This is a genomic window from Bradyrhizobium sp. Ken01, from assembly GCF_055807355.1.
In genome coordinates, this window is the sequence record NZ_JBVVPC010000001.1 from 227,786 (window position 1) to 284,414 (window position 56,629).

At 65.9% G+C, this 56,629-nt stretch carries 51 protein-coding genes and 3 riboswitches (1 of these 54 only partly in view); of the genes, 39 read left to right on the forward strand and 12 right to left on the reverse strand.

Going from position 1 to position 56,629, the window contains the following annotated elements; translation table 11 throughout:
• The first annotated feature begins 23 nt into the window (after positions 1–23).
• The 11 genes from AC0L3S_RS01045 to AC0L3S_RS01095 all read left to right on the forward strand — a co-directional run bounded on the left by AC0L3S_RS01045 (position 24) and on the right by AC0L3S_RS01095 (position 12,351).
• Positions 24–830: an AAA family ATPase gene (locus AC0L3S_RS01045; protein ID WP_473277801.1), complete on the forward strand. Its 807-nt coding sequence runs from the start codon at positions 24–26 to the stop codon at positions 828–830.
• 10 nt (positions 831–840) lie between these two features.
• Positions 841–2,757 (forward strand): nitric oxide reductase activation protein NorD, encoded by a 1,917-nt coding sequence (locus AC0L3S_RS01050; protein WP_473277802.1) that lies wholly within the window; start codon positions 841–843, stop codon positions 2,755–2,757.
• A gap of 74 nt (positions 2,758–2,831) precedes the next feature.
• The gene (locus AC0L3S_RS01055; RefSeq protein WP_473258332.1) at positions 2,832–3,497 is read left to right on the forward strand and encodes an HAD family hydrolase; all 666 of its coding nucleotides are present in this window, start codon (positions 2,832–2,834) and stop codon (positions 3,495–3,497) included.
• Between the two features lie 8 nt (positions 3,498–3,505).
• A complete protein-coding gene (locus AC0L3S_RS01060) occupies positions 3,506–4,456 on the forward strand; it encodes a sugar-binding transcriptional regulator (RefSeq protein WP_473277803.1) in 951 nt (316 codons plus the stop codon).
• Between the two features lie 384 nt (positions 4,457–4,840).
• Positions 4,841–6,094 (forward strand): ABC transporter substrate-binding protein, encoded by a 1,254-nt coding sequence (locus tag AC0L3S_RS01065; protein ID WP_473258387.1) that lies wholly within the window; start codon positions 4,841–4,843, stop codon positions 6,092–6,094.
• 90 nt (positions 6,095–6,184) lie between these two features.
• Positions 6,185–7,057 carry a carbohydrate ABC transporter permease gene (locus tag AC0L3S_RS01070; RefSeq protein WP_473277804.1) on the forward strand — a complete coding sequence of 291 codons (873 nt, stop codon included), beginning with the start codon at positions 6,185–6,187 and terminating at the stop codon, positions 7,055–7,057.
• Positions 7,058–7,060: 3 nt separating this feature from the next.
• On the forward strand, positions 7,061–7,891 hold the full coding sequence (locus tag AC0L3S_RS01075) for a carbohydrate ABC transporter permease (protein WP_007608460.1): 831 nt from the start codon (positions 7,061–7,063) through the stop codon (positions 7,889–7,891).
• Between the two features lie 16 nt (positions 7,892–7,907).
• Entirely contained in the window at positions 7,908–8,915 is a 1,008-nt protein-coding gene (locus AC0L3S_RS01080; RefSeq protein WP_473277805.1) for an ABC transporter ATP-binding protein, read from the forward strand.
• A 42-nt stretch (positions 8,916–8,957) separates the two neighbouring features.
• Complete coding sequence (locus tag AC0L3S_RS01085; RefSeq protein WP_473258323.1) at positions 8,958–9,731, forward strand: SDR family NAD(P)-dependent oxidoreductase; 774 nt, start codon at positions 8,958–8,960, stop codon at positions 9,729–9,731.
• A gap of 38 nt (positions 9,732–9,769) precedes the next feature.
• Positions 9,770–11,410, forward strand: coding sequence for an FGGY-family carbohydrate kinase (locus AC0L3S_RS01090; protein WP_473277806.1), 1,641 nt, complete (start codon positions 9,770–9,772; stop codon positions 11,408–11,410).
• A gap of 5 nt (positions 11,411–11,415) precedes the next feature.
• Entirely contained in the window at positions 11,416–12,351 is a 936-nt protein-coding gene (locus AC0L3S_RS01095; protein ID WP_473258319.1) for a carbohydrate kinase family protein, read from the forward strand.
• Positions 12,352–12,519: 168 nt separating this feature from the next.
• Here AC0L3S_RS01095 and AC0L3S_RS01100 read toward each other — a convergent pair whose 3' ends face one another.
• Positions 12,520–13,407, reverse strand: coding sequence for a LysR family transcriptional regulator (locus AC0L3S_RS01100; RefSeq protein ID WP_473258316.1), 888 nt, complete (start codon positions 13,405–13,407; stop codon positions 12,520–12,522).
• Positions 13,408–13,527: 120 nt separating this feature from the next.
• Between AC0L3S_RS01100 and AC0L3S_RS01105 the strand changes: the two genes are divergently transcribed.
• The 7 genes from AC0L3S_RS01105 to AC0L3S_RS01135 all read left to right on the forward strand — a co-directional run bounded on the left by AC0L3S_RS01105 (position 13,528) and on the right by AC0L3S_RS01135 (position 21,882).
• Positions 13,528–14,949, forward strand: a complete 1,422-nt coding sequence (locus AC0L3S_RS01105; protein ID WP_473277807.1) for an amidase — start codon at positions 13,528–13,530, stop codon at positions 14,947–14,949.
• A 289-nt stretch (positions 14,950–15,238) separates the two neighbouring features.
• Positions 15,239–16,189, forward strand: a complete 951-nt coding sequence (locus AC0L3S_RS01110) for an ABC transporter permease (RefSeq protein ID WP_473277808.1) — start codon at positions 15,239–15,241, stop codon at positions 16,187–16,189.
• Positions 16,186–17,079: an ABC transporter permease gene (locus tag AC0L3S_RS01115; RefSeq protein WP_473277809.1), complete on the forward strand. Its 894-nt coding sequence runs from the start codon at positions 16,186–16,188 to the stop codon at positions 17,077–17,079. Before AC0L3S_RS01110 ends, AC0L3S_RS01115 begins: the two co-directional genes overlap by 4 nt.
• A gap of 2 nt (positions 17,080–17,081) precedes the next feature.
• Positions 17,082–18,095 (forward strand): ABC transporter ATP-binding protein, encoded by a 1,014-nt coding sequence (locus tag AC0L3S_RS01120; protein ID WP_473277810.1) that lies wholly within the window; start codon positions 17,082–17,084, stop codon positions 18,093–18,095.
• On the forward strand, positions 18,092–19,096 hold the full coding sequence (locus AC0L3S_RS01125; protein WP_473277811.1) for an ABC transporter ATP-binding protein: 1,005 nt from the start codon (positions 18,092–18,094) through the stop codon (positions 19,094–19,096). Before AC0L3S_RS01120 ends, AC0L3S_RS01125 begins: the two co-directional genes overlap by 4 nt.
• Positions 19,097–19,150: 54 nt before the next feature.
• Positions 19,151–20,644, forward strand: coding sequence for an ABC transporter substrate-binding protein (locus AC0L3S_RS01130; protein ID WP_473277812.1), 1,494 nt, complete (start codon positions 19,151–19,153; stop codon positions 20,642–20,644).
• Between the two features lie 263 nt (positions 20,645–20,907).
• Entirely contained in the window at positions 20,908–21,882 is a 975-nt protein-coding gene (locus AC0L3S_RS01135) for a magnesium transporter CorA family protein (RefSeq protein WP_473277813.1), read from the forward strand.
• 39 nt (positions 21,883–21,921) lie between these two features.
• On the opposite strand, the gene AC0L3S_RS01140 is transcribed toward AC0L3S_RS01135, so the two are convergent.
• Both AC0L3S_RS01140 and AC0L3S_RS01145 read right to left on the reverse strand, forming a co-directional pair.
• The gene (locus AC0L3S_RS01140) at positions 21,922–22,548 is read right to left on the reverse strand and encodes an alpha/beta hydrolase (protein ID WP_473277814.1); all 627 of its coding nucleotides are present in this window, start codon (positions 22,546–22,548) and stop codon (positions 21,922–21,924) included.
• Positions 22,545–23,483, reverse strand: coding sequence for a ring-cleaving dioxygenase (locus tag AC0L3S_RS01145; RefSeq protein WP_473277815.1), 939 nt, complete (start codon positions 23,481–23,483; stop codon positions 22,545–22,547). Before AC0L3S_RS01145 ends, AC0L3S_RS01140 begins: the two co-directional genes overlap by 4 nt.
• Positions 23,484–23,612: 129 nt before the next feature.
• On the opposite strand from AC0L3S_RS01145, the gene AC0L3S_RS01150 reads away from it, so the two are divergent.
• Together AC0L3S_RS01150 and AC0L3S_RS01155 are read left to right on the forward strand one after the other, a co-directional pair.
• Complete coding sequence (locus AC0L3S_RS01150) at positions 23,613–24,542, forward strand: LysR family transcriptional regulator (RefSeq protein WP_473277816.1); 930 nt, start codon at positions 23,613–23,615, stop codon at positions 24,540–24,542.
• 174 nt (positions 24,543–24,716) lie between these two features.
• On the forward strand, positions 24,717–26,285 hold the full coding sequence (locus AC0L3S_RS01155; RefSeq protein ID WP_473258284.1) for a hypothetical protein: 1,569 nt from the start codon (positions 24,717–24,719) through the stop codon (positions 26,283–26,285).
• A 79-nt stretch (positions 26,286–26,364) separates the two neighbouring features.
• On the opposite strand, the gene AC0L3S_RS01160 is transcribed toward AC0L3S_RS01155, so the two are convergent.
• The 5 genes from AC0L3S_RS01160 to cobU form a co-directional block, all read right to left on the reverse strand.
• Positions 26,365–29,058: a hybrid sensor histidine kinase/response regulator gene (locus tag AC0L3S_RS01160; protein WP_473277817.1), complete on the reverse strand. Its 2,694-nt coding sequence runs from the start codon at positions 29,056–29,058 to the stop codon at positions 26,365–26,367.
• Positions 29,055–30,086, reverse strand: coding sequence for an ABC transporter substrate-binding protein (locus tag AC0L3S_RS01165; protein ID WP_473277818.1), 1,032 nt, complete (start codon positions 30,084–30,086; stop codon positions 29,055–29,057). The genes AC0L3S_RS01160 and AC0L3S_RS01165 overlap by 4 nt, the downstream gene beginning before the upstream one ends.
• A gap of 174 nt (positions 30,087–30,260) precedes the next feature.
• Positions 30,261–30,893 (reverse strand): 5,6-dimethylbenzimidazole synthase, encoded by a 633-nt coding sequence (gene bluB, locus AC0L3S_RS01170; RefSeq protein WP_473277819.1) that lies wholly within the window; start codon positions 30,891–30,893, stop codon positions 30,261–30,263.
• Between the two features lie 4 nt (positions 30,894–30,897).
• Positions 30,898–31,680, reverse strand: coding sequence for an adenosylcobinamide-GDP ribazoletransferase (gene cobS, locus AC0L3S_RS01175; RefSeq protein WP_473277820.1), 783 nt, complete (start codon positions 31,678–31,680; stop codon positions 30,898–30,900).
• Positions 31,677–32,180 (reverse strand): bifunctional adenosylcobinamide kinase/adenosylcobinamide-phosphate guanylyltransferase, encoded by a 504-nt coding sequence (gene cobU, locus AC0L3S_RS01180; protein WP_473277821.1) that lies wholly within the window; start codon positions 32,178–32,180, stop codon positions 31,677–31,679. Before cobU ends, cobS begins: the two co-directional genes overlap by 4 nt.
• Before the next feature lie 121 nt (positions 32,181–32,301).
• Between cobU and cbiB the strand changes: the two genes are divergently transcribed.
• Together cbiB and cobD are read left to right on the forward strand one after the other, a co-directional pair.
• Complete coding sequence (gene cbiB, locus AC0L3S_RS01185; protein ID WP_473277822.1) at positions 32,302–33,243, forward strand: adenosylcobinamide-phosphate synthase CbiB; 942 nt, start codon at positions 32,302–32,304, stop codon at positions 33,241–33,243.
• Between the two features lie 11 nt (positions 33,244–33,254).
• Complete coding sequence (cobD, locus tag AC0L3S_RS01190) at positions 33,255–34,217, forward strand: threonine-phosphate decarboxylase CobD (RefSeq protein ID WP_473277823.1); 963 nt, start codon at positions 33,255–33,257, stop codon at positions 34,215–34,217.
• Here the strand turns inward: cobD and AC0L3S_RS01195 are convergent.
• Positions 34,206–35,654 carry a cobyric acid synthase gene (locus AC0L3S_RS01195; protein ID WP_473258258.1) on the reverse strand — a complete coding sequence of 483 codons (1,449 nt, stop codon included), beginning with the start codon at positions 35,652–35,654 and terminating at the stop codon, positions 34,206–34,208. The genes cobD and AC0L3S_RS01195 overlap by 12 nt on opposite strands.
• A 10-nt stretch (positions 35,655–35,664) precedes the next feature.
• Positions 35,665–36,300, reverse strand: coding sequence for a cob(I)yrinic acid a,c-diamide adenosyltransferase (gene cobO, locus AC0L3S_RS01200; RefSeq protein WP_473277824.1), 636 nt, complete (start codon positions 36,298–36,300; stop codon positions 35,665–35,667).
• A 40-nt stretch (positions 36,301–36,340) separates the two neighbouring features.
• Positions 36,341–36,557, forward strand: a riboswitch (cobalamin riboswitch).
• Between the two features lie 95 nt (positions 36,558–36,652).
• Between cobO and AC0L3S_RS01205 the strand changes: the two genes are divergently transcribed.
• Genes AC0L3S_RS01205 through cobJ form a run of 7 tightly spaced genes read left to right on the forward strand, consistent with a single transcriptional unit; the run spans position 36,653 to position 44,569 of the window.
• Positions 36,653–37,036 carry a DUF1636 family protein gene (locus AC0L3S_RS01205; protein WP_473277825.1) on the forward strand — a complete coding sequence of 128 codons (384 nt, stop codon included), beginning with the start codon at positions 36,653–36,655 and terminating at the stop codon, positions 37,034–37,036.
• On the forward strand, positions 37,033–38,067 hold the full coding sequence (cobW, locus tag AC0L3S_RS01210) for a cobalamin biosynthesis protein CobW (RefSeq protein ID WP_473277826.1): 1,035 nt from the start codon (positions 37,033–37,035) through the stop codon (positions 38,065–38,067). Before AC0L3S_RS01205 ends, cobW begins: the two co-directional genes overlap by 4 nt.
• The gene (gene cobN, locus AC0L3S_RS01215) at positions 38,067–41,315 is read left to right on the forward strand and encodes a cobaltochelatase subunit CobN (protein ID WP_473277827.1); all 3,249 of its coding nucleotides are present in this window, start codon (positions 38,067–38,069) and stop codon (positions 41,313–41,315) included. The genes cobW and cobN overlap by 1 nt, the downstream gene beginning before the upstream one ends.
• Complete coding sequence (gene cobG / locus AC0L3S_RS01220; RefSeq protein ID WP_473277828.1) at positions 41,312–42,475, forward strand: precorrin-3B synthase; 1,164 nt, start codon at positions 41,312–41,314, stop codon at positions 42,473–42,475. Before cobN ends, cobG begins: the two co-directional genes overlap by 4 nt.
• Positions 42,475–43,104, forward strand: coding sequence for a precorrin-8X methylmutase (locus AC0L3S_RS01225; protein WP_473277829.1), 630 nt, complete (start codon positions 42,475–42,477; stop codon positions 43,102–43,104). The genes cobG and AC0L3S_RS01225 overlap by 1 nt, the downstream gene beginning before the upstream one ends.
• 2 nt (positions 43,105–43,106) lie before the next feature.
• Positions 43,107–43,838 (forward strand): precorrin-2 C(20)-methyltransferase, encoded by a 732-nt coding sequence (locus tag AC0L3S_RS01230; RefSeq protein WP_473277830.1) that lies wholly within the window; start codon positions 43,107–43,109, stop codon positions 43,836–43,838.
• Positions 43,835–44,569, forward strand: a complete 735-nt coding sequence (gene cobJ / locus AC0L3S_RS01235; protein WP_473277831.1) for a precorrin-3B C(17)-methyltransferase — start codon at positions 43,835–43,837, stop codon at positions 44,567–44,569. The genes AC0L3S_RS01230 and cobJ overlap by 4 nt, the downstream gene beginning before the upstream one ends.
• On the opposite strand, the gene AC0L3S_RS01240 is transcribed toward cobJ, so the two are convergent.
• Positions 44,545–45,291 (reverse strand): cobalt-precorrin-6A reductase, encoded by a 747-nt coding sequence (locus tag AC0L3S_RS01240; RefSeq protein ID WP_473277832.1) that lies wholly within the window; start codon positions 45,289–45,291, stop codon positions 44,545–44,547. The genes cobJ and AC0L3S_RS01240 overlap by 25 nt on opposite strands.
• Between AC0L3S_RS01240 and cbiT the strand changes: the two genes are divergently transcribed.
• The 8 genes from cbiT to cobT all read left to right on the forward strand — a co-directional run bounded on the left by cbiT (position 45,290) and on the right by cobT (position 52,496).
• The gene (gene cbiT, locus AC0L3S_RS01245) at positions 45,290–46,471 is read left to right on the forward strand and encodes a precorrin-6Y C5,15-methyltransferase (decarboxylating) subunit CbiT (protein WP_473277833.1); all 1,182 of its coding nucleotides are present in this window, start codon (positions 45,290–45,292) and stop codon (positions 46,469–46,471) included. The two genes, AC0L3S_RS01240 and cbiT, sit on opposite strands and share 2 nt — an antisense overlap.
• Complete coding sequence (locus AC0L3S_RS01250; RefSeq protein ID WP_473277834.1) at positions 46,468–46,836, forward strand: cobalamin biosynthesis protein; 369 nt, start codon at positions 46,468–46,470, stop codon at positions 46,834–46,836. The genes cbiT and AC0L3S_RS01250 overlap by 4 nt, the downstream gene beginning before the upstream one ends.
• The gene (cobM, locus tag AC0L3S_RS01255) at positions 46,833–47,615 is read left to right on the forward strand and encodes a precorrin-4 C(11)-methyltransferase (RefSeq protein ID WP_473277835.1); all 783 of its coding nucleotides are present in this window, start codon (positions 46,833–46,835) and stop codon (positions 47,613–47,615) included. The genes AC0L3S_RS01250 and cobM overlap by 4 nt, the downstream gene beginning before the upstream one ends.
• On the forward strand, positions 47,615–48,925 hold the full coding sequence (locus AC0L3S_RS01260; RefSeq protein WP_473277836.1) for a cobyrinate a,c-diamide synthase: 1,311 nt from the start codon (positions 47,615–47,617) through the stop codon (positions 48,923–48,925). Before cobM ends, AC0L3S_RS01260 begins: the two co-directional genes overlap by 1 nt.
• Positions 48,922–49,653: a uroporphyrinogen-III C-methyltransferase gene (cobA, locus tag AC0L3S_RS01265; RefSeq protein ID WP_473277837.1), complete on the forward strand. Its 732-nt coding sequence runs from the start codon at positions 48,922–48,924 to the stop codon at positions 49,651–49,653. The genes AC0L3S_RS01260 and cobA overlap by 4 nt, the downstream gene beginning before the upstream one ends.
• A gap of 45 nt (positions 49,654–49,698) precedes the next feature.
• A riboswitch (cobalamin riboswitch) is annotated at positions 49,699–49,918 on the forward strand.
• Between the two features lie 37 nt (positions 49,919–49,955).
• On the forward strand, positions 49,956–50,633 hold the full coding sequence (locus tag AC0L3S_RS01270; protein ID WP_473277838.1) for an energy-coupling factor ABC transporter permease: 678 nt from the start codon (positions 49,956–49,958) through the stop codon (positions 50,631–50,633).
• 45 nt (positions 50,634–50,678) lie between these two features.
• Positions 50,679–51,428, forward strand: coding sequence for a precorrin-6A synthase (deacetylating) (cobF, locus tag AC0L3S_RS01275; RefSeq protein ID WP_473277839.1), 750 nt, complete (start codon positions 50,679–50,681; stop codon positions 51,426–51,428).
• 15 nt (positions 51,429–51,443) lie between these two features.
• Positions 51,444–52,496, forward strand: coding sequence for a nicotinate-nucleotide--dimethylbenzimidazole phosphoribosyltransferase (gene cobT / locus AC0L3S_RS01280; protein ID WP_473277840.1), 1,053 nt, complete (start codon positions 51,444–51,446; stop codon positions 52,494–52,496).
• Here cobT and AC0L3S_RS01285 read toward each other — a convergent pair whose 3' ends face one another.
• Complete coding sequence (locus AC0L3S_RS01285; RefSeq protein ID WP_473277841.1) at positions 52,497–53,069, reverse strand: histidine phosphatase family protein; 573 nt, start codon at positions 53,067–53,069, stop codon at positions 52,497–52,499.
• Positions 53,070–53,141: 72 nt separating this feature from the next.
• A riboswitch (cobalamin riboswitch) is annotated at positions 53,142–53,343 on the forward strand.
• 117 nt (positions 53,344–53,460) lie between these two features.
• Between AC0L3S_RS01285 and AC0L3S_RS01290 the strand changes: the two genes are divergently transcribed.
• On the forward strand, positions 53,461–55,809 hold the full coding sequence (locus tag AC0L3S_RS01290; RefSeq protein ID WP_473277842.1) for a TonB-dependent receptor: 2,349 nt from the start codon (positions 53,461–53,463) through the stop codon (positions 55,807–55,809).
• 11 nt (positions 55,810–55,820) lie between these two features.
• Positions 55,821–56,629, forward strand: partial view of a PepSY domain-containing protein gene (locus AC0L3S_RS01295; protein WP_473277843.1) — the 5' portion only. 619 nt of this gene lie beyond the right edge of the window; only the first 809 of its 1,428 coding nucleotides appear in the window; the start codon lies at positions 55,821–55,823; its stop codon lies off the right edge, out of view.

Sequence of the window (56,629 nt, forward strand, 5' to 3'; positions counted from 1 at the left end):
TCAGGAATTTTCGGAGAGAAATCATGAAAGCAGCCCTTCACGCCTTGGCCGCGCCTGCGCTACCGGCCTATGTTGCAAGCGGCAACGAATGTGCGCTGTTCGAGCATGCCTGGCGGCACCGGCTCCCGGTTCTGCTGAAGGGGCCGACCGGTTGCGGCAAGACGCGTTTCGTCGCGCATATGGCGGCGCTGCTCGGCTTGCCGCTCCACACCGTCGCCTGCCACGACGATCTCACTGCCGCCGATCTCACGGGGCGCTATCTCCTGAGGGGCGGCGACACCGTGTGGACCGACGGTCCATTGACGCTCGCGGTCCGCGAGGGCGGCATCTGCTATCTCGACGAGGTGGTGGAAGCTCGCAAGGACGTCACCGTCGTGCTGCATCCGCTCACCGATGACCGCCGTATCCTGCCGCTGGAGCGAACCGGCGAGGAGCTCGTCGCTCCCGCGAGCTTCATGCTCGTCGTCTCCTACAATCCCGGTTACCAGACCCTGCTCAAGGCGTTGAAGCCGTCGACGCGGCAGCGCTTCGTCGCCATCGAGTTCGGCTTCCTGCCGACCGAGCAGGAGATTGCGGTCGTGTCGGCCGAGAGCGGGCTGCCGCCGGATCGCGTACGGCCGCTGGTCGCGCTCGCCGGACGTCTGCGGGCGCTGAAGGGGCATGATCTGGAGGAGGGCGTCTCGACCCGGCTCGTGGTGTATTGCGCGACCTTGATCGCGGCGGGAGTCTCGATCGCCGATGCCGTGCTCGCCGGCATGATCGAGCCGCTGACCGACGATTCCGACGTGAAGGCGGCGCTGCTGGATGTCGCGCGCGCCGTGATTGGGTGAGGCAGGTTCCATGCTCGACTTCCTCGAACTGGAGGAGACGGTCGGCCGTGCCTGGCACCGGATGGTCGGCGGCACCGCGAGCTATCCGGTCCACGATGATCACGCGGTCGCGCTTGCGGAGGTGAGAGGCCGGCTCGCGGTGATGTTCCGTGCGCTTGGGGGCGAGACGGGCGTTCAGATCGCGAGTGCAGGCGCGCGCAGGGCGGGCCATCGGCTCGGCTGGCGGCAACGCATCGGCCTTGGAGACGAACGTCTCGAACAGCCGGGCCGCGACGCCACGACCATCTTCCTCCCCGACCGCATCGCGATATTTGCCGACCACGACCTCAACGCATGCCTCTATCGCTGGCTTGCGGCGTGGTTCGCGGTCGCGCCGATCGAGACGATCACGGAGGATGATCCGCTGCGGCGGGACCTTCTGGTCTTGCGCCGGGCGAGCGAGACGGCGGTCTTCGTGCTCACGCAGTTTCCCGGGCTCGCCGCCGATTACGCGCGGCTCGCCGCAGCAACTGCCGAAGCCCGGCCGCAACGTCAGTTGCCGCGTCTCGAGCAGGAGATCGAGCAGATCGTCCTGGCCCTGCTCGGGGCCGGAAAGGCGCCCGCAGGCCAGCTGTGGCCGGCGATGATGGGGACAGGTCCGCTGCCGGACAAGGCCCCGCCCGGCTATCGCTCGGTCCTGCCATGTCCGCTCTGGGGCGATTGCTGGACGCGCGAGCTCTCGCCCGCGCATGCGGGCGACGACGAGTGCGCAGCGGGCGCGGGGGACGCGGGCCAGGACAATCGCAAGCGCTTTGCCGTGCGCGAGCGCGAGGACAACGCCAACCGCCGCGATCCCTTCGTGCTCAACCGCTTCGAAAAGATTTTCGCAATGGCCGAGATGGTCAATGTCGACCGTCCGGCTGACGACAGCGAGGACGCGGACGCGCAGAAGGCCGCCGACGATCTCGAGGAGATGACGCTGAGCCGCCGCAGCGGCAAGCCGGCGAGCCGGCTCAAATTCGATCTCGACCTGCCGCCGGAAGCCCTCGATGCCTCGCTGCTGAACGCTGACCTCAGCTATCCCGAATGGGATTGCCGCAGCAGCTCCTACCTGCCCGATCATTGCCGCGTGCTCGCGGGCGCCGCGTCCGAGACCGGCGAGATCTGGTCGCCCGACGAGACCATGCGCCGGCATATCCGTCAGGTACGGCAGCGCTTCGAGATCTTGCGGCCGCGCCGCGAATTGATGCGCGCCCAGGCCGACGGGCACGATCTCGACCTCGACGCGCTCGTGCGCGCCCGGTGCGATCTTCGCGCCGGCAGCGGCGGCGGTCTCGATCGCATCCATGTCGCGATGCGCCCGCAGGGGCATGATCTCGCCGTCACACTGCTTGTCGACGTCTCGCTCTCGACGGACGCCTGGGTCGACGGCCATCGCGTGCTCGACGTCGAGAAGGAGGCGCTACTCGTGCTCGCGCACGGCCTGTCGGCCTGCGGCGACCATCACAGCATCCTGACCTTCACCTCGCGCCGGCGGTTCTGGGTGCGGCTCGAAACCGTCAAGGCCTTCGGCGAGCCGATGAGCGGGGCAGTGGAGCGTCGTATCGGTGCGCTGAAGCCCGGCTATTACACGCGGATCGGCGCGGCGGTGCGCCACGCCTCGGCCGAGCTCGCGCGTCAGCCGCAGCGCAAGAAGCTGCTGCTCGTCCTCACCGACGGCAAGCCGAACGATGTCGATCACTACGAAGGCCGCTTCGCGGTCGAGGACACCCGCAAATCGGTGCAGGAGGCGCGCCGGCTCGGCATCGCCGCCTTCGGCGTCACGGTGGACGCAACCGCGCAATCCTATTTCCCGACGCTGTTCGGGCGTGGAGGCTACGCCATCGTCGGCAACATCCGCCGACTGCCCGCGGCCCTGCCGGCGATTTACCGGCAGGTGGCGCACTGATTCAGGAAAGGGTGCGGCGTTCCGGCCTTGGGTGAGCTATTGCCCACCATTTGGGTATATGATCGAATGCTGGGATGGACCAGGGCCGGCCGAAACTCGATCTGATCATCTTCGACTGCGACGGCGTGCTGGTCGACAGTGAGCTGTTGAGCTGTCGGTGCCTGTCCGACGTGCTGGCCGAATGCGGCATCGCGCTGAGCCCGGAGCAGGCGTTCGAGCTCTTTCTCGGACGCAGCACCAAAGCGGTCGAGCAGCACTATCGGGATCTCGGGCAGGTCGTGCCGGACGGCTTTCTGCCGCGCTTGAAGTCGCATGTGTTGAGCACGTTTGCCGGATCACTCCAGCCGATCGCGGGTGTTGCCACCGTGATATCGGAATTGCGGATACCATTTTGCGTAGCCTCGTCCAGCGATATCGACCGTGTCGCGCTCTCTCTTGACGTCACCGGCCTGCGGGCGCATTTCGGCGATCGGATCTACACCGCGCAGATGGTCAGGCATGGCAAGCCGGCGCCTGATCTCTTTCTCTACGCAGCCGAGCAGACGGGCGCGCAACCTGCGCGCACGCTGGTGATCGAGGACAGTGCGAGCGGCGTGCAGGCGGGCAAGGCGGCCGGCATGACGGTCTGGGGATTTGCCGGCGGCAGCCATTATCGCGGCCGCGACGGGCAGGCTATACTGTCGGGTGCGGGGGCCGACCGGGTCTTCGCGCGCATGATCGATTTCTGGAAGGACGCCTGACGTCTGCCATGGCCGCCGAGAACGAAAAGTCCAGGCTCGATGACGCCGCGCGTGCCGGCTGGCTCTATTTCATTGCCGGTCACACCCAGGACGAGATCGCAAAGATGCTCCAGGTGTCCCGCGCGTCGGCGCAGCGGCTGGTGTCGCTGTGTCTCGCCGAGCGGCTCATCACCTTCCGGCTCGAACATCCCATCGCCGCGTGCATGGAACTGGCGGCGCGTCTGAAGCAGCGTTTCGAGCTTACTCATTGCGAGGTGGTGCCGGCGGATTCCGCCGCGCCGCAGGCCACAGCGGGCATTGCCGAACGCTGCGCCAACCTGCTCGATTCCACCCTGCGTTCGGAGACCCCCGTCATCGTCGCGCTCGGGACGGGACGCGCCGTGCGCGCCGCGGTCGAGCGCGTCACGCCGATCGACCGGCCCAACCACCAGATCGTCTCGCTGGTCGGCAATATCTCCGCCGACGGTTCGGCGAGCTTCTACGACACCGTCGGCCGGCTCGCCGACCGCACCGGTGCGCGGCACTATCCGATGCCGCTACCGTTCCTGATGTCGTCCGAGGATGAGCGCAACAAGATGGTCCGGATCGAGCCGATCGAAAAGGTGAAGGCGGTCGCGGCCAAGGCGGATTTGCGCCTCGTCGGCATCGGCCAGATGGACCAGAAGGCGCAGGTCCATGTCGACGGCTTCGTCACCCGCGACGAATTGTTCGAGATGATGCGGCAGGGGGCGATCGGCGAGATCACAGGCTGGGCGTACGACGCCAAGGGCCGCCTGCTCAAGGCCGGCACCAACAAACGCCTGACCAGCATCCCGCCGGAGGTCCCGGCGAAGACCACCACGATCGGCGCCGCGGTCGGCGCAGCCAAGGTGCCGGCGATCGCGGCGGCGTTGAATGGACGGTTGATCAACGGGCTGATCACGGACGAGGCGACCGCACGGGCGATTCTGGAGCGGTAGGGCGTAAGCCGCCGCGGCAATGGGACTGCGCTCCCTTGCCCGCTTGCGGGAGAGGGCTGGGGAGAGGGTCTCTCCGCTGGCAAGATTCCCCAAGAGGAGAAAGCCCTCATCCGTATCGCATCTGCGATGCGATACGACCTCTCCCGCAAGCGGGAGAGGTGACGAACCCGCGGCGCCTTCTTGCAGACATCACTCGCTCCCGCACCGCAGCACTCATAAGTTGCGCGAACAGCTTTGTGCCTGCTTGACAATGGCTCGCCCTCAGTCGAACATACGCCCAACGCGTGGGTATATGCTCAAAAGCGCGATCCTAGGGAGGTCACCGTGAAACACGTCCTTGGCGCCGTCTGCGGCGCATCTTGCCTGTTGCTGGCCGTCCCCGCGATGGCCGAAACCACCCTGACGATCGCCACCGTGAACAACGGCGATATGATCCGCATGCAGGGGCTGACGGGTGAATTCACCAAGAAGAACCCCGATATATCGGTCAAATGGGTGACGCTTGAGGAGAACGTGCTGCGCCAGCGCGTCACCACCGACATCGCCACCAAGGGCGGCCAGTTCGACGTCCTCACCATCGGCACCTACGAGGTGCCGATCTGGGCCAAGAAGGGCTGGCTGGTGCCGCTCGCCAATCTTGGCGCCGACTACGACGTCGCCGACCTCCTGCCCAAGATCAAGGATGCGGTCTCGGTCGACGGCAAGCTCTACGCCGCGCCGTTCTACGGCGAGAGCTCGATGGTGATGTACCGCACCGACCTGTTCGACAAGGCCGGCCTCAAGATGCCGGAAAAGCCGACCTGGGATTTTGTCGTCGACGCCGCCAAGAAGCTCACCGACAAGAGCGCCGGCGTCTACGGCATCTGCCTGCGCGGCAAGGCCGGCTGGGGCGAGAACATGGCGTTCCTCTCCGCCATGGCCAATTCCTATGGCGCACGCTGGTTCGACGAGAAGTGGCAGCCGCAGTTCAACACCCCGGAATGGAAGGCGACGCTCACGACCTATGTCGACCTGATGAAGCAGGCCGGCCCTCCCGGCGCGAGCTCGAACGGCTTCAACGAGAACCTCGCGCTGTTCAATGCCGGCAAGTGCGCAATGTGGATCGATGCCACCGTCGCGGCGTCGTTCGTCACCAATCCGAAGGACTCCAAGGTCGCCGACAAGGTCGGCTTCGCGCTGGCGCCCAACACCGGGCTCGGCAAGAACGCCAACTGGCTGTGGGCCTGGAGTCTCGCAATCCCCGCCGGCTCGAAGAAAGCGGAAGCCGCCGAGAAGTTCATCGCCTGGGCCACCAGCAAGGACTACACCAAGGTCGTGGCTGCGAAGGAGGGCTGGGCCAACGTGCCGCCGGGCACCCGAACCTCGCTCTACCAGAACCCCGATTATCTGAAGGTCGCCCCGTTCGCCAAGCTGACGCTGGCCTCGATCGACGCCGCCGATCCGAACAAGCCGACGGTGAAGCCGGTGCCTTACGTCGGCGTGCAATATGCGGCGATCCCCGAATTCCAGGGCATCGGCACCCAGGTGGGCCAGCAATTCTCGGCGGCTCTTGCGGGCTCGATGACGGTCGATGCCGCGCTCGCCGCAGCGCAATCCGCAACCGAGCGCGAGATGAAGCGCGCCGGCTACATCAAGTGAGCTCGAACTCTCCCTCCTGAGCTCAGACTTGCGGCCATCCACCGCCAGGGAGGGATGGCCGCCTTCTTTCCGCAAGCGGAGAAGCCAAAAATGGCGACCCGGCAGACGCAGCTTCTCGCACGGACGCTCCTGACGCCGGCCGTCGGGCTGCTGTTCATCTGGATGATCGTCCCGCTCGCGCTGACGCTCTATTTCTCGACGCTGCACTACAGTCTGCTCGATCCCGGCTCGGAATCATTCGTCGGGCTGGAAAATTTCCGCTACTTCCTGACCGATCCCGCGTTCCTCGCCTCCCTTCAGAACACGCTGGTGCTGGTCGGCTCGGTGCTGGCGCTGACCGTCCTGCTCGGAATTCCGCTGGCGCTGTTGCTCGACCAGCCCGTGATCGGCCTCAACGTCGTGCGGCTGATGGTGATCGCGCCGTTCTTCGTCATGCCGACGGTGAGCGCGCTGGTCTGGAAGAACCTGCTGATGCATCCGGTGTCCGGGCTGTTTGCCTGGATCGCTTCGGTGTTCGGATTGACGCCGATCGACTGGTTTACCGATGCGCCGTTGCTCGCGGTGATCCTGATCGTGTCGTGGCAATGGCTGCCGTTTGCGACGTTGATTTTGCTCACCGCGATGCAGTCGCTCGACGAGGAGCAGAAGGAAGCCGCCGAAATGGACGGCGCCAGCGCGGTCTCGACCTTCATCTACATTACGCTCCCGCACCTCGCGCGTCCCATCACGGTGGTGATCCTGATCGAGACGATCTTCCTGCTCACCGTCTTTGCGGAAATCTACGTCACCACGGGCGGCGGCCCGGGACTCTCGACCACCAACATCGCCTTCCTGATCTATTCGCAGGCACTGATCCAGTACGATGTCGGCACCGCCTCGGCGGGCGGCCTCGTCGCTGTCGTGATCGCCAACATTGTTGCCTTTTTCCTCGTCCGTATCGTCGGCCGCAATCTGGAGGCATGAGACATGGCGCGTATGGCGACGAGGCAGCGGGTGGTGGTCTCGACCATTGGGGCGTGGTTCTTCGGCTTCCTGATCTTTTTCCCGATCCTCTGGATGGTGCTGGCGAGCTTCAAGACCGAACTTGAGGCCTTCGCGATTCCGCCGTCCTTCCTGTTCTTCCACTGGACCACCGAGAACTACGCGACGGTTCAGGAGCGCAGCGACTATTTCCTCCACGCGATGAACTCGATCATCATCGCCGGCGGCTCGACCTTGATCGCACTGCTGATCGCGATCCCCGCCGCCTGGTCGATGGCGTTCTCGCCGACCAAGCGCACAAAGGACATCCTGCTCTGGATGCTCTCGACCAAGATGATGCCGCCGGTCGGCGTGCTGGTGCCGATCTACCTGATCTACAAGTCCTTCGGCCTGCTCGATTCCCGCATCGGGCTCGTCTTCATCCTGTGCCTGGGAAACTTGCCGATCGTGATCTGGATGCTCTTCACCTATTTCAAGGAGATCCCGCGCGACATCCTGGAAGCCGCGCGCATGGACGGCGCCACCATCGGCCGCGAGCTGGTCTATGTCCTGACGCCGATGGCGATCCCGGGGCTTGCATCGACCATGCTGCTGAACCTGATCCTGGCCTGGAACGAGGCGTTCTGGACGCTCAATCTGTCGACCTCGAACGCTGCGCCGCTCACCACGTTCATCGCGTCCTATTCGAGCCCGGAGGGGCTGTTCTGGGCAAAGCTGTCGGCGGCGTCGACGCTGGCGATTGCGCCCATTCTCGTCCTCGGTTGGTTCAGCCAGAAGCAGCTCGTGCGCGGGCTCACGTTTGGCGCGGTAAAGTAGGAAGGGCTGCCGGATCATGGGTCAGATCACACTTCAGGACGTGCAGAAATCCTTCGGCCCCGTGCACATCATCAAGGGCGCGGACCTGGAGATTGCCGACGGGTCGTTCGTGGTGTTCGTAGGGCCATCGGGCTGCGGCAAGACCACGCTGTTGCGGCTGATCGCGGGGCTCGAGGACGTCTCCGGCGGCAAGATCCTGATCGACGACAAGAACGTGGTCGACACGCCGCCAGCCAAGCGCGGGCTGTCGATGGTGTTCCAGTCCTATGCGCTCTATCCGCATATGAGCGTGCGCGGCAACATCGGCTTCGGCCTGAAGATGGCGGGCCTTTCCAAGGACGAGATCAACCGCAAGGTCGAGGCCGCCGCCGCAACGCTGAACCTCACCCCTTATCTCGATCGCAAGCCGCGCGAGCTCTCCGGCGGCCAGCGCCAGCGCGTCGCGATCGGGCGTGCCATCGTCCGCGAGCCCAAGGCGTTTTTGTTCGACGAACCACTCTCCAATCTCGACGCGGCGTTGCGCGTGCAGATGCGGATCGAGGTGACACGGCTTCAGAAGCAGCTCGGCACCACCGCGATCTATGTCACCCACGACCAGGTCGAGGCCATGACCATGGCCGACAAGATCGTCGTGCTCAACGGCGGCAAGATCGAGCAATACGGCTCGCCGCTGGATCTCTACGAGAAGCCGGCCAACCTCTTCGTCGCCGGCTTCATCGGTTCGCCGAAGATGAACTTCGTGACCGGCGAGCACGCGTTGCAGAAGGGCGCGGCCACGATCGGCGTACGGCCGGAGCATCTCAAGATCGAGCGCGACGGCGCCGGCGGCTGGCAGGGAACGATCGCGGTGGCCGAGCACCTCGGCAGCGACACCTTCCTTTATGTCGATGCCGGTCAGCTCGGCATGCTGACGGCGCGCTACGTCGGTGAATTGAGCCTGCACGCCGGCGACCATGTATCGCTGGTGCCGGAGCCCGCGCGCATCCATCGCTTCGACGCAAGCGGCAACGCCATCCGGGGCTGACAAGAAGCGGCGGCAAGAAACGGCAAGAAACGGAAAAGCAACATGTACCTGGAAAAATTCAAGCTGAACGGCAAGACCGCGTTCATCACCGGCGGCGGGCAGGGCATCGGGCTCGCCTGCGCCGAAGCGCTGGCCGAAGCCGGCGCCAGGGTCGTCATCGGCGATCGTGACAGCAAGGTCGCCGACAGTGCGAAAGCCAGCCTGAAGGCGAAGGGCTATGACGCCGAGACGGCGATCATGGACGTCACCGACACCAAGCGCGTGGCGGAAGTGGCCAACGACCTCGTCGCCCGCCACGGCAAGGTCGACATCCTGGTCAACAATGCCGGCATCGCTCGCAGCGAGACGCCGGCGGAGACCGTGACCGACGAGCACTGGCTCAACGTCATCGACGTCAATCTCAACGGCACCTTCTGGTGCTGCCGTGAGTTCGGCAAGCACATGCTGAAAGCGAAGAGCGGCGCCATCGTCAATGTCGGCTCGATGTCCGGCTTCATCGTCAACAAGCCGCAGGAGCAGTGCTTCTACAATGCCTCCAAGGCTGGCGTGCACCATCTGACGAAATCGCTCGCCGCCGAATGGGGGGCGCGTGGCATCCGCGTCAACGCGGTGGCGCCGACCTATATCGAGACGCCGCTCAACGCGTTCGTGAAGAGCAATCCGAGAATGTACGACGCCTGGATCGGTGGAACCCCGATGGCGCGGATGGGGCAGGTCGAGGAGATCGCCTCCGTCGTGCTGTTCCTCTCGTCCGAGGCCGCGAGCCTGATGACCGGCAGCATCGTGCTGGTGGATGGCGGCTACACTTGCTGGTAGGCTTGCGTCAAAACTGACGAGAGCTTCCGGGGGCGACAATGCCGCGAGCGTATATCGGCGTCGATGTAGGGACCACGAGCACGCGGGCCGGAGTGTTCGACGAAGCGGGCACCTTGCTGGCGATCGCACGGCATCCGATCACGATATGGCATGAGGCCGGTGACATCGTCGAACAATCGTCCCAGGATATCTGGGACGCTTGCACGGCGTCGGTGCGGGCCGCGATGGCGGAAGCTGCAATCGCGCCCGACAGCGTCGGCGGTATCGGCTTCGACGCCACCTGTTCCCTCGTGGTGCTCGACCGACAAGGCGATCCGCTCACCATCAGCGCCTCCGGCGAGGCGCAACGCAACGTCATCGTCTGGATGGACCACCGCGCCACGGCCGAGGCGCGGCTGATCAACGAGACCGGTGATGCCGTGCTGCGCTATGTCGGCGGCTCGATCTCGCCAGAGATGGAGATGCCGAAACTGCTGTGGCTGAAGCGGCACATGCGCGCGAGCTTCGACGCCGCAGGGTACTTCTTCGATCTGGCGGACTTCCTGACCTGGCGCGCAACCGGCTCGCTGCAGCGCTCGACCTGCACGGTCACCTGCAAATGGAACTATCTCGCCCATGACGGCGGCGGCTGGAGCGCGCCATTCTTCAAGCGCATCGGCCTGTCGGACTTCGTCAACGAGACATACGCCCGCATCGGCACCGAGATCGTCGCGCCCGGCACGCGGCTCGGCGCCGGGCTTACCAGTACGGCGGCCGCCGATCTTGGCTTGTCGCCGGGCACGCCGGTCGGCGCCTCGTTGATCGACGCCCATGCCGGCGGCATCGGTGCGATCGGTGGTCGCGACGGTGCGGGCGGTGCCACCGATGTCAGCGATCGCCTCGCCTACATCATGGGAACGTCGGCCTGCATCATGGCGACGACGAAGGAGCCGTGCTTCGTTCCGGGCGTGTGGGGCCCTTATTATTCCGGCATGGTGCCGGACTTCTGGCTCAACGAGGGCGGCCAGTCCGCCGCGGGCGCCGCGATCGACCATCTTCTCAAGTCGCATCCGGGCCATGCCGAGGCAAGCGCTGCGGCGCGAGCGGAGGGGCTCGACCTCATCGATTTCCTCGAGCGCCGCATCATCGCGCGCGCCGGCGATGCCAGCCGTGCCGCGCTGCTGGCACGCGACATTCACGTCCTCCCCGAATTCATCGGCAACCGCTCGCCCTATGCCGACCCTGACACGCGCGCGGTGATCGCGGGCCTCGATCTCGACACCGACATCGCCTCGATGGAACGGCTGTTCGTCGGCGGTCTGTGCGGGCTCGCCTATGGGCTTGCCGAGGTGATCGAGGCCTTTGCCGCGCATGGCGTCCATTCCAGCATCATGATCATGGGTGGCGGCGCCAGCCGCAGTCCGCTGGTGCGGCAGATCATGGCCGATACGACCGGCCTCACGGTCGCGCTGCCGCAGACCAGGGAGCCCGTGCTGCTCGGCGCCGCGATGCTCGGCGCAGTCGCAGGCGGCGCCTATGCCTCGATCGGGGAGACCATGGCAAAGATGTCGGCGCTGGGACGGAGGAGCGAGCCGACCACGCCCGACATCGCCGCCTTTCACGCCCGCAAGCGCGAGGTTTACAAGTTGCTGCGCGAGGTCGATCGCGGCAGCCGCGCCGCGATGCGAGTGGGAGTTTGAAACGGATGCTGATTTCCTGCGGCGATGCGCTGATCGATTTCGTCCCGACGCGAAACATCGACGGGCGCGAAGCGGTGATGCCGGCGGTCGGCGGCTCCTGCCTGAACGTCGCAATCGGCATGGCGCGGCTCGGCGCGCCGACCGGCTTTGTCGGCGGGATCTCGACGGACATGTTCGGACGCATGATCGCCGACCACGCCGCTGCCTCCAATGTCGAGCTCGCGCTCGCCGCCCGCAGCGATCGCCAGACCACGCTCGCCTTCGTTCGCATCGTCGCCGGCGAGTCGCATTACGCCTTCTACGACGCCGAGACCGCGACGCGGAACTGGAGCTACCGGCGCGGCTCCATTCCCTTCGATACGGTCGAAGTTCTTCATGTCGGCTCGACCACGCTCGTCAACGACCAGGGCGCGACCGAGACCAGGGCCCTGATCGCGGACGCAGGAGCGTCCTCGACAATCTCCTTTGATCCGAATTGCCGGCCCAACCTCGTGAAGGACAAGCCGGCTTATCTCGCCCGCATGGCCGAGTTTGCCGGCTGTGCCGATCTCATCAAGATGTCGGACGTCGATTTTACCTATCTGTTCGCCGAGGAGCCGTATCACCAGCGTGCGAGCACGCTGCTCGCACGCGGCGCGAGCCTCGTCGTCATCACCCGTGGCGACAACGGTGCGATCGCATGGCATGCGGGGGCAGGGCAGATCGAGGTCGCCGCCCCCAAGGTCGTGGTCGCCGACACCATTGGCGCGGGTGACAGTTTTCAGGCGGCGTTATTGTTCGCCCTGCACAAGCAGGGACGTCTCGCCCGGCAGCAACTGAAGGATATCGGCGCAGACGAGCTTCGCCGCGCGCTGTTCTTTGCCGCCAATTGCGCCGGGCTGACCTGCACCCGTCCGGGCGCCGATCCGCCCTGGAGCCACGAGATCAGTTGGAGCTGGTAATTCGCTTTTTCCTTCTCCCCTTGTGGGAGAAGGTGGCGCGAAGCGCCGGATGAGGGGTTGCTTCCGCGAATTCACAAACATGAGGTCACGCGCGGAGAGAACCCCTCACCCGTCTCGCCGCTACGCGGCGAGCCACCCTCTCCCACAAGGGGAGAGGGGAAGCACGTCTCACAGCCGAGCAACAGCCTTCTCGGCGCATTTCAGGAAAGTGCGGATCAGCGGACTCTGGGAGTCCCGTCGCCAGCAGACCGCGATATCGATGGAATCGGTCGCATCCCGCAACGGCCGGAACACGACCCCGCGCGGCGCGCCGAGCTGCGCGCAGGCGGGCAGGATTGCAAGACCCTCACCGGCGAGAACCAGGCTCATCGCCGAATGCACCGTCTCCACCCGGCTCGCAATCGGCATCACGATCTGATGCCGCCGCAGCAGGGCCGCGACCGCGGAGGAGGAGGGGTCTCGCTCCGGCGGCGGCAGCGCGATCAGTGGACGGCCCTGGAGTCGTATCATTGGCACCGCGCTCAGGCGCGCAAGCGGCGAACGGTTTGGCACCGCCAGCATGAACGGCTGCGCGCCGATCCGGGCCACCTGGATCTCGGGATGGTGGATCGCCGGCATGCACAGCGCGACCGTGACGCTGCGATCGAGCAGCCGCGCCTCGCGCGTCGAGGCACTGAGCTCGGCGAAATCGAGATCGACGCCGGGAATGGATCGCCGCAGTTCGGGGATGAGACGCGGCAGCATCGCGTTCGCCAGCACGAACATGTAGCCGACGGACAGCCGGCCACGGGTGCCGGCCGCGACCGCGCGCGCGGCTTCGATGCCGTCGGCCGCCAGCGCCAGCGCCTCGCCGGCGCGCGCCAGCAGTGCCTGGCCCGCGTCGGTCAAAGCCATGCCGCTCGTGCCGCGGCGGAACAGCCGCGCACCGACCTCGGCCTCCAGCTTGCGGATCTGGACCGACAGCGGCGGCTGCGCCATCCGCAGCCGCTCGGCAGCCTTGCCGACGCTGCGCGCCTCGGCGACGGCGACGAAATAGCGGAGCCGGCGAAGATCCATTGGCATACCGAAAACGTATGGGTTGATGTTCAAAATCGTATTGGCGGCGAGTTAACAAAACTGTCATCCTGGCTGTCAATGCTATCGGCCACCGGCGGCCGGCTTCGGAGCGATGTGACGATGAACGGTGATCCCTGCCTGCTGTCCGCAACCGTGCTGCGCGGCCTCATCGCGACAAAGCAGATCTCCCCCGTCGAGCTCACCCGCGCGGTGCTCGCCCGCGCCGAAGCGCTCCAGCCCGAGCTGAACTGCTTCATCACGATCTGCGGCGACGAAGCGCTTGCCGCCGCGCGTGAGGCCGAGCGCAGGCTGATGGCCGGCGAGCCGCTCGGCCTGCTGCATGGCATCCCCGTCACCGTCAAGGACATCGTCAACACCAGGGGCGTGAAGACCAGTTTCGGCGCCATTCCTTACAAGGACAATGTTCCGGACGAGGATGCCGTCGCGGTCGCGCGGCTCCGCGCGCAAGGCGCCATCCTGATCGGCAAGACCACGACGCCCGAATTCGGCAGTAAATGCCTGACCGACTCGCCGCTGTTCGGCCGCACCCGCAATGCGTGGAGCGCCGAGCGTTCGTCCGGCGGCTCGAGCGGCGGCGCGGCGGTGGCGGTGGCGAGCGGCATCGCGCCGCTGGCGATCGCGACCGATGGCGGCGGCTCGACGCGGATTCCCGCCGCCTGCAACGGCGTGGTCGGGCTGAAGCAGAGCAACGGCGTCATCCCGCACAGCCAGGCGCTGGACGTATTCGGCAACCAGACCTATGTCACGCCGATGACGCGAACCGTCGCCGACACCGCGCTGATGATGCAGGCGATGGCCGGCGAGGATTCTTGCGATCCCTGGTCGATCGGCGTTCCCGTGCCCGACCTCATCGGCACGGCCGCCCCGCGCGGGGATCTGCGTGGGCAGAAGATCCTGTACTGCCTGTCGCCGCCCGGACGCCCTGTGTCTACCGATGTTGCAGCCAGCTTCAAGGCGAGCCTGGATCGACTCGCGGGCCTGGGCGCCGAGCTCGAGGAATTCTCCGGCGAGGGGTTCGACATCGAGCCGATCTGGCGCGCCATCAACCATACGGTCTGGCGGACGCGCTTTGCAAAACTCGCGGCCGAGCATGGGGACGCGCTGAGCGAGGCCTTCCGGAAGCAGCTAGCGCTTGCCACCGACGTTAGCGGCGTCGCTTATCAGGAGGCGATGTTCGCGCGCACGGCGCTGTTCCGCCGGGTCCAGTCTCTGCTTGCGCGTGGGCATTTGCTGGCGACGCCGACCATCACCCGGACCGCCCTGCCGATCGATCAGGATCTGTTCGGCACCATCGAGATCGACGGCAAGCACTTTGACAGCGTCCGGCCGCACTGGTTCCCCTGGACCATGCCGTTCAACATGACCGGACACCCCGCGATCAGCCTGCCCTGCGGCTTCGACCGCGACGGCCTCCCGATCGGCTTTCAACTCGTCGGGCGCTTCCGCGCTGACGCGGACTTGCTGCGCGCGAGCGCGCTGTTCGAGGCGTCGCATGACCTCCCGTCCGGTTGGCCGGCTTGAGGAGACGGGCATGCAAAGGACTTGTTCGCAAACCACTTGCCTCCGATGCCCGGACATGTTGATCGTGCTGCGGATGAGCCCTGAATCCGAGCGTGCATGAGCGTATTTGTCCCAATGCGGCACGGCGCCCGCAACCCTCTCAGTGTCGTCCTGGCGAAAGCCATGACCCATACCGCGGAATTGATCGGTGACGGGCGGTGCCAGTACCGAACGATGAGTCTTCGCCAAACCGCTCCCTGGGGCTATGGGTCCTGGCTTTCGCCAGGACGACGTCGGAGCTCGTGAGCGCATGAGCGTGTTTGTCCTTCGACGTCTGCTGACCCTGCTGGCGACGCTGGTCGGCGCATCCGTGATCATTTTCCTCGTGCTGGATGCTCTCCCGGGCAACGCTGCGCAGATGCTGATGGGCGCCGACGCCTCGCCAGACGCGGTCCGCGCGCTCACGGTCAAGCTCGGGCTCGATCAGCCGCTGGCGGTTCGCTATTTGCAATGGGTCAAGGGTCTGCTGGTCGGCGATCTCGGCAACAGCTATGTCTACGGCACGCCGGTCGCAAGCCTGATTGCGGAGCGGCTGGTGCTGACCATTCCGCTCGCGATGATGTCCATGCTGATCACGGTGACGCTGGCGCTCTCGGCCGGCATCTACACCGCCGCCAACCACAACAAGCTCGGCGACGTCGGCGTGATGTCGCTGACGCAGGTGGGCATCGCGCTGCCGAATTTCTGGTTCGCGATCCTGCTGGTGCTGTTGTTCTCGGTGCGGCTGCAATGGCTGTCCGCGGGCGGCTTTCCCGGTTGGGAGGACGGCATCTGGCCCGGCATCAAGTCGCTGCTGCTGCCGGCGATCTCGCTCGCGGTGGTGCAGGCCGCGATCCTGGCACGCGTCACGCGCTCGGCGGTGCTGGAAGTGCTGCGCGAAGACTTCGTCCGCACGGCGCGCGCGAAGGGCCTCGGCAAGCGCGAGGTGCTGTGGAAGCACGTGCTGCGCAACGCCATGATTCCCGTGATGACGGTGATGGGCCTGCAATTCGCCAATCTGCTCGCCGGTACCATCGTGATCGAGAACGTGTTCTATCTGCCGGGGCTCGGCCGCCTGATCTTCCAGTCGATAGCCAACCGCGACCTCATCGTGGTGCGCAACTGCGTGATGCTGCTCGCGACCATGGTCGTCATCGTCAATTTCGTGGTCGACGTGCTCTATGCCCTTGTCGATCCCCGCATCAAGGTCCACGATCTGTGAGCGCGCCGCTGACCACCCTCGTCGACGCGCCGGCCATAGCGCGCCCTCTGCCGGCCCGGACCTTCTGGCGCCGCGCGCTGCGTCATCGTAGCTTCGTGCTCGGCGGCGCGCTGAGCCTGCTGGTTCTCGCCTCGGCGCTGCTGTCGCTGGTGTGGACGCCCTGGTCGCCCTATGAGATCGACATCGCGTCAAAGCTCCGGCCGCCCTCGGCCGCGCACTGGCTCGGCACCGACGTCTTCGGCCGCGACATCGTCTCGCTGCTGCTCGCCGGCGCCCGCTCCACCATCATGGTCGGCGTCATCGCGGTCAGCATCGGCCTCACCTTCGGCGTCTGTCTCGGCCTGATCGCGTCGGCCAGGCGCGGCTGGACCGAAGAGATCATCATGCGCTTCTCCGATTTCACCTTCGCCTTTCCGGCCGTGCTCTCCGCCATCATGCTCGCTGCGGTCGTTGGGCCCGGCATGGTGACCTCGATCGTCGCCATCGGCATCTTCCAGATCCCGACGCTGATCCGGTTGACGCGCGGCTCGGCCAACGCGATCTGGGCGCGCGAATTCGTGCTGGCCGCGCGTGCGGCTGGCAAGGGCAAGTTTCGCATCACCATCGAGCACGTGCTGCCCAACATCATGTCGATCCTGATCGTGCAGGCGACGATCCAGTTTGCGCTCGCGATTCTTGCCGAGGCCGCGTTGTCCTATCTCGGTCTCGGCACGCAGCCGCCGCAGCCGTCCTGGGGCCGGATGCTGAACGACGCGCAGACGCTGCTGTTCCAGTCGCCGATGCTCGCGGTCTATCCGGGCGCTGCGATCGCGATCGCGGTGCTCGGCCTCAATCTGCTCGGTGACGGACTGCGCGATCTGCTCGACCCTCGACTGGCGCGGGAGCGATGAGGATGGGCGAGCGCTCGACCACGCCATTAATCGAGGTCGAAAATCTCGGCGTGCGCCTCAACACCAGCCGCGGGCCGGCACAGGCCGTGCGCGGCGTCAGCTTTGCCCTGAAGCGCGGCGAGACGCTCGGGCTCGTCGGCGAATCCGGCTGCGGCAAGTCGGTGACGGCGTTGTCGCTGATGGGGCTGCTGCCGGACAGCGCGGCCGTCACCGGCAGCATCAAGCTGGATGGCGGCGAACTCGCTGGTTTGTCGGACACGGATTATTGTCGGCTGCGCGGCAATCGCATCAGCATGATCTTCCAGGAGCCGATGACCGCGCTCAACCCGATGCACACGATCGGCCACCAGGTCGCCGAGCCGCTGCGGCGCCACAGGAAATTTTCGGCATCGCAGGCGCGGCGAGAAACGATCGCCTTGCTCGACCGCGTCGGGCTGCCCGATCCGGCGAGGCGCGTTGATGCCTATCCGCACCAGTTCTCCGGCGGCCAGCGTCAGCGCGTCACCATCGCGATGGCACTCGCCTGCGAGCCCGACCTTCTGATCGCGGACGAGCCAACCACCGCGCTCGACGTCACCATTCAGGGCCAGATCCTCGACCTCATCGCCGATCTCGTCGAAGAGCGCGGGATGTCCATGATCCTGATCTCGCACGATCTCGGCGTCATCGCCGAGAACGTGCAACGCATGATGGTGATGTACGGCGGCACGATCATCGAGAGCGGACCGACCGACGAGGTGTTCCGCCGGATGGGCCATCCCTACACGCAGGGCCTGTTCCGCGCCCGACCGAAACTCGGCGCACGCAAGGGGACGCGGCTGACGACGATATCGGGCACGGTGCCGGAACTCGCCGATCTGCCTTCCGGTTGCACCTTCGCCGATCGGTGTCCGCTCGTGATCGAGCGGTGCCGGGCTGCGCTTCCAGCGATGGTGGACGTCGGACCCGGCCACTTCGTGCGCTGCATCCGGACCGACGTTTCCATGGCCGAACGCGTCGGAGCGCTGACCGTATGAGCACGGCGCCTCTTCTCGACGTGAAGGATCTCGAGCAGCGCTACATGCTGCCGCGCGAAAGCGTGTTTCACCCGCCGGGGCATGTGCGCGCGCTCAACGGTGTCAGCGTGCGGGTCGACGCCGGCAAGAGCCTCGGCATCGTCGGCGAATCCGGCTCCGGCAAGTCGACCTTTGCGCGGGTGGTGATGGCGCTGGAGCGGCCGACATCGGGTCAGGTCGCGCTGCTCGGCCGCGACCTCAACCGCATCTCCGCGGACGAGCTGCGCCGCGCCCGCCGCGATTTCCAGATGGTGTTCCAGGATCCCTACGGATCGCTCGACCCACGCCAGACCATCGCGCGTATCGTCGCCGAGCCGCTCACCGTGCTGGAAGACGCCGACCGGAATACGTTCCGTGCCCGCGTCTCCGCGGTGCTGCGGCAGGTGGGCCTGCGCGATGCCGACATTGAGAAATATCCGCACGAATTCTCCGGCGGCCAGCGCCAGCGCATCGCCATCGCGCGCGCGCTGATCACGCAGCCGAAGTTGATCGTCGCCGACGAACCGGTCTCCGCGCTCGACGTCTCCGTGCAGGCGCAAGTCTTGAACCTGATGCAGGACCTCCAGGAACAGTTCGGCCTCAGTTACGTCCTGATCAGCCACGACCTGGCCGTCGTCGACTACCTCTGCGACGAGGTCGCGGTGATGTATCTCGGCCGTATCGTCGAGCAGGGGCAGCCGGAGGATTTGTTCGAGCGTTGCGGCCATCCCTACACGCGAGCGCTACTGGAGGCCGTGCCGCGGGTGCGCGCCGGCGGCGGCCGGCGGCGGCGCGGGGCCCAGGCGATTGCCTCGCAATCGGCGGTCGCGGCCGGGTGTCCTTATGTCTCGCGATGCGCGCTCGCCGATCAGCATTGCCGCGAGGTTCTGCCTGAGCTACGCAAGGTGGGCGAGACGCATCTGTCCGCCTGCCACAAGGCGGCGGCCGTGATGGCGTTGCCGCAATTGCCCGTGGAAGGTTAGCGTCCGCGCCGGGATTGGCGTAGGTTGGGACAACGGAAGGCCGGGGAGTTACGCATGCTCAGGAAATTATTCGTCGTCGCATGTGCCGCTGCGTTTGCTGCGGCACCGCTGCCGGTACTGGCGCAAGGCAAGAAGGACAGCGTCGTCATGGGCATGACGCTGGAGCCCCCTGGGCTCGATCCGACCAACGCCGCCGCCGCGGCGATCGCCGAGGTCACGCTCTACAACATCTACGAGACGCTGACCAAGATCAACGAAGACGGCTCGACCTCGCCATTGCTGGCGGAGAGCTGGACGGCCTCGCCCGATCTGAAGACCTATACGTTCAAGCTGCGCAAGGGCGTCAAATTTCATAACGGCGAGCCGTTCGATTCCGCCGCGGTGAAGTTCTCGTTCGAACGCAATGCTGGTGCCACCAGCACCAACAAGGACAAGAGCCTGTTCCAGAGCTTCGAGTCCGTTGCCGCGCCCGATGCCGACACGGTCGTGATCACCCTGAAAAACCCCGAGCCGAACTTCCCGTTCTTGATGGGGCAGGCAAGCGCCTCGATCGTCGAGCCGAAAAGCGCGCCAACCAATGTCACGCAGCCGGTCGGGACCGGACCTTACCAGTTCGGCGCCTGGGCCAAGGGGTCGTCGATGACCCTGAATAAATGGGCCGACTATCGCAACGCATCCGCGATCAAGCTCTCCAAGGTGACGATCCGTTTCATTTCTGATCCCGCTGCTCAGGCCGCGGCGCTGCTCTCGGGCGACGTAGACGCTTTTCCGCGCATCGCGACTCGCGTCGTTGCCCAGTTCAGGGCCGACCCGCGCTTCACGGTTCTGATCGGCGGCTCCAAGGCCAAGACCATTGTCGCCATCAATCATCGGAAGAAGCCGCTCGACGACGTCCGCGTTCGCCGCGCGATTCTCGCTGCGATCGACCGCAAGGCGATCATCGAGGGTGCCGTCGAAGGATTCGGGACGCCGATCGGCAGCTTCTACACGCCGGGATCGCTCGGCTATGTCGATACCACCGGCATCAACCCTTACGATCCCGAAAAGTCCAAGAAGCTGCTCGCCGAGGCTGGAGTCACCGCGCCGCTCGAGCTGTCGCTGAAGCTGCCGCCGCCGCCCTATGCGCGGCAAGGCGGCGAGATTGTCGCGGCCCAGCTCGCCAAGGTCGGCATCGTCGCCAAGATCGAGAACGTGGAATGGGCGCAATGGCTCTCGCAGGTGTTCGCCGGCAATGGCCCGCATAATTTCGACCTCACCATCGTCAGCCACGTCGAGCCATTCGACCTCGTCAAGGTCACCGAGCCCGACTATTACCTCGGCTACAACAACGAGGCTTTCAACGCACTGTACAAGCAGATCGTGTCAACGCCGGACGACACGGCGCGTGCCAGGCTTCTCGGCGACGCCCAGCGTATGCTGGCAACCGACGCAGCCTCCGCCTACCTGTTCCAGCCGCAATGGCCCACCGTCGTCAGCAAGAAGCTGAAAGGCGTCTGGAAGGAAGTCCCGCAGTTCGAGAATGATTTCTCGACATGGGGGTGGGAGTAGGGTCGCGCAGGTCGATTGCGCGATTTCGGTGACGATCTCTGTCGGGGGAGCATCGGGCCGGCGCAATCATCACGTGCGCGCAAGTCGTTGAAATAACTGCCCCCGGCTACTGTGCATGGGGTTGTTTTTGAGGTCTTTGTTTGGACCGGTCTCGTGACGATCTCTTCAATTGGGAGAGAACGTTCGGAACCCTCACGCGTTAGCTCGGCGCAGGATGGCCGCAGGCCGTGCGATCCGGCGCGAGGGTATGCGGAGTTCGGTTCTTGCTCAAACTGTACAGGTGGCCATCCGACGACTGGCAGAAGATCGGCGCGCAGATGCCGTCCGAGATCATCTGGGCTGATCTCGTGGACGCGACCGCGGACGAAAAGCAGTTCGTCGAACGATTGCTCGGGATACGCGTCCCGTCCGAGGATTCGCTCAGCGAGATCGAAGCGTCGAGCCGCCTGATCCTCGACAACGGCACGCTCTATCTCAGCTCGCCGGCGGTCCGGCTCAACGAGAACAACGAGGCCGAGATCACGCCGGTGGGATTCGTCATCGGCCCGCGCGTGCTGGTGACGGTGCGCTTTGCGCAACTGCCGATCTTCGAGGACATCGGCAAGCGTATCGGTTCCGATGACAGTCTGGAGAACGGCATGTGCGTGTTCACCAGCCTGGTCGAGGCCATGGTCGACCGCGGGGCCGATGTTCTTGAGCATCTCGGGGCGAAGGTCGACAGGCTCTCGCGCGGCGTCTTCAAAGGCGGGCTCGTTCGCACCAAGCGGCCGGTCCGCTCCAGCCGGCGGATGCGCGAGGCGCTGGAGAACATCGGGGAGCTGGCCGATCGGCTGGCCAAGGCGCGCGATGTCCTGCTTGGCGTCGGCCGCGTCGCCTCGTTTGCCGGCGATGTCGGGAGCGAGTGGATCACGCCCGCGTCGAAGAAGCGCCTCGAAGCCGTCTCCAAGGATGTCGCTTCGCTCGGCGACTACGAGACGCGATTGTCGGACAAGATCCAGCTTCTGCTCGATGCCGTGCTCGGCTTCATCAACATCCAGCAGAACGAGCTTTTCAAGATCCTGACGATCGTCTCGGTCGTCGGCGTGCCGCCCACGATCATGGTCGGCATCTGGGGCATGAACTTCAAGCACATGCCGGAGCTGGACTGGACGTTCGGCTATCCGCTGGCGTGGCTCGCCATCATTGCAAGCGGCGTGCTGCCGCTGATCTGGTTCAAGCGGCGCGGCTGGTTCGAGTGAAGCCGCGGCGCACCGACAACGATGCGCCGCTCTTCGGGATCAGACGACTTCGGCGGCGAATGTGCCGATCCAGTCGCGGGCGAGCGCCACATCGGCTTGCGATAATTGATGGCCCGCCGGCAGAACCTTGTGTTCGACCCGCGCTCCGGCTTCCGACAACAGCGAAGCAAGCTTCGCGGAATTGTTCGCTGGAACGATCGGATCAGCCTGCCCTGACAGAAGCAGGACGGGCTTGCCGCCGAGCTCAGCCTTCGGCGGATCCGACAGCGGCACCATCGCGCGGAGCAGGATCGCGCCTGCCAGCACGTTCGGCTCCAGCAGCAACAGTGCGGCTGCGATGTTGGCTCCGTTGGAGAAGCCGACCGCGACCGGCGCGGCGACGCCGTAGCGCTGCCGTGCCTCCGCGACGAAGCCGCCGAGTTCGTGCGCGCGGCGGCGCACGTCGTCCTCGTCGAACACGCCCTCGGCCAAGCGGCGGAAGAAACGCGGCATGCCGTGCTCGAGCACGCGGCCGCGCGGCGAGAGCATAGCCGAGCCAGGCGAGATCATCCTGCCAAGTCCGAGCAGGTCGTTCTCGTCGCCGCCGGTGCCGTGCAGTAGCAGGAGAGGAGGGGAGCCCGCGCCGGTCGCGGGCTCGAAACGATGGACGAATGAACTCTCGGTCATGACACGCTCTCTGCCAAATTCGGCAACACAGCCTCGATCTGCTTGCGCTGCGCTTCGAGGAAGCCAGGCAGCTTGAGGTCGCGTCCCAGCGTCGCAACGGGCTCGTCGACGGCGAAGCCGGGGATATCGGTCGCGATCTCGAACAGCACACCGCCGGGCTCGCGGAAGTAGATCGAGCGGAAGTAGTTGCGGTCCCTCTGCTCGGTCGGGTGCAGGCCGTGATTGCTCACGAGCTTTTGCGCCATCTTGCCCTGCTCGGCGTCGTCGACCGCGCGGAAGGCGATGTGATGCACGGAGCCGCCACCTTGGTGCCCGCGCAAAAAGCCCTTGGCTTCGTAGATGTCGACCACGCTGCCTTCGACATCGCCGGACGCCTTGAAGCGGATCACGGAGCCTTCGCGCGCCGTCTCCTTGAAGCCGAACACGTCGGTGAGGACGGCAGCCGTCTTCGCCGCGCTGTCGAGCAGCAAGGTCACGCCGTGGAAGCCGCGGATCGCATGTTCGGCGGGAACGTCGCCATTGCTCCAGCCGGGCTCGCTGTCGGCGCCGGGGACACCGACGAGCGCGAGCGCCATGCCATCAGGGTCTGTGAACGGCAGCACGGACTCGCCAAAGCGCTTCTCCAGCGCCTCGTAAGCGATGCCCTTCTCGACGAAGCGCTGCGTCCAATAGCCGAGCGAGCCTTGCGGCACGCGGAAGGCGGTCTGGTGCGTTTCACCGACGCCGCGGCGCCCGGCCGGCACGCCAGCCCAGGGAAAAAAGGTCAGGATGGTGCCGGGGCGGCCGGTCTCGTCCCCATAATAGAAGTGATAGGTGCCGGGATCGTCGAAATTGACCGTCTTCTTGACGAAGCGCAGGCCGAGATCCCGGGTGTAGAAGCCGAAATTCCTGATGGGGTCGCCCGCAATCGCGGTGACGTGGTGCAGTCCAGACATTGTCGTCCTCCAAAGCTCGCGGAGCGGTCTTGCTCTGACCGGAAATATCGTTCTGCTTTGGATTGGAGACAATCCATGCAAATATGACGTCTATGTCTACGATTTGGAAACAATCGCCGGCGCCAGTCCATGGATAAGGTCGCCAGCCTCCGGGCCTTCGTAAAGGTGGTCGAAAGCGGCAGTTTTGCCGAGGCGGGCCGGCAGTTGCGGCTTTCACGCTCGGCGATCAGCAAATACATCGCCGACCTCGAAGAAAGCCTCGGCGTGCAGCTCCTGAACCGGACCACGCGCCATGCGAGCCCGACCGAGAACGGCCAGCGCTATTTCGAGCGCGCGGTTGTGATCCTGTCGGAGATCGAGGCGGCCGACCAGGCCGTGGCGCAAGCCCAGTCGGCGCCGCGCGGCCTGTTGCGCGTGAACGCGCCGATGTCGTTCGGCACCCTGCGGCTCGGGCCGGTGCTTGCCGATTTCATGGCGCGATATCCGGAGCTGCAGCTCCAGATCGTGCTCAGCGACGACCTGCTCGATCCCGTCCAGGACGGTTTTGACGTGACCTTGCGCATCGCGGAATTGGAATCGTCGAGTTTGATCGCGCGAAAAGTCACGCCGGTCGCGCGCATGATCTGCGCTTCACCCGATTATCTCGCACGTCACGGTACGCCAAAACATCCGCAGGATCTGCGCGGGCACGCCTCGCTGACCTACGGCTTCCTGCTTACGGGCAATCAGTGGAAGCTCACTGGCACCGACGGCGATCACTGGATCCAGCCGGCATGGTCGCTCTGCGTCAACAATGCCGAAGTGCTGCGTGATGTCGCGGTCAAGGGCAGGGGGCTCGCGCTGCTCCCGGAGTTCATCGCCGCCGATTCCTTGAGGAAGGGCGAGCTGCGAACTGTGCTGGACGATTATTCCGCGCCGCCGCTTGCGCTCTATGCGGTCTATCCGCCGACCCGACATCTCTCGGTGAAGGTGCGGCTGTTCATTGATTTCCTGGTTGAGCGTTTTGGCTGTGAGGGCGACGAAGCCGGCGGGAGCAGACATACAGAGGCCAAGCTATAGATCCATGGATCTGCCGGCAGGAGGGCTTGCGAGAGTCCGTCCGAGACCAAACGTCGCGAGCATTGTGAGCTGGTTCACAACCGCTCGTCAGTGTTTCTGGCAATGTAACGCGTAGTGCGGCTGTGCGAATGGATTCAGCCGATTGCAGATGCCTTATTGTTTTGGAGGCACGCTATGATCGATCAATTTTTCACAGCAATCCACCTCGACGCGGCGCACCTTGTGGCGGGAGTGTTGACGGCCTTTTACGCCGCACATCGTTTTGCCACGCCTAGGACGCTCAGGTCAGAGACAACCCGCTTTCAGTATTACAGCAGTTACGTGACGTATATCATTTCGTGCATCGGGCTTCTGATGTTCTTGAGCTGGACCCTTGCCCACAAGCCAGAATTGCTTGGTCTCCTGTACTCGCCAAGCCCCATTCCTGAAGGATTGAAGAGCCTTGATGCGCCACTTGTGGCCGCGCTTATCCTAACGACGTTGCTGCCATCGGTTCCTGTTCTGCGGGACGTTGACGGTGCCATGCTGCGTTTTTTTCACCGTATGGGCGCGATCCCGCTTGGAGCTGTTCGTTGGGCGCAGCGGATCAACATGACGCAGCTTACGATTTCTGAAAGATTGGTCGCAGACACTAAGTTTTATATCGCCAACAGCACGCTTCTGCCTGACTCTCTAGCCGCGCAGCTGCAGCCCGATTTCACCTTGGACAGCGTGCGCTTTCGGTTCACGCGATGTCTGGCGCTCTACGTTGCCTTGAGCAATCTGCCCGGTTGGACTGCTTATTCCGCCGACTTTCCCGAAGAGCGAGCCACTTTCGAGAAGAAGATGAGCAGCTTCTTCGCTCAGTCCGTGGCGTTTTTCACTCTCACAAGTCAGATCGCTCAGCGTCAGCTTGAGCCGGCGGCGGAGCCGGTTGACCAGTTTCGTTCTTATGCACTCGAAGCCTACGAGGACATTCGGTTGATGCTTGCCAGAGTGCTCCTGTACAGTTGCAATAGCGACAGCGAAGTCGCTCACCAGTTTGCAAGGATTGGCTTTTCCATTCAACGGCCGTCTCTGATCCGCCTGCCGTTAAATCTGCTGAGCTTGGACTTCGCCGGGGTTGTCGCGCTGTTCGTCATAGTGACGATTTCCCTGGCCGGCGGCGATTTGGGCAGGGCATTAGGCATCGGGATGCTTGTGGCGGTCAATCAGTCAATCGCGGCGGTGTGTGCCCTCGCACCGAAGCAGTTGTGGAATTTTGCAGATTATCGTTGCGTCAGGGAAAGGCCTACTCTGTCTTATCTGATCTCTGGCGCATGTACCCTCACGATAACGCTGCCGATTTCGTTTTGCTTCTATCTGCTTCGGGCGCATTTTCCAGTAGATGCCGTTCATCCGATCCTGCCGTTCGTGGCCCAGGCCAAATGGCTGCTGCTCCCCACCGTGCTTTCAATAGCATTGGCTTTTGCGTGTGACGATACAATCGAAGCGGATCACGAACCGTGGTGGCTCAGGTGGGCGGAGAGCGCCGGGCTGGCTGTACTCATGGGCTTTTCGGGCTTTCTCGTGATGCGCTGGTTGAGCGTGAACCAGCCGACAGTACAGCACCTGCTGTTGATACCGTGCCTGCTCAGCGCCTCAATCGGTGCGCTCTTTGGGGTCACGATTCCGTACTGGTATCGAAAAACCATGAGAGGGGGAGAGTTGGAGGCGACAAAGCCGGTGCAGTCGAGTGCGGAAAAGGTCGCCCCGGCAGTCTGATGTAAGGCGCCTGCCTTGATCTGGACTGATAAGGCTCACCAGATTTTTCTTCGGGCCCAAAATAAGAACTCGAGCGCATCTAGCTGATCGTACGCTGCTCCGCCGGACGAAGCAGATCGTCCAGCGCGCTCATCGAGGCCTCTCGAAGCGCAGCGAGCTCACGGGCGGCGCCCTGGCATTCGGGCGAGGTCATCGTGAGTGCCGCCAGCTCGACCTCACGGCAAAATTCAAACAGGCGGACCAGGCCGAGCGCGCTCGCGCCGCTGCCGAGCTGGTGTGCGGATCGCGCGAGCTGCGTGGGATCGCCAATCACTGCTGCCTTGGCGATGTCCTCGACCAGCTTTGCACTGGTCTGTTCCAGCAGGTGGTGGAGTTTTGCGATCTGCGCCGCGCCCAGCAGCTCCTTCTGGTCGTCAAGGAAATGCCGGTCGATCAATGCGCCTGCGGCGAGTTGCGGCACGGCTGGCTGGTTCTGGGCATCGTCCTCGATCGCCTCGCGCAGCGCATTGATCAGGATCGGCTTGCTGACGATCCTGGCAATGCCCGCGCCCGCGAGCCGCTCGCGGGCGCGGCGCGACATGTCGGCGGTTACCGCGATGATGCGCGGCATGGTCGGCAGACCGAGCTTGCCGATTCGCGATGCCGCCTCGACTCCGTCCATGTCGGGCATGTGCAGATCCATCAGGATGATGTCGAACGCCTGATCGCGGGCGAGCGCGATGGCCAACGCGCCGTTCGTGGCGATGGTCGCGTGGTGGCCGAGCCTCTTCAACATCGCTTCGCCGACCTCGCAATTGACGGGGTCGTCGTCGACCAGCAGCACGCGAAGCTGCCGCGATGGCGGCTGAACCGCGCCTTGCGCGATGTCGGTCGTGGCGAGACCAAGCGGTACCTCAAGCATGAACGAGCTGCCCGTGCCCGGCGCGCTCGCCACCGTCAGCTCGCCGCGCATCAGGCGGGTGAGGCGCCGCGCGATCGCCAGTCCAAGGCCGGTGCCGCCGAACCGCCGCGCGATGCTGTCGTCGGCCTGGACGAAATCCTCGAAAATCCGCTCGTGCATGTCGGGCGCGATGCCGATGCCGGTATCGCGAACGGTGATGCGCAGCAGCACATGATCGTCATGTCCCTCGGCGGCCGCACTCAAACCGATGCCGCCGCGCGGGGTGAACTTGATCGCGTTGCCGATCAGATTGAGCAGAATGCGATTGAGCCGCACCGGATCGCCGTGCACGGAGGTGTTGACCGTCGCATCGCAGGCGAGATCGAAGGAGAGGCCCTTGCGAGAGGCCTGCGGACGCATCAGATCGGCCGCCGTCTCGATGAGCTGGTCGAGGCGGAAATCGCGGGTCTCCAGAGTCTCGGCGCTGGCCTCCAGGCGCGCATATTCGAGGATGCCGTCGACCAGCGCGATCAGCGTTTCGCCCGACGCGGCCGCGGTCGTGAGGTGACGCCGCTGCGCCTCGCCGAGGCTGCCATCGTCGAGCAGTTGCAGCACGCCCATGACGCCGTTCAGCGGCGTGCGCAGCTCGTGGCTGACGACCGCGAGAAAGCGCGATTTGGTCTCGTTGGCCGCCACCGCCGCGCTACGCGCGCGCTCGGCGGCATCGTGCTCGGCAAGGGCCTGGTCGCGGGTCTTTTCCAGTTCGGAGGTGCGCTCAATCACCTTGCGCTCGAGCGTCGCATAGGATTCGCGCAAGTGAGCGGCCATCCGGTTGAATTGATCGCCGAGCGCCTCCAGCTCGTCACCGGTCTTGATCGCGAGCCGCAGGCCGAGGTCGCCGCTGCCGATCCGCCGCGCACCCTGCGTCAGGATCTGGATCGGCACGGTCATGCGCCGGCTCAGAAAGAGGGAGACCAACACCGCACATGCCAGCAGGATGACCAGGAGAAAAGTCGAGCGTCCGATCGACGCATAGATCGGTGCATAGGCTTCGGTGAGCGGGAGCTCGACGAACACCAGCCAGCCCAGCGAGGGGACCGTCGCGTAGGTCGACAGCACGCGTTGACCGGACAGATCCTCCTTGACCAGGCCGCCCGAGGGCGGCCCGACGCCATCGAGCGCGGCGCGGACGTCGGCATGGCCGGAGAGATCGCTGCGGCGCAATGCCGGCCACAGATCGGGATGCGCGATCAACAGCCCCATCCGATCGACCACATAGGCCTTGCCGGTGTTGCCGACCCTGATCCCGGCGACGAGGTCCCAGATGAAGCGAAGATTGACTTCGGCGACAATCACATCGGGCGTGAGGCCGGTCCCGCGCGTGGCGAGCGTCATGAACGGCTCGGTGTCGCCGAGGAAGTAGACCGGCCCGTAATAGGCGCGGCTTTCATTCGCGCCGCGGAAGGCCTGCGAAGCGGAGAGGTCGGCCTTGCTGCCGATCCTGTCCGCGACACGGCGCGACACGCGCACCTGCTCGCGGCCTTGGGCGTCGAGCTCGGCGATTTCCGCAATCGCAGGCGAGAGGCGCAGGAGGCGGATGGCGTTCAGGCGCTGGTCCTCGTTCGTGGACAGTTCCGGGGGCAGGCGCGAGAGCCATCTGATCTGGTTTTCGATCTGGCCGATGAACTGGCCGATCTGGATGGCGGCGCTTGCGGCCTGCTCGCGCTGGGTCGCCGCCAGGAGCTGCTTCTGCTCGCGATAGGAGAACCAGACGTCGAAGCCGGTGTTGATGGCGAGCGCGGCAAAAGCGAGCGCGACGATCGAGTAGAGGTATTTGCGGAACAGCCGGCCGGGAGGTGGCCGCAAATCTCCCTGGTCGATCGTCTCGTTCACTCGCGGATCTCGTCGGCGCGCGCGAGCAGCGTGAATGGTATCGTCAGATCCAGCGTGCGGGCGACCGTGCGGTTGATCAGGAGTTCGTATTTTCGCGGCGATTGCACCGGCAGATCGCCGGCCTTGGTGCCGCGCAGGATGAGATCGACATAGTCAGCCGAGCGCACTTCGAGCGTCGGCCCGTAGCTCATCAGGCCGCCCGCATCCATGAAATAATGGAACGGGTAAATCGTGGGCACGCGATATTTCGCGGTTGCCGCGATGATCGCCTGCCGGTTGACCACCAGAAAGCTGTCGACGAGCGCGATCATCGCCGCCTTGGGCGGTTCGGTAAAGCGCCTGACGGCTTCGTCGATCTCCGTCGGCGCGCTCACGGGGGCGGGGACCACGGACACGCCGGACAGGGCTGCCTCTTGCTCGATGGAATCGAGGAAGAAGCGGCCGCCGCGAGGTGTGGTCGCCGGGTTGAACAGGATGCCGACACGCGCAAGATCCGGCACGGCCTCCCGGATGAGCTGAAGCCATTTGCCGCCCATCTCGGCCGTGCTGTTGGTGAAGCCGGTCACGTTGCCGCCCGGATGGGCCAGGCTTTCGACGAAGCCGTTGCCGACGGGATCGTTCGCGGTCGCGAACACGATCGGGATGGTTTTGGTGGCTTCCAGGACGGCCGCGGTTTCGACCGTCGAGCCGGTCAGGATCACATCCGGATTGAGCGCCAGCAATTCCTGCACCGCGGTCTTCAGCCTATCCGGTGCGCCGAAGGTCGAACGGAGCTCGAAGCGGAAATTGACGCCTTCGACCCAGCCTCGCTGCCTCAAGCCCACGATGAGGCCGCCCAGGCGAGAGGTAGGGCTGTCGATCATGCTTCTTCTGGTCAATTCGTCGTCGAGCCGCAATGCGGTCAGCGATGCGACGATGCGCATGCGATCAGATGTTGCGCCGAGCGCCAGCCAGCCCGCAGCGGTCGTGCCCGCAAGCCGAATGAACCCGCGGCGATCCACCGCGAGAGCGGAAGGCCGTTCGGTCATGGATGTCTTTGCATGATGGTTTGCCCCAACCCGATGCTTAGCGCGAACAGCCGGCGTCCACAATTGATGAAAAAATGCGCTTGTGACTGTTCATTCGCACGTTTGGCAGCCCGATACCGTATTCCCTACGCCGGCAGCCGCACGCAATGACGACGGATTTCCGACGTCGCCTGATTAACGCCGCAGGGTGAATTCCGCTGCGCCGCGCCGCTGCTCCCACTTCGCCTGTTCCAGCTCGGGCCGGTCGCATTCGATTTCCGGATAGCCGATGCAGAGATAGGCGATGAATTTCCAGGTATCGGGCACGTCGAGAACGGCGTGGATGCGATCCGGATGGAGGATCGAGACCCAGCCAAGCCCGATGCCCTCGGCGCGCGCGGCGAGCCACATCGCGGTGATCGCCGCGACCACGGAATATTCCGTCGTCTCCGGCATCGTCGCGCGGCCGAGGCCGTGACCGGTGTCGCTGGCCTTGTCCGCGAACACGGCGAGGTGGCCGGGGGCCTGTTCGAGACCCGAGAGTTTCAGCGTGGCGTAGCGCGCTGCGCGCTCACCGGCATAGGCATTCAGCGCGTCGGCGTTGCACGCTTTGAAGTCGTCGATCACGGCGCGACGCCGTGCGACGTCGTCGACGATGACGAAGCGCCAGGGCTGGCTGAGGCCGACCGAAGGCGAGAGGCAGGCCGTCTCGATCAGGCGATCGATGGCGCCGTCAGGCAGCGGATCGGCGCGAAAGCGGCGCACGTCGCGGCGCCACACGAACAGCTCGCGCAAGTGCTGGCGGAAGGTGTCGTCGAATTCGACCATCGCGTCACCCTCCGATCTGGAAAGCTGCGGCAACCAGCAGGATCAGAATCTCGCCAGTCTGCTCAAATGCGCCGAGGATGTCGCCGGTCTGCCCGCCAATCTGGCGGATGGCAAGTCGCGCCAGCATCAGGCCGGCGAGGGAGAGCAGGAACAGGCTCACTAGCGCCTTGCCGGGCCCAAGCGCGAGCGTGAGCGCGAGGATTCCAACAGCGAATGCGATCGCAACACTGCGGCCCGGCGGTGATCCGGCGCTCGCCGACAAGCCGTCAGGTCGCGCAGGCGCTACCTGTGACATGAAGGCCGGCAAGCCCGCGCGGGCCGCAGTATGCGCAGCGCACAGCGCGAGCGCGACCATCCACGGATTGGCGATCACCGCGAGCGCGCTCCAGCGCAGGCCGAACGACAGGATCAGCGCGCAGACGCCATAGGTGCCGATCCGGCTGTCGCGCATGATCTCGAGCTTGCGCTCGCGGGTGCGGCCGCCGCCGAGCCCGTCGGCGGTATCGGCAAGGCCGTCCTCGTGCAGCGCGCCGGTGACGAGGGCGGTCGCGGCCAACGCGAGCAGGGCGGCGAGGCTCGGTGTCAGACCGAACCGGCTCGCGAGCTTGTAGACCAAGGCGCCGGCAAGGCCGACCAGCAGTCCCGCGACGGGCAGCGCCCAGGTCGCGCGCGCGACGGTGCCGTCAGCTGCGGGCTTCGAAGGAGCGACCGGGAGGATCGTCATGAACGATGCCGCCATCCTGAGATCGGCGATGACGTCGGGCAAGAATTGGTCGCGCGGCATCATTTCAGTTTCATCGGTAGGCCGGTGACGATGAATTCGACCTCGTCGGCGACATCAGCGATGATCTGGTTCATGATCCCGGCGGCGTCGCGAAAGCTGCGCGCCAGCGCGTTGTCGGGCACGATGCCGAGGCCGACTTCATTGGTGACGAGAACGACGGGGCTTTTCAAGCGGGGCAGGGCGCCGGCAAACTCGCTCACCTCTCGTTCCCAATCGCGCTCCGCATGCATGAGGTTGGAGAGCCACAACGTCAGGCAATCGACGAGCCGCGCGCCGCCGCCGTCGGTTGCGACCAGCGCGGGGACGAGATCGAGCGGCACTTCGCGTTCGATCCAGTCGGTTCCGCGGCGCGCGCGATGCCTCGCGATGCGCGCCTCCATTTCGGCATCGAGAGCCTCGGCCGTCGCGACATAGACCGGCTGCCCGGGAAAGGCGCGCGTGCGCATTTCCGCGCGCTTGCTCTTGCCCGATCGCGCTCCGCCCGTGATCAAGATGACGGTCATAAAGGTCTCCTGTGGGCCTGACTAATCACCAAACGCGACCAAAAACAAAGCCGAAATCCGCCAATCGGGGACTTGCGCTCTGGTCGTGGTTTGCGCAACAGGGGCGGGACAGGAGGCGGCTGTGGGTTTTGCGGGTGCGATGGCGGTGGCGATGGCGGTGGATGCCCTGTTGGGCTGGCCGTCGTGGTTGTTCGCGCACATCGGCCATCCCGTCACGTGGCTGGGCCGGCTGATCTCTGCCATCGATAACGCCTGGAATCGACCGTCCGATCCGCCGGCATTTCGCCGCGCCGCTGGTCTTGCCGGAGCGCTCGCGGTGATCGCGCTCTCCGTCGCCCTCGGCTGGGCAGTTCAATCCTTGCTTCCCTTAGGCTGGATCCAGATCGTGCTGGTCGGCGTCCTCGGCTGGCCGTTGGTTGCGCTGCGCTCGTTGCACGACCACGTTGCTGCCGTCGCAAACCCGATGCGGGCCGGTGACATCGCCGCCGCACGCGACGCGGTCTCGCGCATCGTTGGCCGCGATCCCCTGACGCTCGACGAGGCCGGGATCGCGCGTGCAGCGATCGAGAGCCTCGCCGAGAATGCCTCCGACGGCATCGTCGCACCGGTGTTCTGGGGCGCGCTGTTCGGCTTGCCCGGCATTTTGGGCTACAAGGCGATCAACACGCTGGACTCCATGATCGGCCATCGCAGCGAACGGCACGAAGCCTTCGGCTGGGCAGCGGCGCGCATCGACGATGTCGCCAATGTCATTCCGGCGCGGCTGACCGGATGTCTGTTCGTGCTGCTGGCGCCACGGCGATCGGAGGCGCTGTCGTGCATGATGCGCGATGCACGCCGACATCGATCGCCCAATGCCGGCTGGCCGGAAGCAGCGATGGCGGGTGCGCTTGATGTGCGGCTCAGCGGTCCACGGATTTATCACGGCAGCACCACAATCGAGCCATGGCTGAATGAGGGTGCGCGCGATCCGCTTGCTGCCGATATCGATCGGGGATTGACGGTTTACCGCCGCGCCATGCTGCTGCTCGCCGGTGTCCTTGCGATCCTGGCCTTCGCGTGAAAGAACAGCGCATGCGCGAGCACGGTGGAAATCTCGATCAGGCCCAGCAGCGTTTCGGCGGTCGCGCGGAGGATTGGATCGATCTGTCGACCGGGATCAACCGCCTGCCTTATCCCGTGGGCGAGGTGAGCGCGCGCGCGTGGAGCGCGTTGCCGTCCCGCGGCGAAATCGAGGCGCTGCATCAGGCGGCGCGGCACGCTTATCGCACGAGCGCGGCGGTTGTCGCGCTCGGCGGCGCACAGGCCGCGATTCAACTGCTGCCGCAACTCGCGCTGCCCGGCCGCGCGCGCATCCTCGCGCCGACCTACAACGAATATGCCGGGGTCCTCTCGGCTGCGGGCTGGGAGGTCCAGGAGGTCGGGGAACTCGACGCGCTGGTGGGCGCCGACCTCGCCATTGTTGTCAATCCCAACAATCCCGACGGCCGATGTCATACGCCAAAGGATTTGCTGGCGGTGCTGCCGCGCGTCGGCCGTCTCGTCGTCGACGAGAGTTTTGCCGATGCGGCCCCGCAGCTATCGCTTGCATCCGAGGATCGGCCGGGGCTGTTGATTCTGCGCTCCTTCGGAAAGTTTTACGGCCTTGCCGGCCTGCGGCTCGGTTTCGCGCTCGGCAATTCGTCCGACATCAGCAGGATCGCGGCGATATTGGGGCCTTGGCCGGTCTCGGGAGCGGCGATCGCGATCGGCTGCCGAGCTCTGCGTGATGATACCTGGGCCGAGGCCACGTCCGCGCGGCTCGCGCGGGACTGCGTTCGTCTCGATGGCATGGTGCGGTCGCAAGGCTGGACGCTCGTTGGCGGGACGCAGCTGTTTCGTCTCTACGGGACGCCTGGCGCGCTTCCCGCGCAGGAGAAGCTGGCGCGTCGCCATATCTGGTCGCGCGTGTTCGCGCGAGAGCCGAATTGGCTGCGCCTCGGGCTTCCGGGCGGCGAATCCGAATGGTCGCGCCTGGCCGAGGCTCTAGCGCGCTAGCGCGAGCAGGCCGTCGACGTCGAGATGAGCTTCGATGTGATTGGCGAGGGCATCGAGCGCGCTTTCGACCCTGGCGTGATAGGGCACGTCGCCGGCAGGAATGTCGAGCTTCGCCAAAAACGCCTTGCGGAAATCATCCGACGTGAACAGGCCGTGCAGATAGCTGCCTTGCACGCGTCCGTCGCGCGAGATCGCGCCTTCCGGTTCGCCATTCAGCCTTGCGAATGGCCGCGCGCGATCCGGCCCATCGGTGCGCCCGATGTGGATTTCATAAGCCTCGATCGGCTGATCCGTCGCGGCATGCACGGCCGCGACACGCGTCAGCGTCTTCTCCGGGCTCATCACCGTCGCGACATCCAGAAGCCCGAGACCCGCTGTGTCGCCCGCGGGGCCCTCGATCCCATCGGGATCCGTGACGCTGCGTCCGAGCATCTGATATCCGCCGCAGAGGCCGAGCACATGGCCGCCTCTGCGGTGATGCGCCAGGAGATCGATGTCCCAGCCCTGGGCGCGCAGGAAGGCGAGGTCGCCGCGGGTGGATTTCGAACCGGGAATGATGACGAGGCGCACGTCGCCGGCGATGGCTTCGCCCGGCCGCACCATCACGAGATCGACGCCAGGCTCGAGCTTGAGCGGATCGAGATCGTCGAAATTGGCGATCCGCGACAGCGCGAGACAGGCGATCTTGCATTGGCCCGGCTTGCGCGCATCGCTCAGGCCCAGCGCATCCTCGGCCGGCAGCTCGCCGGCGCGCGCGAACCAGGGCAGCACGCCGAAGCCGCGCCATGCGGTCTTTTGTTCGATCAGCCTGTAGCCGTCGTCGAACAGCGTGGGATCGCCGCGGAACTTGTTGATGACAAATCCCTGGATCATCGCGGCGTCATCCGGGTCGATCACCGTCTTGATGCCGACGAGTTGCGCGATGACTCCGCCGCGGTCGATGTCGCCGACCAGCACGACCGGCACATCGGCCTTGCGCGCAAAGCCCATATTGGCGATGTCGGCCTTGCGCAGGTTCACCTCGGCCGGGCTGCCGGCGCCCTCCACCAGCACGAGATCTGCGCGCGCCTTCAGCCGCTCGAAGCTCTCCAGCACGGCGCCCATCAATGACGGTTTCATCGCCGCATATTCACGCGCACGCGCGGTCGCGATGCGTTTTCCCTGCACGATCACCTGCGCGCCGACATCCGTCTCGGGCTTGAGCAGCACCGGATTCATGTCGGTGTGCGGCTCGACCCGAGCAGCCAGTGCCTGGAGTGCCTGGGCGCGGCCGATCTCGCCGCCGTCGATGGTGACGGCCGCATTGTTCGACATGTTCTGCGGCTTGAACGGGAGCACGCGCAGGCCGCGTCGCACAAAGGCGCGCGCGAGGCCGGCGACGATGAGCGACTTGCCCACGTCCGAGCCGGCCCCCTGGATCATCAATGCGCGCGCCATCGCGAGTTTCTTAGAACTCCACGCCGGCTTGCGCCTTGATGCCGTAGCGGAAGGGGTGCTTGACCAGCGTCATCTCGGTGACGAGATCGGCGATCTCGATCAGCTCGTCCTTGGCGTTGCGTCCGGTGAGCACGACATGCGTCATCGGCGGCTTCGAGGTCGTGAGGAATTCGACGACCTCCGCGATATCGAGATAGTCGTAGCGCAGCGCGATGTTGATCTCGTCGAGCACGACCATGCGGAGATTCTGGTCGAGGATCAGTTCCTTGGCCTTCTCCCAGCCGGCGCGCGCGGCGGCGATGTCACGGACGCGATCCTGCGTCTCCCAGGTAAAACCTTCGCCCATGGCGTGGAACTGGCAGAGGTCACCGAAATGGCCGGTGAGCATGCGACGCTCGCCCGTGTCCCAGGCGCCCTTGATGAACTGTACGACCGCGCAGGGGAAGCCATGGGCGACGCAGCGGACGATCATGCCGAACGCGGAGGAGGACTTGCCCTTGCCGGCGCCGGTGTGGACGATGATGAGGCCCTTTTCGCCGCTCTTGGTCGCCATGATCTTGTCGCGGGCGGCCTTCTTCTTCGCCATTTTCGAGGCGTGGCGGGCGTCGGTTTGGTCGGCCGTCTGGGTATCCGGTTCTGACGTCATCGGACGGGGTCCTTCGGCTTGACAAGAGGCGGTCGGGGGCAAATGGTGGCCCGGCGTTGGTTCCTGTCCTACGACAGGCGAAGAGGGAATGCGATAGGGTCCGAATCGGCAAGATTTGGTTCCAAAATGCAGCCGCCCCCGCGACCGTGACCGGAGAGATGCCCAAGCCACTGATCCCCTGGGGATCGGGAAGGCGGGGATCGAAGGGGAAACCCTGCTCCGCAAGCCGGGAGACCTGCCAGCGCGGACGATTTTGGACCGGCGGACGGGGTGTTCCGCGACGGGGAAACGGGCCTTCGCAAGAACGGTTCGTGGGCCTCTTCGCTTCCCGCTGTTTATTCTGGAAGAAGCGATGACCGTCACACTTCATGTCTGCATCACCTGCCGCGCCGGCCAGACGCTTGGCGAGGGCGAGACGACGCCCGGCAAACGTCTGCATGGTGCGATCCTCGAGGCCGGCGTGCCCGACGGCGTCAGCGTGGTTCCCGTCGAATGCCTGTCGGCTTGCAACCAGGGTTGCTCGGTCGCGCTCAGCGCGCCTGGCCGCTGGTCCTATGTCTATGGCCGTCTGTCGGATGCGAATGCGATCGACGTCGTCGCAGGCGCCGCGGCCTATGCGGCCGCGCCCGACGGCCTTGTGTCCTGGCGCAGCCGCCCGGAGATCTTCCGCAAGCAATCGCTTGCCCGCATTCCCCCCATTTTCCCCATGGCCGTCGTGCCGGAGGCCGCCGAATGAATTCGCTCGCAAAAGTCCCGGTCACGGTCGTCACGGGCTTTCTCGGCTCCGGCAAGACCACGCTGATCCAGCATCTGCTTGCCAACGCCAACGGCAGGAAGCTCGCGGTGCTCGTCAACGAGTTCGGCAGTGAGGGCGTCGATGGCGAGATTCTGAAATCCTGCGCCGATGCGAATTGCCCGGAAGAGAACATCATCGAGCTCGCCAATGGCTGCATCTGCTGCACCGTCGCGGACGATTTCATTCCGACCATGGAGAAGCTGCTGTCGCGGCCGGTCCGGCCCGATCATATCCTGATCGAGACCTCGGGCCTGGCGCTGCCCAAGCCTTTGCTGAAGGCGTTCGACTGGCCGGAGATCCGTTCGCGCATCACGGTCGACGGCGTGATCGCGCTGGCCGATGCCGAAGCTGTCGCCGCCGGCCGTTTCGCGCCCGACCCTGCGGCCGTCGAGGCGCAGCGTGCGGCCGATGAAAATCTCGATCACGAGACCCCGCTGTCGGAAGTGTTCGAGGACCAGATCGCCTGCGCCGACATCGTGCTGTTGACCAAGGCGGACCTTGCGGACGCGGCAGGTCTCGAAGCGGCCAAGGCGGCGATCACCGCCGAGATGCCGCGTCGCGTCCCGATGCTGGCGATCACCGACGGCGCGATCGACGCGCGTCTCATCCTCGGTCTCGGTGCTGCCGCCGAGAACGATCTCGCCGCGCGTCCCTCGCATCACGACGGCGAGGAGGATCACGAGCACGACGATTTTGCGTCCGTCGTGATTGATCTTCCTGAAGTCGCCGATATCGACGCGCTGGTTGCATCCGTTCAGCGTCTGGCGCGCGAGCAGAATGTGCTGCGCGTCAAGGGTTACATCGCGATGGAAGGCAAGCCGATGCGCCTCTTGCTGCAAGCGGTCGGCGAGCGCGTGCGCCACCAGTTCGACAAGCCTTGGGGCGTGGGTGCGAGGCGATCAAAGCTCGTCGTGATCGGCGAGCACGGCGATATCGACGAGGCCGCGATCAGGGCAGGACTCAGCATCTGATGCACGTCGTCTTCCGCGAGAGCCGCGGTCTCGAGGAGACCGCGATACCAAGGGACATCGGCCAGGACCCGGCCGATCTCGTGGTGCTCTCGTATTCGGATTCCGATCTTGCCGCGTTCGCGGCCGGCTGGCGCCGTGGCCGCGACAGCCTGCCATCGCTACGGCTGGTCAATCTCGCCGAACTCCGTCACCCGCTCTCGGTCGACACCTATATCGAGCGCACTCTGGCGCAGGCGCGCGGCATCCTCGTGCGTCTGATCGGCGGGGAATCCTATTGGTCGTATGGGCTCGCGGCCCTGCAGCAACTGGCGAAGGAGCGCGGCATCGTGCTGGCCGTGTTGCCGGCCGACGGCCGCGACGACGCGCGGCTGGATGAATATTCGACCCTGCCGGTCTCGACCCTGCGACGGCTCAAGGTGCTCTGCGACACCGGCGGCCCCGTCGCATCGCAAGCCGCGATCGCGCAGCTTGCACTGGCCTCGGGCCTCTATGCCGGCCCCGTGATCGGGGAGACGACCGTTCCTGAGATGGGCTTTTACGATCCGGCGCGCGGTGTCATTGCCGCGCCGGCGTTGGGTGAGGGCAGGCCGCGAGCGCTCGTGGCCTTCTATCGCTCCTATCTCACCGCGGCCGACACTGGCCCGGTCGATGCCCTGATCGCCGCATTGCGCGAGAAGGGGTTCGACGCGCATGGTGTGTTCGTCACCTCGCTGAAAGCCGCGGGGGTTGCGGATTGGTTGCGCGAGTATCTGGCGCAAAATCCTCCGGCCGCGATCGTCAATGCGACGGCATTCTCGGCGATGGGCGACGACGGCACGACGCCGTTCGACGCCGCATCCTGCCCGGTATTCCAGGTCGCGCTCTCCACGGCACGCCGCGAGGACTGGGCGAGTTCTCTCCGCGGCCTCTCGCCCGGCGACCTCGCGATGCATGTGGTGCTGCCCGAGGTCGACGGCCGCCTGTTTGCGGGCGTGGTGAGCTTCAAATCGGCAGCGATGCGCGATCCCGATTTGCAATTTTCGCATCTGGCACACAGGCCCGACGGGGAGCGCGTGAAGGCCGTCGCCGCGCGCGTTGCGGCCTGGCGTCGCCTTGCCGAGAAGCCGGCCGCCGACAAGCGCATGGCACTCGTGCTCTCCAACTATCCGGGCCGCCCGCATCAGATCGCGCACGCGGTGGGTCTCGATGCGCTAGCCTCGGTCGAGGCCCTGGTGTCCGACCTCGCGGAGACCGGCTTCGATATTGCGCCTGTCCATGGACTTGGCGAGACGCTGCTCAAGCAGACCCTGAGCTGGAGCGTTGCCGATTACCGTGCGGCGCTGTCGCGCCTTCCGCAAGTCTTGCAGGATGATCTCGCGCAAGCCTGGGGCGCGCCGGAGAAGGATCCGGGTTGTCGCGACGGCGCGTTCCATTTCGCCGCGATTCAATGCGGCCGGTCGATCATCGCGGTTCAGCCGGAGCGTGGCGATGCGACCACGCGCGATGCCGACTATCACGATCTCGCCCGCACGCCGCGCCATGCCTATGTCGCGTTCTATCTCTGGCTCCGAGCGCAGGGCTGTGATGCCGTCGTGCACATGGGCGCGCACGGCACGCTGGAATGGCTGCCCGGAAAATCCGTGGCGCTGTCGCAGGCGTGCTGGCCGGAAGCCCTGATTGGCGATCTGCCGATCATCTATCCCTTTATCGTCAACGATCCCGGCGAGGCCGCGCAGGCCAAGCGGCGCCTGGGTGCCGTCACGGTCGGCCATCTGCCGCCGCCGCTCGCGGCATCAGCGGTGCCGGACGGGCTGCGCAGGCTCGAACAGCTCCTCGACGAGTACTCGACGGCCGATGGCCTCGATCCCGGCCGCCGCCAGCGTCTGATCGCCGCGATCCGTGACGAGGCACGTGCGGCGGGCCTCGAAGACGATCTTGGCCTCGATGCAGCGGCCGCGCCGGCCGAAGCGATCCCGCGGATCGATCGCTTCGTCTGCGATCTCAAGGAAAGTCAGTTCGGCGACGGCCTCCACGTGTTCGGCCGCGGCCCCTGCGGCGACGCGGAACGCGACGCCTTGCGGGCCGCGCTTGCAGGACAGCGCGTGGCGCCGGGGCCGTCAGGCTCACCCTATCGCGGCCGCCAGGACGTGCTGCCTACGGGACGCAATCTCTTTGCCGTCGATCCGCGCGCGGTGCCGACACCATCGGCGCATGCGCAAGGCATCAAGCTCGCGGAAGAATTGCTCCGCCGTCATCTGCAGGATCACGGCGACTGGCCAAAGGGCCTCGTCGTCGACCTCTGGGGCTCGGCGACGATGCGCACCGCAGGCGAAGAGTTTGCCATGGCGCTGCATCTGGCTGGTCTTGCGCCGCGCTGGGATCACGCTTCCGGCCGTGTGACCGGCTACGACATCATCGCGCCTGCCGAGCTTGGCCGGGCCCGCATCGACGTCACGCTGCGTGTCTCGGGCCTGTTTCGCGACATCTTCTCGGGCCTTGCGCAATTGTTCGAGGCGGCAGCCGAGGCGCTGTCGGCCCGCGAAGACGAGGGCGACGAAAATCCATATCGCCACCGCACATCGCGCGTGTTCGCGCCGCGTCCCGGACAATACGGCATCGGCCTCTCGGCAATCCCGGACGCCTTCACGCCCGAAACGCGCGAAGCCGCCGGCGAAGCGTGGCTCTCGGCCTCGTCATGGGCGTTCTCGGCCGACGGCGAGATCAGGCTCGATCGTGCCGGGATCGAGAAGCGGCTCGCATCGGCCGATGCTTTTGTGCACGTGCAGGATCTGCCGGAAACCGATCTTCTGCTCGCGGCCGACTATGCCGCGCATGAGGCCGGCATTGCGGCCGCCGCAGCCCATCTCGGTGCGACAGGACCATCGCTCTATCATCTCGATGCGACGCGCCCCGAGCAGCCGCATGCGCGTACGCTGACCGAGGAAATCTCGCGGGTGGTACGCGCGCGCGCGGCCAATCCGGCCTGGATCGCGGGCATGATGCGCCACGGATTTCGCGGGGCGGCCGAGATCACTGCAACGCTCGAGCACATGGCCGCCTTCGCGCATCTGGCCGGCGCCGTGCCGCCGCATCTGTTCGACCTCTATTACGATGCGACGCTCGGCGATGACGACGTCCGCGCCTTCATGGCCCGCGAGAATCCTGCGGCACTGGCGGCGATGGAGACGTGTTTCACGCGCCTGCATGAAGCCTCGCTCTGGCGTACGCGCCGCAATTCGATTGCCGCTGCGCTGCGGGAGGCGTCATGAGCGCTTCCGTGGTCAAGGGCTGGTGTCCCGGCGCGCTGCGCCCGATGCAATCGGGCGACGGGCTCGTGGTCCGCGTGCGCCCGTTCGGCGGACGGCTCGACGCGGCCCAGATCTCCGGACTGGCCCATCTCGCCGAACGTCATGGCAACGGCCTGATCGACGTGACCAGCCGGGCCAATCTCCAGATCAGGGGCGTCAACGAGACCAGCCACAGGCTGCTGCTCGACGGCCTTTCGCAACTGGCGCTGCTGGACCCCGACGCTGACACCGAATCCCGTCGCAACATCCTCGTGACGCCGTTCTGGCGTAGCGGGGACGCGACCCAATCGCTCGCCGCCGAACTCGAGGAGGCGCTCGCCGATAGCGCGCTCGAACTTCCAACCAAGTTCGGATTCGCCATCGATGACGGCACCTCACGCGTGCTTGCGGGCGATTCCGCCGACGTGCGGATCGAGCGCGATCAGTCCGGCGGACTGCTGGTGCGGGCGGATGGCGGCAAACTCGGCCGCTCCGTCGCGCGCGGCGAGGCCGTGACCACCGCGCTCGCATTCGCCGACTGGTTCGTGACCTCGGGAGGCGCCAGAGGGGGGCGAGGGCGGATGGCGGCGCATCTTGCCACTGGTGCAATTTTGCCCGCGGAATTGCGCAGCGAGGCCGAGCCGGCGCCGATTATGGCCGCGGCGCGTCCCGGCCTCTATGCGCAAGGTGCGATGGTTGGCGTCGCCTTCGGACAGATGGCGCATGCAACGTTCAACCAGTTCGCCGGTTGCGGACATGCGCTGCGCGTGACGCCGTGGCGGATGGTTTTGAGCGAGGGCAAGCGCGCGATGCCGAGCGCGACCGGTCTTATCACCGAGGCCTACGACCCTGCGCTGCGCGTCATCGCCTGTAGCGGTGCGCCACGCTGTCGCGAGGCGCATTCCGATACCCGCGGCCTTGCCGCGGCCCTGGCGCCGAACATCGGCGCGGCCGCACGGCTCCACGTCTCCGGCTGTGCCAAGGGCTGCGCCCATTCCGGTCCCGCCGCCATCACTCTGGTTGCGACCAGCGCCGGCTTCGACCTCGTGCGTGCGGGGTCGACGCGCGATGAGCCCATCCTGCGGGGGTTGAACCGCGACGACATCGTCAGAGATCCCTCCATCCTGATGGGAGGGCACTGATGCCGTACATTTACGAGACCGACGGCGCGGCGATCTATCGGCAATCCTTTGCGACCATCCGGGCCGAAGCCGATCTTGCGCGCTTCACGCCGGATGAGGAGCAGGTGGTGGTGCGGATGATCCATGCCGCCGGCATGGTCGGCCTCGAAGCGTATATCCGCTTCACATCAGGCATGGCGGTTGCTGCGCGCGCGGCCTTGCAGAAGGGCGCACCGATCCTGTGCGACGCGCGCATGGTCTCCGAAGGAATTACGCGCGCGCGGCTTCCTGCGGCCAACGCAGTCATCTGCACATTGGGCGACGAGACCGTCCCCGCGCTCGCGCAGTCCATGCGCAACACCCGTTCGGCTGCGGCCCTGGAGCTGTGGCGCCCGCATCTCGACGGCGCCATCGTGGCGATCGGCAACGCGCCGACCGCGTTGTTTCATCTCCTCAACATGCTGGAGGACCGGAACTGCCCGCGGCCCGCGGCCATCATCGGCTGTCCGGTCGGCTTTGTCGGCGCGGCCGAATCCAAGGCTGCGCTGATGGCCGATCCGAAGGTCGCCGCGCTCACGGTCGAGGGCCGCCTCGGCGGTTCCGCCATCACGGTCGCCGCCGTGAACGCGCTGGCGAGCCGGAGCGAATAGCGATGGGACGCATCATCTGCTGCGGACTCGGCCCCGGTGACCCCGATATGATGAGCGTGCGCGCCGATCGCACGGTGCGCGGCGCAAGGCATGTCGCGTATTTCCGCAAGAAGGGCCGGCCCGGCCAGGCGCGTCGCATCGTCGAGGGCATGTTGGCGGCCGACGTGACCGAATATCCCATGGAGTATCCGGTCACCATAGAGATCGCCTTCGACACGTCTGAATATGTCCAGCTGCTTGCCGGCTTCTACGACGAATGGGCGGAACGTCTGGCGCGGCTGGCGCGCGCGGTCGACGTCGTCGTGCTCTGCGAAGGCGATCCTTACTTCTACGGCTCCTTCATGCATCTGCACACGCGCCTGCAGGGCCGCGTCGAGATCGAGGTGATCGCCGGCATTCCCGGCATGGTCGGCTGCTGGAACGGCGTGGGACAGCCGATCGCGCTCGGTGATGACGTGACGACGGTGCTCATGGGCACGCTCGCCGAGGACGAGCTCGAACGACGCATGCGCGATTCCGATGCGCTCGTGATCATGAAGACCGGGCGCAATCTCGCAAAGGTGCGCCGCGCGCTCGCGTCCGCCGGACGGCTGGACGACGCCTGGTTGGTCGAGCGCGGCACCATGCCGGGCGAGCGCGTGGTGCGGCTCGCCGAGATCGATGCCGCCGATTGCCCCTACTTCGCGATCGTGCTCGTGCACGGCAAGGGCCGGCATCCGGACGCCCCCGAATGACGGGCACGCTGACCATCGCAGGCCTCGGACCGGGCAGCGATGCGCTGGTGACGCCCGAAGTCTCCGCCGCGCTTGCCGCCGCGACCGACATTCTGGGCTACGCGCCCTATGTCGCGCGCGTGCCGCCGCGGTCGGGACTCAAGCTGCATCCCTCCGACAATCGCGAAGAGCTGCAGCGCGCGAGCGAGGCCTTGCGGCTCGCGGCCGAAGGCGGACAAGTCGTCATCGTGTCCTCCGGAGATCCCGGCGTCTTCGCGATGGCCTCCGCCGTGTTCGAGGCGCTCGAACAGGCGCCGCAATGGCAGGAGTTGCCGATCCGTGTGCTGCCCGGCGTCACCGCCATGCTGGCGGCGGCCGCGCGCGCCGGCGCGCCGCTCGGCCATGATTTCTGTGCGATCAATCTCTCCGACAATCTCAAGCCGTGGGCGGTGATCGAGAAGCGCCTGCGGCTCGCCGCGGAAGCCGACTTTGCGATTGCGATGTACAACCCGCGCTCGGCGAGCCGGCCGGAAGGATTTGGCCGCGCGCTTGCGGTGCTGAACGAGGCCGGCTGCGGCGAGCGCCTCGTGATCTTCGCGCGCGCGATCAGCGCCGCCGATGAAAAGATCGAGACCGTCAGGCTGAAGGAAGCGACGCCTGAAATGGCCGACATGCGCACGCTGGTGATCGTCGGCAACTCGCAGACACGCCGCGTCGGCCGCTGGGTCTATGCGCCGAGGCAGGTGCGATGACCGAGCCACTGCATGATCTCGGCCACGCTCTCGACCCGCAATCGTTCCGGCAGTTGCGGTCGTCCGATCATGATCACCGGCAGGCCGAGTACCCGCGCAGCGTCGATCTTGGCGCGCGCGCCGTCGCCACCCGAATTGCGGGCGACGATCCGGATGATGCCTCGCGCGCGCAGCATCTCCAGCTCGCCCTCGAGCGTGAACGGCCCACGCGACACGATGACGTCCGCGGTGAAGGGCAGGGGCGCATCGGGCGGATCGACGAATCTCAGCGTGTAGGCGTGCTGCGGCCTGGTCGCGAACGGTGCGATGTGCTGACGGCCGATGGCGAGGAACACATTCGCCGGCGCCTCGGGCAGTGCGGCGACCGCGGCGTTGACATCAGGTATTTCGACCCAATTGTCGCCGGGCGCTTTGGTCCAGGGCGCACGTTCGAGAGCGATCAGCGGCGTGCCGGTCTCCGCGCATGCCGCAACCGCATTGCGGCTCATCTCTGCGGCAAAGGGATGGGTCGCGTCGATCGCATGCGTGATGCCTTCCCGACCAATGTAATCGACAAGACCGCTCACGCCGCCAAAACCGCCGATCCGCGTCGGCAACGGCTGACCGGCGGGCGCGCGGGTGCGGCCGCCATAAGAATACACGGCGTTAATGCCGGCACGCGCGATCTCAGCCGCGAGCAGGCTCGCGTCGGCCGTTCCGCCCAGAATGAGGGCGCGCGTCATGGCTGATCCCTGGCTGACCATCATCGGTATCGGCGAAGATGGCCTCGCCGGCCTGTCGGAAGCAAGCCGAAAGGCGCTTGATGATGCCGAAACTGTCTTTGGCGGTGAACGGCATCTTGCACTAGCCGGCGCGACCGGGCGCGGCCGTCCATGGCCGGTGCCGTTCGATGCAGAGATCGTGCTGAGCCGCCGCGGCGTGCCAACGGTCGTGCTCGCCTCCGGCGACCCGTTCTGGTTCGGCGCTGGCGCGAGCCTCGCCGAAAAGCTGGACGCGGGCGAGTGGATTGCGCATTCCGCGCCGTCAACGTTTTCGCTCGCAGCCGCGCGCTTGGGCTGGCGCCTTGAGTCCGTGGCGTGCCTTGGCCTGCACGCCGCGCCATTCGAGCGTCTCGTGCCGCATCTGGCGCAAGGTGCACGCATCATTTGCCTCGTGCGCGACGCGAAGGCGGCCGGTGATCTTGCGAAATGGCTGACGGCGCGCGGATGGGGTGCCTCGGCATTCTGGACACTCGCTGCGCTTGGCGGGCCGCGCGAAAGTATCGACGCGCATCGCGCCGACAGCTTCGCAGGCGATCTTGCCGGGAGCCTAGTCACGGTGGCCGTGCAGGCGAGAGGGGCACAGGGCCTTCCCCGCAGTTCGGGACTATCGGACGATCTCTTCGTCCATGATGGTCAGATCACCAAGCGGCCGGTCCGCGCGCTGGCGCTCTCGGCGCTGGCGCCGCATCCCGGTGAACGGCTGTGGGACATCGGCGCCGGCTCCGGTTCGATCTCGGTTGAGTGGGCGCTGTGCGGCGGGACGGCGATCGCCATCGAAGCGCGCGAGGATCGCGTTGCGAGCATCCGCAACAATGCGGCGGCGTTCGGATTGGCGCATCGAATCACAGTCATCACGGGAAAGGCGCCTGAGGCCCTTGCTGCGCTGGACGGGCCTGACGCCGTTTTCATCGGCGGCGGGCTCGACATCGCGATGTTCGACGCCATCTGGTCGCGGCTCTCGCCCGGTACGCGGCTGGTCGCGCATTCAGTAACGTTGGAGACGGAAGCGCTGCTGGGTGAGCTGCACCAGCGCCACGGCGGCGACTTGATGCGGGTTGAGATTGCACACGCCGCTCCGCTCGGCCGCTACCGGTCATGGGAGGCGGCGCGGCCGGTGGTGCAATGGAGTGCGGTCCGATGAAGGTCGCCGGGCTCGGATTCAAGCGGGACGTCACGCTGGCGTCGCTGCGTGAGGCGCTGCTGGCGGCCGGCGGTTCCGAAGGCCTCGCCGCTATCGCGACGGTGAGCGACAAGGCCGACGCGGAGGCACTGAAGCAGCTTGCGCGCGAATGCGGCGTGCCGATCAAGGGGATTGCCGCCGAAATGCTGGCCGGCATCGAGACGCCGACGCAGTCAAAGCTCATCGCGGAAAAGTTCGGGACGGGATCAGTCGCCGAAGCGGCGGCTCTCGCGGCAGTCGGACCTCGTGCGCGATTGATCGCGACGCGGGTGGTCTCTCAGGACCGCACCGCGACCGCGGCAATCGCGGAAGGAGACGGCGCATGACGGTGCATTTCATCGGCGCCGGGCCGGGTGCCCCTGACTTGCTGACATTGCGCGGCCGCGACCTCATCGCCGCCTGTCCGGTCTGTCTCTATGCCGGCTCGCTTGTCCCCGAAGGCGTCTTGGCGCATTGCCCGCCCGGCGCGCGCATCGTCAACACCGCGCCGCTGTCGCTCGACGAGATCATCGCGGAGATCGCCGCCGCCCATGCCGGCGGCCAGGACGTCGCGCGGCTGCATTCGGGCGATCTCTCGATCTGGTCGGCGATGGGCGAACAGCTCCGCCGCCTGCGCGTGCTCGACATCCCCTACACGGTCACGCCTGGCGTACCTTCCTTCTCGGCCGCCGCGGCTGCGCTGGAGGCCGAACTGACGCTGCCCGGCCTTGCCCAGACGGTGGTGCTGACGCGCACGCCGGGCCGCGCCAGCGCGATGCCCGAAGGCGAAAAGCTCGCCGCCTTCGCCGCCACCGGCGCGGTGCTCGCCATCCATCTGTCGATCCATCTGCTCGACAAGGTCGTGGCCGAGCTGACGCCGCATTACGGCGCGGACTGCCCGGTCGCGATAGTCTGGCGCGCGAGCTGGCCCGACCAGCGCATCGTCCGCGCCACGCTCGCAACGCTCGATGCTGCTGTCGGCGGCGAGATGGAGCGCACCGCGCTCATCCTGGTCGGAAGGACGCTCGGCGCTGCGGATTTTTCCGAGAGCCGTCTCTATGCCGCCGACTATGACCGCCGCTATCGCCCGGTGGGCGCCGAGCCGCGCTTTCCGGAGGCGTCGTGATGGCGGCAGGGCTCGTCATCTCCGCGCCGGCCTCCGGTGTCGGCAAGACCACGCTGACGCTGGCCCTTGCCCGCGCCTGGCGCAACAGCGGATTGCGGGTGCAGTGCTTCAAGAGCGGCCCCGATTACATAGATCCCGCGTTTCATGCAGCCGCGACCGGACGCGCCTCGGTCAACGTCGACAGCTGGGCGATGGATCGCGGGACGATCTCGCATCTCGTCAGTCGCGGCACTGACGCCGATGTCGTGCTGGCCGAAGGCTCGATGGGCCTGTTCGACGGCGTCGCCGCGCGTGGCGTCTGCGGCACCGGGGCGACCGCCGACATCGCGGAGATGCTGGACTGGCCGGTGCTGCTGGTGATCGATCCCTCGGGACAGGCGCAAACGGCGGCGGCGATCGCCGCGGGCCTTCGTGACTACCGTCCCGGTGTGCGCCTTGCCGGCGTCGTGCTCAATCGCGTTGCCAGCCCGCGCCATGAAGCCCTCGTGCGGCGTGCGCTGCTGGATGCCGGCATCGCCGTGTTCGGCGCGCTGCCGCGCCATGCCGAGATCAGTCTGCCGAAGCGGCATCTCGGGCTGGTCCAGGCTGAGGAGCAGGCGGAAATCGGCAAGCTGATCGACGAGGCCGCGCGCTTCGTCGCCGAGCATGTCGATCTCGACGCAGTGCTGCGTTCGGCTGCCACCTGGTCGCCGCAACCTGCCGCAAGCGGCGTGAACGTAACGCCGCCCGGCCAGCGCATTGCGCTCGCCCGTGACGCTGCATTCTCCTTCGTCTATCCGCATATGCTGGAAGCGTGGCGCGCGGCGGGCGCAGAGATCTCGACATTCTCGCCGCTGGCTGACGAAGGCCCCGATGCGGGCGCGGATGTGTGCTGGCTGCCTGGCGGCTATCCAGAGCTGCACGCCGGCAAGATCGCGGCCAATGCGCGCTTCCGCAGCGGATTGCGCGCCTTCGCCGAAACGCGCCCGGTGCACGGTGAGTGCGGAGGCTATATGGTGCTGGGCACCGCTTTGACCGACGCCGAGGGCATCAGCCACGAGATGACCGGCCTGCTCGGCCTGGAGACGAGCTTTGCCAAACGCCGCATGCATCTGGGCTATCGTCTGGCCGAGCTTGCCACGCCGATGCCGGGTCATCAGGCCGGCGCACGCCTGCGTGGCCACGAATTCCACTATTCGACGATCCTGGCGCAACCCGACACGCCGCTGGCGGTCGTGCACGACGCGACAGGCGCGGTCATCGCCGAGACCGGCTCGCGGCGGGGACAAGCCACCGGCACGTTCTTCCATCTGATCGCGGAGGATCGGTGAGCGGTTTTGTTTCCTTCGTCTCCGCCGGCCCCGGCGATCCAGAGCTCCTCACGCTCAAGGGTGCCGCGCGCCTGCGCGAGGCCGACGTCGTGCTCTATGACGATCTTGCTTCAGGCGCGATCCTCGATCTGGCCCGGCCCGGTGCCAATCTCGTCGCGGTGGGAAAGCGGGCGGGACGCCCCTCGACCAAGCAGCACCATGTCAACCGGCTGCTGGTCGACTATGCCGTGACAGGCGCGCGCGTGGTGCGATTGAAGTCGGGCGATGCCGGCATCTTCGGCCGACTCGAGGAGGAGCTCGAGACGCTGCGGGAAGCGGGCATCCGCTACGAGATCATTCCCGGTGTCACCACGGCCTGCGTCGCTGCGGCTCAGGCGGGGATTCCCCTGACCCGGCGCCATACCTCGCGCCGGGTGCAGTTCATTACCGGCGCGGACGTCACCGGCGAGCTGCCGCCAGACCTCAATTGGGCGGCGCTGGCCGATCCGGAGGCGACGACCGTAGTCTATATGGGCCGCCGGACGTTTCCGGCGCTTGTCGCGAAATTGATCGAGCATGGCCTCGCCCCAACCACGCCGGCGTTGTTTGCCGAATCGCTCGGCCGTCCCGATGAGCGGCTGGTCCGCACCACCATTTCTGAACTTGCCGAGCAGCTTGCGCGGGGCGGGGCGGCCTCCACGGCGGCCGTCATCCTGTTCGGCGCGCTGGCCGGGGATTATCCGTCATGACGCTCTCGGCAGCCCTTCGCCCCTTGACGCCCGGCTGGCGAAAGGGGCACACAGGAGACGCATGGTGCTCGACGCGGCGCAAAGCGCCGGAGCATAATCGGGAATGGGGATGGGCGGACCCAGTTGCGGCGCCCAAAACCCCAGCCGCCCCCGCGACTGTAAGCGGTGAGGGACTTCGATCAGCCACTGGGCCGCAAGGCTCGGGAAGGCCGGAGACTCCCAGTGAACCGCGAGCCAGGAGACCGGCCGTGCACGTTTTGAGGCCAAGGCCGTCGGGTGTGACGGCAAGAAGGATCTGAGCCATGCATATCGAACCCGGACTAGTCTCGGACGCCAAGCTCGTGCTGAGTTACGCAACCGGCATCGCCGTCGGCGGTGTTGCCTTGAAGCTCGCGGTCGAGACCGTGCGCGAGCAGGGCATCATTTCGTTCGCGGCGCGCACGCTCGCCACCACGGGACTCGTGTTTATCTTCTTTGAGATCCTGCCGCACTTCCCGGTCGGCGTCTCCGAAGTGCACTTCATCCTCGGCTCGACCTTGTTCCTGCTGTTTGGAGCTGCGCCTGCGGCCTTCGGCCTCGCGTTCGGCCTGCTGTTCCAGGGCATCTTCTTCGAGCCGCCCGACTTGCCGCAATATGGCATGAACGTCACCACGCTGCTGGTGCCGCTGTTCGGGATCCAGGCGATCGCCACGCGGATCATTTCGCGCAACGCGGCCTATGTCGATCTGAAGTACCGCCAGGCGCTGGCGCTTTCGACGACCTATCAGGCGGGTGTCATCGCCTGGGTGGCGTTCTGGGCGATTTATGGATCGGGCTTCGGCGCGACTAACCTCGCCAACATCGCGACCTTCGCAGCGTCCTATGCGCTCGTCATCGTGATCGAGCCGCTCGCCGATCTCGGCGTGCTGGCGCTGGCGAAGTCGCTGCGCGGCGTCACCGCAGCCGGCCTCGTCACTCCGCGTTTGCACAACGCGGCCTAGAGACACGCGAATGGGCGGCCGTGATGGCCGCCCTTCGCAGCTACGATGCTCACGCTCTCCCTGATAGGCATCGGTTGCGGCGATCCCGAGCAGCTCACGCGCGCCGCGATTACCGCCATCAACGCGGCCGATCTCGTCCTGATCCCGCGCAAGGGGACTGCCAAATCCGACCTCGCCGATCTCAGGCAGGCGATCTGCGCGGATGTGCTCACCAGCGACAAGACGCGCATTGCCGAGTTCGATCTGCCCGTCCGCGACGCCGCTGAAGCGGACTATCGCAAGGGCGTGGACGATTGGCACGATGCCGTCGCCGCAACCTGGTCGGAGACGATCGCAGATCATCTCGAAGGCGAGGGCAAGGTCGCGCTGCTGATCTGGGGCGATCCCTCGCTTTATGATTCCTCGCTGCGCATTGCGCGGCGGCTCAATCCCTCGCCAAAGATCGAGGCCGTTCCCGGCATCACCTCGATCCAGGCGCTGTGCGCGGCGCATGCGCTGCCGCTCAATGACATCGGCGAGCCTTTTCTCGTCACGACCGGACGCCGCTTGCGCGATGGTGGCTGGCCGGCAGGTGTCGATACCGTGGTGGTGATGCTCGACGGCGGCACGGCGTTCCAGTCGCTTGATCCGGCCGGCCTGCACATCTGGTGGGGGGCCTATCTCGGCATGCCCGATCAGATTATCATGTCCGGCGCGCTGGCCGAGATCGGCTCGCGTATCGTCGCCGTGCGGCAAGAGGCGCGCGAGCGGCATGGCTGGATCATGGACAGTTACATCCTCAAGCGCAGGCCGTGAGGCAAGCGAGGCAGCATGCTCCCCGAATGGGTCACCCAACAATGCCCCGATATCTCCGCAGTCCACCGCGAGGCGGCGGTGGCGCGGCAGGCGCAACTGACGAAACCGACCGGCGCGCTCGGCCGGCTCGAGCAGCTCGCGATCGAGCTTGCGGGCCTGCAAGCAACCGATCAGCCGCGCGCGGCGCGGGTGCCGATCATCATCTTCGCCGGCGATCACGGCATCGTCGCGCAGGGCGTCTCGGCCTATCCGCAAGAAGTGACCATCGCGATGCTGGCGAATTTCGCCTCCGGCGGTGCCGCGATCTCGGTGCTCGCGCGTGAGCTAGGCTCCAGCCTTCAGGTTATCGACGCCGGCACGCTGGCGCAGGAGGAGATGGCTGGAATCGTGACCGACAAGCCGCGCAACGGCACGCGCGATTTCAGCGTCGAAGCTGCGCTCACCCCCACGGAGCTGGCATTTGCGTTCGAAGCCGGCCGACGTGCAGTGACCCGCGCGCAGGCCGGCCAGCCCGATCTTTTGATCTTCGGCGAAATGGGCATCGGCAACACCACGACTTCGGCGGCGATCGCGGCCGGCTTGCTCGGCGTGAGCGCGGAGGAGATCGCGGGCAGCGGCACCGGCATCGACGCGGCTGGCCGTGCGCACAAGGCGCGGGTGATCGACGCTGCGATCGCGCGCCATGGCATTGCAGGCGCTTCGCCCGAAAAGATCCTGTGCGCCGTCGGCGGCCTCGAGATCGCGGCCATCTGCGGTGCAATCATCGCAGCAGCGCAGCGCTGCATCCCCGTGTTGATCGACGGCTTCATCGTGTCGGTCGCGGCGCTGGCGGCGGCGCGGCTCAACCCGTCGTGCCAGCCGTTCCTGCTGGCTTCGCACCAGTCGGCGGAGCAGGGACATCGGCTGGTGCTTCGCGCGCTGAACGTGCAGCCGCTGATCAGCCTCGATCTCAGGCTCGGCGAAGGGTCGGGCGCGGCCATCGCGCTGCCGCTGGTGCGGTCGGCCTGCGCCCTCCACAACGGCATGGCGACCTTTGCGCAGGCCAATGTGCCTGATCGTCCCGCCTGATCAAATCATCGGTTGATTGACGCAGACGACGCGCCAGCCGGTCGCGAGCCGGTCGATCCGCGTCAGCGACAGCGGATCGATCACAAAGCGCAGGGCCGCCTGTGGCGTCAGATCCAGCGCGATGCACAGCGCCGCGCGGATCGTGCCGGAATGCACGACGAGCGTTGCGGCCCCGGTGCCGATCTTCGACAAACCTAGCCGGGCGCGCGCGACCTGTTCCTCAAAGCTTTCGCCGCCCGGGGGCCGTCCGCGCGCCGCATCGTTCCAGAACCGTGCATAGGCCTCGCCACCGGTCGCGGCGAGTTCGTCATGCCGACGGCCGGTCCAGTCGCCAAAATTCTGCTCACTGAATTCGTCCAGCTGCAACGGCTCGAGCCCCAGCGCGCGGGCCGTTTCGACCGTGCGCCGCGACGGGCTCGCATAGCTCGCGGCGTCCCGCGGCAGGCGCTGCCGCAGCGCCTCCAGCTGCGCGCGATCGCCGAGATCGGCCGGCGCGTCGGCCGCATGGATCGTCCCCGTGACGCCATCGACGGGCGCGTGTCGTATCAGCCAGAGGAAGGTCTCGCCTTCCATGCTTATCTCCAGGGAAATTGGTCGCCGTGGCACTAACGCCGCAACTGGCACATTGACTCCGTCTGGATCGTAATCCTAGATGCTCGCGACGGTTTCCCCGAGAGGGGATGAAAAGGGAATGCGGTGCGGGGACATTGTCCCCAATGCCGTGGCTGCCCCCGCAACTGTAAGCGGCGAATCTTGCGTCACGTGCCACTGGGTGTCTCGGTCCCGGGAAGGCGACGCAAGGTACTGACCCGCGAGCCAGGAGACCTGCCGTCAGCCGTGGTCACACGCGAAGATGTCGGTCGGGGAGTACAGACATTCGGCTTCATCGGAAGGCTTATAAGCCCGAAGATGGGACCTTGGTTCGCTGTGACGTGCCACTGACGTCATACCGAGGTCCAAGACCGTGTCTCCTGTTCGTATTGTACGACCGCGCGCGTTCCTGCTCGCATCCGCCGTGCTGACATCCTTTGCCGTGCTTGATCCGCCCGCCGCGCTGGCGCAGCAGGCCCGCGAACCTCTGCCGCCGGTCGAGGTAACGCCCGCCCAATCCCGCAAGCCGGCCAAGCCCGCCGCGCGGGAGGCGCAGGGCCCGCGCCGCGCGGCTGCGCGCAGGCCAACGGTCGCATCTGTAACGCCTAAGCTTGTCGTGCCGACCGCGGCAGCACAGACGCCGCTCAACACCAATGCCGTTGCGGAAAGCGCCTCGCGCCTTGGCCTGACCGTGCGCGAAACGCCCGCGACCGTGGAGGTGATCTCGGCCGCAACCATGCGCGAGCAGGGCTACCGCACCGTGTCCGACGTCGCGCAGGGCGCGGTGGGCGTCACATCCGGCGACAATCCGGCCGAGCCTTCGGCTTTCTCCATGCGCGGCTTCACCAACAGCCAGATCAACACGCTCTACAACGGCATCAAGATCGGTCCGCAGAACATGACCTCGCGGATCACCGACACGGCCAATCTGGAGGCCGTCGAATTCCTGAAGGGTCCGGCGTCGCTGATGTCAGGCGAGGGCGCCGCCGGCGGCGCGATCAACTTCGTCACCAAGCAGCCGCACACCGGTCCGATCCGGAACGAGGCGGATTTCTCCTGGGACTCACTGAACTCGTTCCGGGCGCATTACGGCTCGGGCGGCAGCACCAATGTGCAGGGGCTCGATTATCGCTTTGACGTCAGCCGTTCCTCGCTCAACGGCTTTGCCGACGACACCAACACCAAGACGCTCGACGTGTCGGGCCAGCTCAACTACCGCATCTCCGACAGCCTCAAGGTCTGGAGCGCCATCGAGTACCGCGAGGATCGCTCGAAAGCCTATTGGGGCGTGCCGCTGGTGCCGATCGCCTTCAGCGGCTCGCATGCGACGACGGGCATCGTGTCCGGCAGTTATTTCAACAAGACTGATCTTGGGGCCGTCACGATCGACGACCGCACCTTCAACACCAACTACAACGTGCTCGACAACAAGAACGTAGCGAAGGAGGTCTGGCTGCGCGGCGGTTTCGAGCTGAAGCTGGCGCCCGACCTGACGCTGAAAAGCCAGGCCTATGGTTACGGCGCAGAGCGCACCTGGTTCAACAATGAGATCGAGGCGTTCAATTCCGGTACGAACCTGGTGGACCGTGAGCGCTTCTATGTCGCGCACAGCCAACGCCTGGTCGGCAACATCACCGACTTGATCTGGGATGCGAATATCGCCGGCTTTGACAACCGCTTGGTCACGACGCTGTCCTCAAGCTATCTTGATTTCGTGAGGCCGGGCGCCGCGAATTTCCCCGGCGATTCCGTTCCACTGGTCGATCCGCCTCGCGGCTATTACGGCCTGCTCACCATTCAGCAGCAGACTGCGCGCATCGATAATGAGGCGCTGTCATTCGAGGACCGGCTGAAGCTCACGCGCAGCTTTTCGCTAGTCGGCGGCCTGCGCGTCGAGCATATCGGGCTCGACCGCAATTCGACCGACAAGTTCGGTCTGGAGAAGGCGAACTTCCCGTTCTCGCAATCGTGGGCCCCGACCACCGGCCGTATCGGCTATACGTGGGAAGCCGTTCCGGGCCTGACCTTCTTCAGCCAATATGCGACCGGCGCCGACATCGCAGCCAACAACATCTTCCTGCTCAATCCGACCGATCCGCTCAACCTGACCACCGCGCGCACCTATGAGACCGGCGTCAAGCATCTGTTCTGGGACAACCGGGCGGAGTGGTCGTTCTCGGCCTACGACATCCTGCGCAAGAACGTCTATGCCGCGGCCGGCGGCATGCAGCTCAATCTTGCCGGACGGCAGGAATCGAAGGGCGTCGAGCTTGCGGCGTCCGTGCGTCCGATCGAGCCTCTGCGTCTCTGGGGCAACATCGCCTATGTCGATGCGCGCTACGCCGACTACGATTTTGTCGGCGGCTCGTTCTCCGGCAACACGCCGCCGAACGTGCCGCGCGTCGTCGCCAACGCCGGCGCGTCGTACCGGTTCTTCACGCCCTGGGCGGTCGAGCTCGGCATCACCGGCCGCCATGTCGGCGACCGCTACAACACCGATGCCAACACCGTGACGTTGAAGGCCTACACCGTCGCGGACGTCTATGCTTTCGTCGACATCCCCAAGACCGTGTTCAATGCGGTCGATCAGGCCCGCCTGACCTTCCGGGTGCGCAACATCGCCGACAAGCGTTACGCGATCTGGGGCGATCCGTTCTATCCCGACCAGATCCTGCTGGGCGCGCCGCGCACCTATGAAATCTCGGCCGCGTTCAAATGGTAGGACGCTGATCGATGATGCGCGCGATCGTCCTGCTGCATCGATGGCTCGGGGTCGCGTTCTGCCTGCTGTTCGCGATGTGGTTCGCGACGGGAATCGTGATGCACTTCGTTCCGTTTCCGTCGTTGACGGAATCTGAACGCTTTGCCGGGCTCGTGCCGCTGGCTAGCGCGCAGATGAAGATCACGGTCGCCGACGCGGTGGCTGCGAGCGGGATCGCGGATGCGACACGCGTTCGCCTGATCCAGCGCAGCGACGGACAGGTCTATGTCGTCTCGGGGCCGTCGCGCGCGGGCGCAGTCCGCGCCTCCGATGGGGCCGACGCGTCGGTCAAATCATTCGACGTCGCGCTAGCCATCGCGCGAGATCACGCACGCAGCCGTGGGCTTGATGCCGCGCGGGCCGCGATCGTTGCGCGTTCGGACTACGATCAATGGAGCGTGCCGAACGGCTTTGACCGCCACCGGCCCTTGTTTCGGGCTGCCCTGGGCGACTCCGCGGGAACGGAGGTCTATGTCTCCTTGCTCACTGGCGAGATCGTCCTGGATACGACGCGCAGCGAGCGCGGATGGAATCTCGCCGGAAGTGTGCTGCACTGGATCTATCCAACAGTCCTGCGAAGCAACTGGTCGTTGTGGGATCGGGTGGTCTGGACCTTGTCGCTGCTGGCCCTGATCGCGGCTTTGCTAGGCGCTGTGCTCGGACTTGCGCGGATCAAACCTCAAAGCGGCCTGATCGGTTCACCCTATCGCGGCTGGCATGCGCTGCATCATCTCGTCGGACTTGCGGCGATGCTCTTCGTGCTGACCTGGATTTTCAGTGG

What these genes read in the sequence shown, in the direction of transcription:
- AC0L3S_RS01225 (WP_473277829.1), top strand. Translation starts at nt 42,475, where the DNA reads ATGCCGTACATTTACGAGACCGACGGCGCGGCGATCTATCGGCAATCC.
- AC0L3S_RS01055 (WP_473258332.1), top strand. Translation starts at nt 2,832, where the DNA reads ATGGACCAGGGCCGGCCGAAACTCGATCTGATCATCTTCGACTGCGAC.
- cobF (WP_473277839.1), top strand. Translation starts at nt 50,679, where the DNA reads ATGCTCACGCTCTCCCTGATAGGCATCGGTTGCGGCGATCCCGAGCAG.
- AC0L3S_RS01150 (WP_473277816.1), top strand. Translation starts at nt 23,613, where the DNA reads ATGGATAAGGTCGCCAGCCTCCGGGCCTTCGTAAAGGTGGTCGAAAGC.
- cobT (WP_473277840.1), top strand. Translation starts at nt 51,444, where the DNA reads ATGCTCCCCGAATGGGTCACCCAACAATGCCCCGATATCTCCGCAGTC.
- cobW (WP_473277826.1), top strand. Translation starts at nt 37,033, where the DNA reads ATGAATTCGCTCGCAAAAGTCCCGGTCACGGTCGTCACGGGCTTTCTC.
- cbiT (WP_473277833.1), top strand. Translation starts at nt 45,290, where the DNA reads ATGGCTGATCCCTGGCTGACCATCATCGGTATCGGCGAAGATGGCCTC.
- AC0L3S_RS01120 (WP_473277810.1), top strand. Translation starts at nt 17,082, where the DNA reads ATGGGCGAGCGCTCGACCACGCCATTAATCGAGGTCGAAAATCTCGGC.
- AC0L3S_RS01065 (WP_473258387.1), top strand. Translation starts at nt 4,841, where the DNA reads ATGGCCGAAACCACCCTGACGATCGCCACCGTGAACAACGGCGATATG.
- AC0L3S_RS01165 (WP_473277818.1), bottom strand. Translation starts at nt 30,086, where the DNA reads ATGACCGAACGGCCTTCCGCTCTCGCGGTGGATCGCCGCGGGTTCATT.
- AC0L3S_RS01060 (WP_473277803.1), top strand. Translation starts at nt 3,506, where the DNA reads ATGGCCGCCGAGAACGAAAAGTCCAGGCTCGATGACGCCGCGCGTGCC.
- AC0L3S_RS01285 (WP_473277841.1), bottom strand. Translation starts at nt 53,069, where the DNA reads ATGGAAGGCGAGACCTTCCTCTGGCTGATACGACACGCGCCCGTCGAT.
- AC0L3S_RS01250 (WP_473277834.1), top strand. Translation starts at nt 46,468, where the DNA reads ATGAAGGTCGCCGGGCTCGGATTCAAGCGGGACGTCACGCTGGCGTCG.
- cobJ (WP_473277831.1), top strand. Translation starts at nt 43,835, where the DNA reads ATGACGGGCACGCTGACCATCGCAGGCCTCGGACCGGGCAGCGATGCG.
- cobS (WP_473277820.1), bottom strand. Translation starts at nt 31,680, where the DNA reads ATGATGCCGCGCGACCAATTCTTGCCCGACGTCATCGCCGATCTCAGG.
- bluB (WP_473277819.1), bottom strand. Translation starts at nt 30,893, where the DNA reads ATGGTCGAATTCGACGACACCTTCCGCCAGCACTTGCGCGAGCTGTTC.
- AC0L3S_RS01130 (WP_473277812.1), top strand. Translation starts at nt 19,151, where the DNA reads ATGCTCAGGAAATTATTCGTCGTCGCATGTGCCGCTGCGTTTGCTGCG.
- cobD (WP_473277823.1), top strand. Translation starts at nt 33,255, where the DNA reads ATGCGCGAGCACGGTGGAAATCTCGATCAGGCCCAGCAGCGTTTCGGC.
- AC0L3S_RS01090 (WP_473277806.1), top strand. Translation starts at nt 9,770, where the DNA reads ATGCCGCGAGCGTATATCGGCGTCGATGTAGGGACCACGAGCACGCGG.
- AC0L3S_RS01155 (WP_473258284.1), top strand. Translation starts at nt 24,717, where the DNA reads ATGATCGATCAATTTTTCACAGCAATCCACCTCGACGCGGCGCACCTT.
- cobO (WP_473277824.1), bottom strand. Translation starts at nt 36,300, where the DNA reads ATGACGTCAGAACCGGATACCCAGACGGCCGACCAAACCGACGCCCGC.
- AC0L3S_RS01095 (WP_473258319.1), top strand. Translation starts at nt 11,416, where the DNA reads ATGCTGATTTCCTGCGGCGATGCGCTGATCGATTTCGTCCCGACGCGA.
- cobG (WP_473277828.1), top strand. Translation starts at nt 41,312, where the DNA reads ATGAGCGCTTCCGTGGTCAAGGGCTGGTGTCCCGGCGCGCTGCGCCCG.
- AC0L3S_RS01145 (WP_473277815.1), bottom strand. Translation starts at nt 23,483, where the DNA reads ATGTCTGGACTGCACCACGTCACCGCGATTGCGGGCGACCCCATCAGG.
- AC0L3S_RS01100 (WP_473258316.1), bottom strand. Translation starts at nt 13,407, where the DNA reads ATGGATCTTCGCCGGCTCCGCTATTTCGTCGCCGTCGCCGAGGCGCGC.
- AC0L3S_RS01045 (WP_473277801.1), top strand. Translation starts at nt 24, where the DNA reads ATGAAAGCAGCCCTTCACGCCTTGGCCGCGCCTGCGCTACCGGCCTAT.
- cobN (WP_473277827.1), top strand. Translation starts at nt 38,067, where the DNA reads ATGCACGTCGTCTTCCGCGAGAGCCGCGGTCTCGAGGAGACCGCGATA.
- AC0L3S_RS01140 (WP_473277814.1), bottom strand. Translation starts at nt 22,548, where the DNA reads ATGACCGAGAGTTCATTCGTCCATCGTTTCGAGCCCGCGACCGGCGCG.
- AC0L3S_RS01205 (WP_473277825.1), top strand. Translation starts at nt 36,653, where the DNA reads ATGACCGTCACACTTCATGTCTGCATCACCTGCCGCGCCGGCCAGACG.
- AC0L3S_RS01260 (WP_473277836.1), top strand. Translation starts at nt 47,615, where the DNA reads ATGGCGGCAGGGCTCGTCATCTCCGCGCCGGCCTCCGGTGTCGGCAAG.
- AC0L3S_RS01105 (WP_473277807.1), top strand. Translation starts at nt 13,528, where the DNA reads ATGAACGGTGATCCCTGCCTGCTGTCCGCAACCGTGCTGCGCGGCCTC.
- AC0L3S_RS01085 (WP_473258323.1), top strand. Translation starts at nt 8,958, where the DNA reads ATGTACCTGGAAAAATTCAAGCTGAACGGCAAGACCGCGTTCATCACC.
- AC0L3S_RS01050 (WP_473277802.1), top strand. Translation starts at nt 841, where the DNA reads ATGCTCGACTTCCTCGAACTGGAGGAGACGGTCGGCCGTGCCTGGCAC.
- AC0L3S_RS01240 (WP_473277832.1), bottom strand. Translation starts at nt 45,291, where the DNA reads ATGACGCGCGCCCTCATTCTGGGCGGAACGGCCGACGCGAGCCTGCTC.
- AC0L3S_RS01080 (WP_473277805.1), top strand. Translation starts at nt 7,908, where the DNA reads ATGGGTCAGATCACACTTCAGGACGTGCAGAAATCCTTCGGCCCCGTG.
- AC0L3S_RS01195 (WP_473258258.1), bottom strand. Translation starts at nt 35,654, where the DNA reads ATGGCGCGCGCATTGATGATCCAGGGGGCCGGCTCGGACGTGGGCAAG.
- AC0L3S_RS01125 (WP_473277811.1), top strand. Translation starts at nt 18,092, where the DNA reads ATGAGCACGGCGCCTCTTCTCGACGTGAAGGATCTCGAGCAGCGCTAC.
- cobU (WP_473277821.1), bottom strand. Translation starts at nt 32,180, where the DNA reads ATGACCGTCATCTTGATCACGGGCGGAGCGCGATCGGGCAAGAGCAAG.
- AC0L3S_RS01110 (WP_473277808.1), top strand. Translation starts at nt 15,239, where the DNA reads ATGAGCGTGTTTGTCCTTCGACGTCTGCTGACCCTGCTGGCGACGCTG.
- cobM (WP_473277835.1), top strand. Translation starts at nt 46,833, where the DNA reads ATGACGGTGCATTTCATCGGCGCCGGGCCGGGTGCCCCTGACTTGCTG.
- AC0L3S_RS01230 (WP_473277830.1), top strand. Translation starts at nt 43,107, where the DNA reads ATGGGACGCATCATCTGCTGCGGACTCGGCCCCGGTGACCCCGATATG.
- AC0L3S_RS01270 (WP_473277838.1), top strand. Translation starts at nt 49,956, where the DNA reads ATGCATATCGAACCCGGACTAGTCTCGGACGCCAAGCTCGTGCTGAGT.
- AC0L3S_RS01070 (WP_473277804.1), top strand. Translation starts at nt 6,185, where the DNA reads ATGGCGACCCGGCAGACGCAGCTTCTCGCACGGACGCTCCTGACGCCG.
- AC0L3S_RS01075 (WP_007608460.1), top strand. Translation starts at nt 7,061, where the DNA reads ATGGCGCGTATGGCGACGAGGCAGCGGGTGGTGGTCTCGACCATTGGG.